Source organism: Colwellia sp. NW0002-52-1 (assembly GCF_057550865.1).
Window position 1 is genome coordinate 1 of sequence record NZ_BAAJLU010000017.1, and the last position, 57671, is coordinate 57671.

Genomic DNA, 57671 nt, shown 5'->3' on the forward strand with positions numbered 1-57671 from the left:
TTTTAAACAATATTTTATATTTATGAATTTCGTTAACACACTTACTTCTCTTCTCGTGCTCGTCTTGGTCTTAAGATCCAAGCGTGGTTGATATTGTGTGTGAAAAATAAAGTAAAAAGATTACAACAATAAACCCTCGCTCTGAAAAGAACGGGGGTTTTTTTATTGCTATTTATACTCATTAAACTTGATTAATAAAGGGATTACATATGACAAAAGAGCTATTTTCAGGGGCTGAACTGGTAGTAAAAGCCCTGTCAGCATTGAAGGTTAAATATCTATTCGGATACCCTGGCGGTACGGTATTAGACATTTATGATGCGCTGTTTAGACAAAATGACGTTGAACATATTCTAGTGCGTCATGAACAAGCTGCAACACATATGGCAGATGGTTTTGCTCGGTCAACGGGTGAAGTTGGCGTTGTACTGGCTACATCGGGGCCTGGCGCTACTAACTGTATAACCGGTATAGCAACTGCATATATGGACTCAATTCCTATGGTAGTGCTATCAGGCCAAGTACCTACAGGTTTAATTGGAGACGACGCCTTTCAGGAAACAGATATTGTTGGTTGTTCGCGCCCAATCGTAAAGCATAGTTTTAATTGCCGTAATGTTGTTGATATTCCTAATACGATCGCGAAAGCTTTTTATATCGCTAGTACTGGACGACCTGGCCCTGTAGTTATCGAACTACCAAAAGATATTTTAATGCCTCAGTATACCGCCGAGTATGTATTTAACGCTGACGTTAAAATGCGCTCTTATAATCCAACCGTTACTGGGCATCATCGGCAAATCAAAAAAGCGGTACAAGCAATAACAAAAGCAAAAAAACTTGTTGTTTATTCTGGCGGTGGCGTAATTATCGCTAACGCAGCCGCATTGTTAACTGAACTTGTAGAGAAACTAAATGCCCCTGTTACTAATACCTTAATGGGATTAGGCGGAGTATCAGGTACACATGATAATTTTATCGGCATGCTAGGTATGCATGGCAGCTTAGAGGCAAATAAAGCCATGGCAAATGCTGATGTAATATTAGCTTTAGGCGCAAGGTTTGACGACAGAGTTACAAACAATGTTAAAAAGTTTTGTCCTGACGCGACTATAGTTCATGTTGATATTGATCCCACCTCGATCTCTAAAACCATTAATGCCCATATTCCGGTAGTTGGTTTAGTCGATATTGTTATTAAACAATTACTTGTTGAACTTGAAGACAAACAATTTACTGTTAACAAAGCAGAAAACCAATTATGGTGGCAGCAAATCGAGCAATGGCGCGCGGTTAACAGCGTAAGTTATGATCAAACAGGCGATAAAATTAAACCTCAGCGTGTTATTGAATCAATGTATAAAGCGACAAACGGAGAAGCTTATGTCTGCTCTGACGTGGGACAACACCAAATGTTTGCTGCCCAGTACTACCCTTTTGCTAAGCCTCGCCAATGGATTAATTCTGGTGGTCTAGGCACTATGGGCTTTGGTTTGCCTGCTGCTATGGGCGTTAAGCTAGCTTTTCCAGACAGCCATGTAATTTGTATTACGGGCGACGGGTCAATTCAAATGAACATACAAGAGCTATCAACTTGTCTGCAATATAACTTACCCGTTGTTATTATCTCACTAAACAATCGCTCTTTAGGCATGGTACGCCAATGGCAAGACATGGTATACGGCGGACGACACTCTTCTTCATACATGGAGTCTTTGCCTGATTTTGTCAAACTTACTGAATCTTACGGTCATGTTGGCATGCAAATAAATAACCTTGAAGAGTTAGATGATAAAATTAAACAAGCTTTCGCGATAAAAAAACGTTTAGTTTTTGTTGATGTATTAGTAGATGAAAGTGAGCATGTATACCCGATGCAAATTCGTACCGGTGCTATTGATGAAATGTGGATTAAAAAAGGAGTTAAAGCATAATGCGCAGAATATTAGCCATTTTACTAGAAAACGAGGCAGGCTCACTTTCTCGCATTGTTGGATTATTTTCACAAAGAGCCTTTAATATTGAAAGCCTAACAGTTGCACCAACTGAAGACGACACCTTATCTCGTATAACCATTGTTACTAAAGGTAATGATAAAATACTCGAACAAATTGTTAAGCAAGTGAATAAACTCATCGACGTGATTAAAATTACTGACTTGACCGAACGCAGTCATGTGGAGCGCGAATTACTCTTAATTAAAGTGTTAGCGATGAACGAAAAGTCGCGCAGCGAAGTAATGCGAATTACTGATATTTTTAGAGGCTCGGTTATAGATATAGGTAAACAAGTTTATACCATTCAATTAACCGGCAACGCCGATAAAATCAATGCTTTTATTACTACTCTAGCTAACGAAACCGAAATAATTGAGTCAGTTAGATCGGGATGTGTGGGTATTGCTCGTGGCGAAAAAGCGCTAAGGATCAAACAATAAAACGTTGAGCACAGCCTAATGAATAATACCAAGTTGGTTAATTAGGCACTCTATTTTTTGTTTACAGCATAAAGTAAAAAGCCAGCTAGATGCTGGCTTTTTTTCAAACTAAATTAAAGCTAAATGCGTTAAACAGTTTTACTTTATTATTTTAGAAAATCTACGGCGTAAACCAACAAGTGCGAGTAAGAAAATACTGCTTAAACCTAAGCCTGCACCTTGTCGCTCAACTTTCTCTTCAACCGCACTACAGTCTTCAACTTCACCTGCTATTGGCTCTAGAGTTACAGCACGAACAACATCTTCAAATAATTGTTCACCTTTGTCATCAAGCATTAAAACACCTTTTGAATCTCGACGAGGTACTCTAATTAATGCCGTGGCTGAAATTTCATCTTCATCATTGATAGCACGTGCTTCAATAATAGTGTAATCAGTTTCACAGGTTAAAAAGTCATTTAAGTCGGTAAAGGTTTTACTGATTGTGTCGTAGATAAAGCCATGTGTTCTTCTTGATGTACCGTTACTATCATTATGTGTTTCAATTTCACCTTCACCAACAATTTTACCACTTGCGTTAATAGATCGAGCGGTACTCGAACTACCTGTAAAAAAGTCTGTAGGTAGAATCATTTCCATTGATTCAGGGTTAGTATCTACATGATAAAATTTAGTACGTAAGTTACCATTTACAAAAGTAGATACATGCCCTACTGCTATGCCTGCATCGTTAATATCGTAGGCACGCGAATCAAAATATTTACCGTGATCTTCAGTAAAATCAGTAACTAGGCCATTTTTATAAACAACCGCATATAAGCTTCTAGCTTCGTTAGTACTTGGGTTAGTCTCATCTTCATCAACCCAACCATGTGCATAACCAACCGCTACACCTTGATTATTTATCGCTTGCGCATAATTAACATATTCACGGTCATCATCAACATGCGGAGTAACTAATTGCCCTAATACCTCAGAGCTTATAATACCTTGCTCATCAATCGTCCATTTAATCGCTTCTGTATTATAAACCTGTTGAATAACTTGTTGAACACAAGCTTTAAAAGGTAAGTCATCAAGTACATCAGGATCAGCACAACCACCGGTTTCGTCAGCAAAAAAATCAAGTGCATTTTGATCAATACTCGTACTAGCATAACCAACAGCAAAGTGGTTTTCGCTGATATCTAAAATAGCAGACTCTCCGCCAAAACGCTGTTCTTCAGGTAAATCAGTTTCACTCGGCGGAATAATTTCAATAATACTCGCCCCGCCATCTGAAGAGAAAAAACCACGAGTGGTAAATTCACGCAACCAATGTGTTACTTCTTCGTCATCACTTTTAGTAAAATCTAGCGGTAAATAAGGTGCTGATGCATTGCCATATACCCAACCTTCATTGGTTATACCACTGATAAATTCTTTTGTTGAGCGGGTATAAATATCAGTGCCTTCAAACTTTTCATCAAAAACATTGAATAACTCTGTATCACCATTAAAATTGGTCATGGCATAAATATCGCCAACTTGTTGATAAAGAGAGTTGTCTGCTCTTGATTGCAAAAACCTTATCACCCAAGACAGATCATTAGCCGTTGGGTTACCTGCTCGCAGTGCGGTTTCATCTTCAATATCTTCTAAGTCATGAACACTTTCGTGACCATTGTCAGCTAAGAGTACGATGAAGTCATAGTCATCTTCGTCTAAATACTGAAATTGAACGGGGAAATTATAAATATCGGTGCCTGATATCGCAGCTTCACCATTATTATTCTCTTGTTGTGAATAAGTGTATTTTAATGAAGAAACATCACCTTTATCGATGACTTGGTATGTTGCTGCATTAACGGCGGATAGTCCTAATGCACTAGTAATACCTAATGCTAAAATTGATTTTACAAATTTGTTCATGTAACTACTAAACTCACTTTCGTTATTAATCATCTAATTCTTGCCATCTAGCGTAGGCAACTTCGAGTTTGGACTCACTAATAGCCAACTCGTTCAATATTTTATTACTTTGCTCTTGGCTTTGACTAAAGAAATCTGCTTGATTCACCTTTGCTTGTAATTCTGTAATCAAATTTTCAAGCGTATCAATTTGCCCAGGCAATTCTTCTAACTCTCTTTTTTCTTTAAAAGATTGTTTCTTCTTCGCTGGAACTGCTGGTTTTTGCTCAGTCTTCACCGGCTTTTCATTAGCCTTTGCTTTAATAACTGGCTTTGCCATTGCTTGGCGCTGTTGATCTTTATGTTCGAGATAACTATCAACATCATCATAACCACCCACTATTTGTGAAATATGGCCTGTGCCATCAAAATATAAACAACTACTTACACAATTGTTCACAAAGTCACGGTCATGGCTGACTAAAATAACGGTTCCTGCGTAATTTGCAACGACTTCTTCTAATAACTCTAATGTTTCTATGTCCAAATCGTTGGTTGGCTCATCGAGAATCAGTAAGTTACTTGGACGCAAAAATAACCGAGCGAGTAATAAACGGTTTTTCTCACCACCCGATAATGCACGTACCGGCGTGCGTGCGCGTTTAGGACTGAAAAGAAAATCTTGTAAATAACCCAATACATGGCGTGGTTTTCCATTCACCATGACTTCTTGTTTACCTTCACCCACAATTTCTTGTACTGTTTTCTTTAAATCTAATGCATCGCGATGTTGATCAAAATAAGCAACTTCTAAATTAACACCTGAGCGCATTTTTCCGCTAGTTGCTTCAAGGTTACCCATGATCATTTTAATCAAGGTCGATTTACCGGTACCATTGGCACCAATAAAGGCAATACGATCGTTGCGGGTGATCAGTAAATCTAAATTTTTAATAATAACTTTGTCATCAAAAGCAATACTAATATCTTCAGCTTCAAAAACGAGTTTGCCAGAGCGATCGCCTTGGGTAATGTTCATGGTACTTTGATTACGCACATCTCGACGAGCTTGACGTTCGTTTCTAAGTTTTTCAAGCGCTCTAACTCTGCCTTCATTTCGAGTACGTCGTGCTTTAACGCCTTGTCTTATCCAAACTTCTTCTTCGGCTAGTTTTTTATCAAACAATGAGTTTTGTTGTGCTTCAACTTGCAAGTCATGGGCTTTTTGCTCAATGTATAAATCGTAATTGCCTGGGTAACTTTTCAAAATACCTCGGTCAAGATCGATAATACGGGTAGATACCCCTCGAATGAATGCCCTATCATGACTAATGAACAGTATGGTGCCAGCAAAATCTTTTAAGAAAGTTTCTAACCATAAAACACTTTTAATATCTAAATGGTTGGTAGGCTCGTCCAATAATAAAATATCTGGTGCCGTTACCAGTGCTTTCGCCAAGGCTAACTTACGTAACCAACCACCAGAAAGGTCGCAAATTTTATCTTCTGGATTCAATGCCAGTGTCGTCATCACTTGTTCGATGCGCTGTTCGTCTTGCCATGCGTTTGCCACTTCAAGTTGTTCTTGAATTTTTGACATTTTGGTAAGGTTTTTTTCAGATGGATCTTCAGTAACCTCATGAATAATGGCATGGTAGCGTTTAATTAAGTCTGCGTTTTCCTTCACACCCTGTGCAATATAATCAAACACACTAATATCTGAAGACTCTGGTGGATCTTGCTCCAACATTGCCACTTGCATCGTGCTCGATTTAAGGATCTGACCATCGTCTAAAATTTGAAAACCCATTAATACTTTCATTAATGTTGATTTTCCAGCGCCATTTCTACCAACCAAACAAATTCTTTCGCCTGTTTGTATACTTAAGTCCGCTTTATCTAGGACCTTGTCTTCACCAAAGGCTAATTCACCTTGGGAAATACGAATTAATTCCATAAACTACAATAACTCCAAAATTTGTTTCTGTTCAAATGGCCAAAATAATTTTTCTTGATCTGATAAACGCTCAAGTACAGGAATACTGATACGGTATAAATCAAGCAGCTTCTCATCATCAATAATGTCGATCACGCTAATATCAGCCTCGGGCATAACCGCCAAACATAAGGCTAAAGCGTCTTCACATAAATGACAGCCTTCACTGCCATAAAGTTTAAATTTTACCGACATCTTAACTAACCTTGCGGGTGATCAACCAACTATTATGTATATGTTTGTTACGCTGAAAATCTTTATCGCGCGTTTTATCACTCAACTCTTGCACCTTTAACCCTAATGCGGCTACCGCGTCAAAATCCATTTTAAAGTTGCGTTTATTATTGGTAAATATTAACTCGCCGCCATCAGCTAGTGAGGCTACGCCATCAGTTATTAAGTTAATGTGATCACGTTGAACGTCAAAACTTTCGCCCATTCGCTTTGAATTAGAAAAAGTTGGCGGGTCAATAAACACTACATCAAATTTTTGTTCGTTCTTTTTCAGCCATTGTAAGCAGTCTGCTTGCACAAAGTCGTATTTATGGCCACTGAGGTTATTCAAAACAAAATTGTCTTGCGCCCAACTTAAATAAGTATTCGACATATCAACCGTTGTTACACTGCTAGCACCATGCAAGGCAGCTTGTAATGAAACCGAGCCAGTATAAGCAAATAAGTTAAGCAATAATTTGCCTGCTGATTTTTTAGCAACAATTTGACGGGTTTTACGGTGATCTAAAAATAGCCCGGTATCTAGGTAATCCCAAAGGTTAACTTTTAATTTAGCGCCATATTCGTGCACCACCATAGATTTTTTAGTTTGCTCAACACGCTGGTATTGATCTTTACCTTTTTGCTTTGCTCGAGTTTTAATAATAACTTTATCAGTAGCAACGCCGAGTACTTTAGGCGCAAAATAAACCACCTCTTGTAATCGTTTCGCTACTTTTTCAGGCTCAATAATAGCCGGAGCAGTGTATTCATGTATAACGAGATGATCGCCATAAACATCAACGGCAACATTATACTCAGGAATATCAGCATCGTATAAACGGTAACATTCAATATTTTCTTGTTTAAGCCAATTCTTTAAATTCTTTTTGTTTTTCAGCAAACGATTACCAAAATCTGAATTTTTTTGTTCAAATTCTGCATTAACATTGCTGCTAGACACTTGTTTATCATCGAGATTATAAAGTGCAAATTGACAGTCTAACGACCCGTTCTTAAACTTATAACGTTTTAACGTCACCATTTTCATCATGGCTAGCAATTCAACATTTGCGGTTAAAACGGCTATACGCCAATTAACAAATTGTGCTTTAAATGTTTGGCCTAATAAAGCAAAGCTTTCTACAAGCTCAGGCAGATCACCTATTCGTTCACCATAAGGTGGATTAAATAAAATCGTTCCTTTGGGCCCAAAAGCATTTTTCATGTCGTTGGCATTTTTACACGAAAATTCGATAAAACGTTGCACGCCAGCATTTTTAGCATTTTGTTGCGCGGTTTTTAATACTCGGCTATCAAGGTCAATACCAAAAACTTTCGTTTTAAGCTTTGTTAGACCAATATGTGATTGTTCAATGGCGGCAGATTTAGCCGCTTTCCATGCCTCTGGCTGGTGTCCTAACCAAGAATCAAAGCCCCATTGTATTCTATCTATACCCGGCGCATAACCTGCGGCCATTAATACAGCTTCAATTACGATAGTGCCTGAGCCGCACATAGGATCAACTAAAGGCTTAGTGGTATCGTCTAACCAACCAGAACGCGTGATAATTGCAGCCGCTAAATGTTCTTTCAACGGTGCAGCGCCAGAATGCTCACGATAGCCACGCTTAAACAAGCTACGTCCTGAAAAATCTAAATAAATAGCGACTTTTTGTTTTAATAAGCGTGCTTGAAAGCTCACTTGTGGTGATGACTTATCTACAGAAGGACGTTCTTCATTTAAATCGCGAAAATGATCGACAACGGCATCTTTAACGGTTAAAGCGCCAAATTGGCTGTTTCTGATTTCATCACTGGTACCGACAAAATCAATGGCAAAGGTACTATCAACAGAGAATTGTTCAGACCAATTTATCGATTTAGCAACGCCATAAAGCTCATCTTTATTTGTTGCATCACCTTCAGCCAACTTTAAAAGGATTCGAGTTGATAAGCGAGAATGTAAGCAAACATGGTAAGCATGTTCGATAGTAGAATTAAAATAAACGCCTTCAGGCTTCTGAACAACTTGTTCGGCTTTTAAATCTTTAAGTTCTTGCGCCAGTAATATTTCGATACCGGGTGAAGTTAATGCTAAAAATTGCTGCATAGAGGTTTTCCAATCTAATTTATGCCGCGATTATAAACAAAGACACGTTCTACTTATAGGCATTTTACAAATTAGCAGTAACTATCTAAGAAGTTATGTCTGTTTTATTTAAATTTCAGTTAAATTTATGCTGATTGGATGAATTCCGACTCATTAAAGTGCAAAAAAACAGCAAGTAAAAAATAAATCAAATTAATAACTAAAATAAACTTAAAACAGGTTGCAAATCAGATGATGTATCCTTATTATACGCCTCGCTTTCAGGTAGCAAGCAATTGCAGCTAAAAAGTATTCTTTAAGTTAGAATCAAAATAAACTAATCGGACGCGGGATGGAGCAGTCTGGTAGCTCGTCGGGCTCATAACCCGAAGGTCGTTGGTTCAAATCCAGCTCCCGCAACCAATTCTTTTAGAATGAATTAAAACTTCTAAGGCTTCCTACTTTGTTGTAGGTCATTCGGACGTGGGATGGAGCAGTCTAAAAGTTCAACCTCGTCGGGCTGCTTTTTATAACTAGCCGAAGGTCGTAGATTCAAATCCTACTTCCACAACAAATTCTTAAGTTTGAATTAAAACAACTTGGCTTGTCTATTAAATTAGACCATTCGGACGCGGGATGGAGCAGCCTGGTAGCTCGTCGGGCTCATAACCCGAAGGTCGTAGGTTCAAATCCTGCTCCCGCAACCAATTCTTAAGTTTAGAATCAAAACAAACTAATCGGACGCGGGATGGAGCAGTCTGGTAGCTCGTCGGGCTCATAACCCGAAGGTCGTTGGTTCAAATCCAGCTCCCGCAACCAATTCTTAAGTTTGAATTAAAACAACTTTGCTTGTCTATTAATTTAGACCATTCGGACGCGGGATGGAGCAGTCTAAAAGTTCAACCTCGTCGGGCTGATTTTTATAACTAGCCGAAGGTCGTAGATTCAAATTCTACTTCCAAAAATTCTTAAGTTTAGAATCAAAATAAACTAATCGGACGCGGGATGGAGCAGTCTGGTAGCTCGTCGGGCTCATAACCCGAAGGTCGTAGGTTCAAATCCTGCTCCCGCAACCAACTTTTTATAAGTAAACTCCAGCTAATACTTCACTATATTTCTATAACTCTATACTCCAAAGTATTGATTTGATTAGAACCCCTTAATTATCAGTCAAACTTGTATAATCTCATTAAAATACTCCCAAACTTAATTTTACAAATTTCGCAACATTACTTTCAAATAAAGAATTCAACCTAATACTGCATTTAAATCCTTAAATACTCTCTAAGTACGCGTGAAGATAATGTAATATATGTGGTGTGTTTTCAAAGAAATGAATAACCAACTATAAAGAGATTATTTTGATGAATAACGAATTTACTCATATTAATGCTGATGGCGATGCCCACATGGTAGACGTTACCGAAAAAAAAGTGACTGAACGCACTGCAATCGCTCAAGCTTATATTGAAATGTCAGCGCAAACTTTAGCTATGATTGTTGAAGGTAAACACCACAAAGGTGATGTTTTTGCTACCGCACGAATCGCAGGTATCATGGCGGCTAAAAAAACCAGTGAGCTTATTCCACTTTGTCATCCGTTAATGCTAACAAAAATTGAAGTAGATATAGTTGCAGAGCCTAACCATAATCGCGTTAAAATCACCGCATTGTGTAAACTTTCCGGTAAAACAGGCGTAGAAATGGAAGCATTAACTGCAGCGTCAACAGCGGCACTCACCATTTACGATATGTGTAAGGCCGTTCAAAAAGATATGATAATTACCAATATTCACTTATGTGAAAAGCAAGGTGGAAAATCAGGTAGTTATTTTCATAATGCAGAAACTATTTAGAGACGTAATAATGATTAAAGTTCTATTTTTTGCTCGCCTTCGCGAACAATTATCTACTGACAGCTTAGAAATTTCTCCAATCGATAATATGACCACAGATCATATTCGACTACAACTTGCTGATAAAAATGAAACATGGGCTAAGTTAATGAGCGCAGATAGCTTACTTGTTGCGGTTAATCAACAGATCACAGATTGGTCACATAACGTAGTATCAGGTGATGAAGTTGCCTTTTTCCCTCCTGTTACTGGTGGTTAAGATGATTTTCGTACAACATAATGACTTTAGTGTTGCTGATGAATACCAAAAACTTTGTACAGACAACCAAGATGGTGCCATTGTAACTTTTATTGGTAAAGTAAGAGACTTCAATGAAGGGCTTGGCGTTCATGGACTTTCTCTAGAGCATTACCCTGGTATGACTGAAAAGGTGCTAAGTGACATAGAAGCTCAAGCGCGCGAACATTGGCCGTTGAATAAAGTCACTATTATTCACCGCGTCGGCGACTTAACACTTGGAGAACAAATTGTTTTTATTGGTGTAACTAGCCCACACCGCAAAGCAGCCTTCTCCGCTTGTGAATTTTTGATCGATTTTTTAAAAACCAAAGCACCGTTTTGGAAAAAAGAACTTACCACACAAGGTACTAAGTGGTTAGACGCTAAAGCAAGTGATGACGAATCGTCAGAGCAATGGTCAGAAAAGCTCACTAAATAATCAACATTTAAACTAAAACTAGCGAGATATTCATGTTAAAAACCGGACGTTATCAACATTTCAAAGGTAATTTTTACCAAGTACTGCATATAGCAACTCACAGTGAAACAGAAGAATCTATGGTTGTTTATCAGCCTGAGTACGGTGAACGTGGTATTTGGGTTAGACCTCTTGCTATGTTTGATGAAACCATTGAAAGAGATGGAAAAACTATCAAACGTTTCGCTTATGTTGGTTAAGTTAAACTGGCTAAAAGGGAGTCGATTTTCATTCCCTTTATTCAGCGAATAACTCCCTTTTTTAAGTGTACATACCTCTATTTGCTGCTACTTTTCATATCTACAATGAAGCAAAAATTAAACTAGCATTTTTTTAGTGCATAATACCTTAACTTTTTAAAGTCGAGGATATGCCATGGCTAAGTTTACTCTAGCTACACTACTGCTCGTTAGCGTTCAAGCTAATGCCAATAACTGTCGTTCACTTAACGATTTTGATTGGTTGCAAGGCAAGTGGCAAACGCAAAAAGACCAGACGTTAACTACAGAAACTTGGCATAAATTAAGTGAAAACACTTTTGAAGGCACAGGAACAACACCAAATAGCGCTGAAAGCTTAAGGTTACTAGCAATGTCAGGCGAAATTTTTTATCTTGCAAAAGTTGCACATAACCCTAGTCCTATTGCCTTTAAGTTGGTCCAATGCAAAGATAAATCCTATATCTTTGAAAACAAGTTACATGACTTTCCAAACAAAATTGAATATCGAAAAATCAGCAAAACCGCCCTACAAATAATAGTAAGCGGTAAAGACGAAAAGTCATTCTCCATCCAGTTACATCGTCGAGCCAATGAGAACGGCCCAAAGTAGTCTTATACCAATTGATATAAACAATCGATCATTCTAAAGCGGTTTAACTATCCAGTATCTACGTTGCTTTCAATCCCAATAGCCTGCTATTGCTCGACAATTGCTCCTGCATTGTTCTACTTACGGGCATCTATGCCCTAATCAATCAAGCGCCTTGCCACTGAAAATTTATCCTCGTTTAAAATTGACCGATTCATTAAATCAATTGGTATTAATTATTTATTTATGAAAAGGTTTAGTCAAAAAATAACATTAGTTTTCAACATTTGATATTGATTACGAAGATGTTAGTATTGTTTATTTCATCATCTAAAAATAAAAATTATAAAGCGAGTTGATGGTTTTCCCATTAAGTAGCATTATGCTAATCAACGTTTATAAGGACATGAAATGGTTAACGCAGGTGCGAATAAAAGTAATGATTATCAGCCGATAAAAACACTCAAGCTGTCAACTTTATTACAATCATTGAAACAGCTAGCAGTATTAAGAAAGTCATTTATAATCCCGGCATTACTATTTTTAGCCTATTACAGCTACCATTCCATTTATAAAAGTAATCAAGAAAAACAACAAACCATTGAAATCATCGCCTCGCCAAAAGTTAATGATATTTATTTTTTAGATTTTCGCCTTTTAAGTCATGATCTCAGACCGAATGAAAAGTACCGCCTTGCCAAAGTAGTTGATATAACCGGTGATATTATTACCTTAACCTATGGTGGATTTTACTACCCAAACCAACACGCAGTCATTAATAGCCTTTACTATGGTCAATTAACCTATAAAAATTATTTCGAAGCGAAACGCTATGATTTTAAACACCAACAGATTCTACAAAAACTTGATGACGGTGTTATATATCAAGCCATGCGCCCAATACGCGATAAGCTTTTCGGACAACGTATTAGTCCTGAGCAAAGAAAAATACGCAGCAGCATATACATACAAGGGCGCAGAGAAAACTTAACCGGTGAGGCTTTTCTTAAAGAAAAATTCAGTGAAACTAACTTGCAACAAGCATTTGAGTTATTTACTCAATCAGCAAATTACGACTTTGCTGATGGGCAAGTAAATTTAGCAGAAATGTATATTAACGGGCAATTCGTTGAAAAAGATTTAGGCAAGGCACTATATTGGCTAAATCAAGCATCATTACAAAGCCATAAACCTGCTATTTTAAAATATGAAATAATCTGTAAACAAGTTGCTAGTTGCCAAATATATGACTTTTTCCAAAATTTAGTCGCAGCAGGAGTTGATGTAAAAGTTCGAAAGTTAGACACTAAGGTTATGACTGATAACCTTAGTCAAAAGCGCTAATCTACGGTTAAAACTAGTTTACCGATATTAGCATTACTCAGCATAGTATGGTGAGCGATGTCGACTTCTTGCCAGTTAAAGTTTTTGTAAATAACGGGGTTTAGCGAGCCTGACTCAAAGCAATGATAAAAATCTTCAGTAAAGTCTTTTATTAATTGGCTTTTATATTTATCACTTCTACTGCGTAAAGTCGTCGCATGCATGTTTACGCGTTTTAATAACATTTTTGCCACATCTACACTTTCAGCATACCTTCCACCTAGCATCGAAAGCATAACAATGTGGCCATCTAATGCACATACATTAATGTTTTTATTAACATATTCGCCAGCAACAACATCTAAAATAACATCATAACTTCGACCCGCTTTTTTCGACCATTCAACGAAGTCTGTTTCTTGATAATTTATCGCCTCATCTGCACCTAATGTTTTGCATGCTAAGCATTTTTCGTTGCTACCAACGGTAACCGTGACATGGCAATTAATATATTTGGCAAGTTGAATCGCTGCTGTACCTACTCCACTTGCGCCAGCATGGATTAATACGTTAGTTTTTGGTTGTAAGTTAGCAATAGTAAATAAACACTGGTAGGCCGTTAAGAACACTTCTGCGATTGAAGCGCCTTCCACATAATTTAAATTGTGAGGTAGCTTTATTAAATGCTCTGTTTTTACTTTAACGTATTGCGCGTAAGCGCCGCCAGGCACTATAGCCAAAACCTTATCACCTTGTTGCCAATTTTGAGCTGATTTACCCAAGGCAAAAAGCTCACCACAAGCCTCAATACCTAATATAGAAGATTCACCTGGCGGTGCGGGGTAATTACCTTGCCTTTGCAAAATATCCGCGCGATTAACACCAATAGCGCTAACTTTAATTAGGCATTCATCGTCATTAATTGTTGGTATTTCAGTTTCTTGAAAGCTTAATTCTTGCTCTTTATTAAATGCTATATAACGCAATATCTTTCCTATTTCTTAATTAACTAATTAACTAATTAACTAATTAACTAATTAACTAATTAACTAATTAACTAATTAACTAATTAACTAATTAACTAATCATGAAGTTGTTTTTTTAAAGAAGTTAATCGGTATTAATACTAACAGTCTACCCTTAATTAACAGAAAAAAAATGATGTTCTTGCCAGGGTACTTTTTGCACTTCAACATTGCTAACTTCTGCCTCTGCTGGCCCATGCTCAAGCCACTTAATCATTTTTTTAATATTTTGCTCTTCACCACACATTAACACTTCAACATCACCATTGGTTAAATTACGTGCATAGCCACTCACACCATAGTCTATAGCAACTTGTTGACTAGAGACCCGAAAGTATATTCCTTGTACTTTTCCACTCACATGCGCCATATAACTTACCTTCATATTATTAGTCCTTAAACAAACTGATTGTTGTTGTTATTTTGATTTTCCATTCCTTTGACATTTATAAAATATCAAAGGAATTAAAAATAGTTAACATAGAGCATTGCACCTATGTGCTGCATTGACTAAACTCGCGCCATTATTATCGTTAATTATAAGTATAGGCATATGTCAGCAAGAATTTATTTAAAAGTTGCTCGTGAGAAATCATTACGCCGGAAACATCCTTGGATTTTTTCACAAGCAATCAACAAAATTAAAGGTAATCCTTTACTTGGTGATACTGTCGATATCTTTGATAACAAAGGGAATTGGCTTGCAAAAGGCGCATATTCTCCCGAATCTCAAATAAGAATTCGTGTCTGGAGCTTTAATATTGACGAAGAAATTGATAGTAATTTTTTTCGTAATAAATTGTTAAGCGCTCAAAAAAGACGCGATTGGTTTATAGAAAGTGGTGGCTTAACAGGCTATCGACTTATAGCAGGTGAATCTGACGGATTGCCTGGTATTACCATTGATAAGTACGACAACTTTATTGTTTGCCAACTACTGAGCGCCGGTGCAGACTTTCATCGTTACACGTTAGTAGAGTCTCTTAAAGAACTTTACCCCGGCTGTTATATTTATGAACGCTCAGATGTAGATGTTCGTAAGAAAGAAGGCTTAGAGCCCGTAACAGGTTGGTTAACAGAGCCGCAAGACTCTACCGAATGTATTATTGAAGAACATGGAATAAAAATTCATGTTGATGTTGCTCAAGGTCACAAAACAGGCTTTTATCTAGATCAGCGCGATTCTAGAGTTGCCGCCGGTAAGTATGCTAAAGGTAATAGCGTATTAAACTGTTTCTCTTATACTGGCACTTTTGCCCTGCACTGCGCTGCTGCTGGTGCTAAAGAAGTTATCAATGTTGATGTTTCAGAATCAGCATTAGATCTTGCAAAGAAAAATGCAGAGCTTAATAAACTAGAAAATAAGAACATTTCATTCATAAAGGCTGATGTTTTTAAATTATTGCGCCAATACCGTGAAGAAAAACGCACCTTTGATATGATTATTCTTGATCCGCCGAAGTTTGTTGAATCGAAAGCTCAACTAACCGGTGCTTGTCGAGGCTATAAAGATATAAACATGTTAGCAATGCAGTTACTCAAGCCCAATGGAACATTATTAACTTTCTCTTGCTCTGGTTTAATGGAATCGAGTTTGTTTCAAAAAGTTGTGGCGGATGCAGCACTAGATGCGAAAAGAAATGTTTATTTTGTTGATAGATTACACCAAGCGGCTGATCACCCAGTGTCGTCAAATTACCCAGAAGGTTACTACCTTAAAGGCCTTGTTTGCCAAGTGGAATAACATAAAATATTGTTGTAGCTAGTGTCTTATCTAGCTACAACTCAACGTTGTCATTTATAAATGTTTAATCAATTTCTGTAATATTAACGCCGATTAAATAACAATTCGCACTTTCTTCAGTAACCCTTACTACTTTGCCTTTGGCATCTAATGGCTGCACTGCATTGTTAGCCGACTGAACACTAATGCGCACCGCTGTATTCATTTCTAATGGGTGCTCCATTTCAATGGCGATTCCCGTTGCACTTAGGTCACGACAAGTGGCTAATACTTTACTGTTAGCTTCGTCGTCAATAATGGTTACTGTCACTTCACTGTTTAGCATCATGCGATAAAAGTTACGCTTATCATCGTAATTAACCATTACTACTCCAATGTGTTTTTATAGTTTGTATCATTTATACTAATCGTAACCAATACTGTCAAATTATTGTGTACTGAAATTAAGCATTTTCTTTCAAGTAATTTAACACCCGTTTTGCTGAAATGGGAAAAGGTGTTTTTAAATTTTGGGCAAAAAGCGAAACACGTAACTCCTCAATCATCCAATAACCTTGCTGCAGAGCTTTATTTAAAGGCTGCCCTTTAGGTTGTTGAGCAACAATACTGTCTAGTGCCTTTTGCACTTTTTCAACTTCTAACATTTTAAGTCGATCTTGATTAGGGTCAATTTGTAATTTTTCTAAACGGCGCAACATTGCTGTTAAATATCGTGCAATATCATTTAAACGCTGATACCCCGCTTTTGTAATAAAGCCTTTAAACACTATGCTTTCTAGTTGATTTTTAATATCGCCTTGCGATTGCACTACGTTTAACGACATTTTACCTTTCATTTTTTTTCTTACATCATGCGCTAAACTTAGCACCCGTTCTACTTTTATAGCCGCGCTTAATACACAGTCGGCTATTTCAGCACGAACATGCTCTTTGCAAGCGCTAAATTCAGTTTCAACTCTGGGTAACTCACCGTAATCGTTTACTAAAAATTGACAGCCTGCCACAATGCAGTCATCTAATAACTCATTTATTGAGCCAAAAGGGTTAAAATATAAACCTAATTTAGCTTTGTTGGGCAATTTTTCTTGTAAGTATTTGAGTGGCGAAGGTATGTTCAACAGAATAAGTCGGCTAACGCCGTCAAGCATGGCTTGTTCAGCTAAGCTTTCATGCTCAAAAAGCTCAATAGCAACTGATTTATTTTTATCTACCAAAGCAGGGAAAGCTTTGATGGTAATATTAGCGACTTTCTTTTCGTAACTTTTTGGTAAATTTTTAAAGTCCCACTGCGCAATATCGCTACGCTCAATGCCTTTATCTGCAACCTTTTTAATCGACGCTTGCACTTTACCTTGTAAGCTGTCTTTTAGTGTATCTAAGTTACGTCCTTGGTTTATTAACTTACCGTTTTCATTCACAACTTTAAAATTCATTAATAAATGAGGGACTAGTTCAGAGCCTTGCCAAGCATCTTCAGGCAATCGAACCCCGGTCATTCTTAATAACTGCTTTTCTAACGCAGCGGTTAGTGTAATACCTGAGTTTGTTATTGCAGCTAAACACGCCTCAGCATAGTTTGGAGCAGGCACAAAGTTGCGTCTTAATGCCTTAGGTAAGCTTCTAATAAGTGCTGTAATTAATTCCAGGCGCAAGGCTGGGATTAACCAATCAAATCCTGTGTTTTCTACTTGGTTCAATATGCCAACGGGAATAATCACACTGATACCATCATCAACGTCACCGGGGCTAAAGTGGTAGCTTAACGGTAATGTTAAACTTCCTTGTTGCCATGTTTCAGGGTATTCGTTTGCGGATAATTTGACCGCGCTTTCTTTTAATAAAAACGCTTTGGTAAAGTTTAGAAGTTTCGCATTAGATTGTTTTTGCTTTTTCCACCAAGCTAAAAAGCTGCGTTGACAAATGGCGGTTTCAGGAAGTTTTTCATCATAAAAATCAACTAACTGCTGCTCTTCAATTAAGAAGTCTTTACGACGAGCTTTTTGCTCTAGTAATTCAACTTCGTTAACGAGTTTTCTATTCTCTTTTAAAAACGATTCTTTGAGTGTGCTATCGCCATTAACAAGTGCTTCGCGAATAAAAATCTCTCGACAAGTTGCAGGCTCAATTCGATTGAAATTAATACTGCGCTTGGCGACAATAATTAAACCGTATAAGCTAACTTGTTCGAAAGCCATAACCGCGCCCTGCTTTTTCTCCCAATGCGGTTCGCTGTAGTTACGTTTAACTAAATGTTGCGCTAAGGGTTCAAGCCATAATGGGTCTATTTTAGCGGCCATGCGCGCAAATAAACGGCTCGTTTCAACTAACTCTGCCGCCATCAACCATTTGGGAGATTTCTTAGCCAGTGCTGAGCCTGGGAAAATGAAGAACTTGCTACCACGAGCACCTTTATACTCTCGATTTTCATCTTGTTGACCGATATGGCTAAGCAAACCCGATAATATTGCTTGATGCACAATATCAATATTAGCATTGCTGTTATTCTTTTCAGCTTCTTCAGATAGATCTAATTCGATTCGGCTCATCGGAATTTTTAATTCACGCAACGAATGCGTTAATTGGCTGTAAATATCTTGCCACTCTCGAATACGGACATACGATAGAAATTCTTTCTGGCACATTCGGCGAAATTGGTTATTTGTCAGCAGTTTTTGTTGTTGTTGGGCATAGTCCCATAACTTTAATAAGCTAATAAAATCAGACTGCTTATTTTTAAAACGGCCATGCTTTTCATCTGCTGCTTGTTGTTTTTCATGAGGTCGTTCACGCGGATCTTGAATACTTAACGCACTAACAATAATAAATATTTGCTCGATACAACCTAAGTCTGCCGCAGTTAAAATCATTTTAGCTAAACGCGGATCAATCGGGAATTTAGACAACGCCCTACCCATTGGCGTTAATTTAACGCGTGCTGAGTTCGCATTAATTGCCGCTAATTCTTCTAACAACTTAACACCGTCATTAATATTACGATTGTCTGGTGCTTGTACAAACGGGAAGTCGGTAATTTCCCCAAGATCTAAAGCCAGCATTTGTAAGATAACCGTGGCTAAATTGGTACGCAGTATTTCAGGATCGGTAAACTCGGGACGGTTTAAAAAGTCGTCTTCTGCGTATAAACGAATACATACACCTGAAGAAACACGACCACAGCGCCCTGCCCGTTGATTAGCACTAGCTTGGGATATAGCTTCTATTGGCAAGCGTTGTACTTTCGTGCGGTAACTATATCGAGATATTCTGGCCGTACCCGGGTCAATAACATATTTAATGCCCGGTACCGTCAAACTCGTTTCTGCCACGTTGGTGGCTAAAACGATGTTACGACCACTATGAGGTTTAAATATCAGGTTTTGCTCAGCAACAGTTAAGCGAGAATATAGCGGTAGAATATTGGTATGACGTAAATTAGCTTTTTCTAATGCCCGCGCAGTATCTCGAATTTCACGCTCACCATTAAGAAATACTAAGATATCACCATCACTTTCGCCTGCTCTACTTTCTGAGCTTAGCTCTTCAACAGCATTTAAAATACCGCTGATAACATCGGCATCACTGTCAGAGTCTTCGTTTAATTCATTCAACGGACGGTAGCGCATTTCTACTGGAAATGTTCTGCCAGATACTTCAATAATTGGCGCAGGAGCACCATTAGCGCTAGCAAAATGATGTGCAAATTTTTCTGGGTCTATAGTTGCCGAGGTTATAATTACTTTTAGATCTGGACGTTTAGGCAATATTTGTCGTAGATAGCCAAGAATAAAATCGATATTTAAACTACGCTCATGTGCTTCATCAATAATTAATGTGTCGTATTGGCGTAGCAAACGGTCTTTTTGCATTTCAGCCAGTAAAATACCGTCAGTCATTAATTTGATATAACTTTGCTCACCCACTTGGTCATTAAAGCGAACTTTATAGCCTACGGCATCACCTAACTTGGTATTAAGTTCATCGGCAATACGGTTTGCTACAGTTCTAGCTGCAATGCGTCGTGGTTGAGTATGACCTATTATTCCGTCAATGCCGCGACCTAGCTGCAAACATATTTTAGGGATCTGGGTTGTTTTACCTGAGCCAGTTTCACCGGCAATTATCACGACTTGATTTTCTGTAATAGCTTTAGCAATTACATCTACATTTTGTGAAACAGGTAAGCCTTCAGGATAACTTACTTTGGGTAAGTTGGTTAAACGAACTTGTTTATTTGCTATTGATTGCTCGATAGTCTTGGCTATTTGCTGTAACGCTTTTTCTTGCTTGTTTTGATCAGGTATTTTTTTTATACCTAATAAACGACTTCTTATACGCGCTTTGTCAGATAATTTAACTTGTTCTAGCAGGTCGAAAAGTGACTTTAAGGTAAAATTTTTATTCATTTTTTTAATAGCAGTAGACGTTACGGGAATTGCTGTAGACAAAAGAAGCTCAATACAGATAATAAAAAGCTATATTAACAGTTACTAACTACCTTGAGAAGTTTGAAAATTTGGTGATCTAAGTTGATTGCGATTATATCTGGGTTATCAACAAGAATATAAAGAATATTTCACTGAATTTTAGGCAAAAAAAAGCGGTTCGTTGAACCGCTTTTCTATAACTAGCTTATATGCATCCTGCATAAATATATAATGATCCCGCTTCATCCATAAAGAGCTTTTCCTTAGCGTTTCCTAGCAAATCATTTGCTGTCCATATTATCCTTAAAAGTAACTGTCCTAGTTACATCAATTGTCTGTTCTTATCATCCTGATAACAATTCCTTGACAATTTATCCTTCTATCCTTGTGAGACATCCTATCTCTTTGCTAATCTAAGCATCCTGTCGGCTATCCGTACCGTTATTCGTAATCCCTTTGTCTTCCTGACAATGGTTATATTAGACTAAGCACTAATTTAAAAAAGTAACTTGTATATAAATAAACACACCTCCCTTTCCCTTAGTCACAAAAAAGCAAATCAAAACAAAAGCTTAATCGACACCCAGGGATATACAACCACATAAAAAACTTTATATCCTACAGCAATGTAAGATATATCTCACATGAGTAAGGAACAATTGGGAGGGGATTATAAAATCATAAAAAAGACTATTTATCGCTATAAACCTAGAGGTGTTTAAAGCGATAAATACGGTGAGTTATTAAACTTAGCTGTTAGGCGTTTCTCGATAATAAACCATTAAAGAGCCTGAAACATTACCTACTTCTACTTCCTCTATAAACTGGTAATTAACATCATTAAAGAAATTTTTATATTTTTTACTGGTAGCATATACCGCAACACCTTCACTTTCAGTATGCTCACTAAGTATAGTATTTACCGCTGCCATTAAGTAATGACCAAAGCCATGATGTTGATGTAAAGGGTGAATGGCGATAAAAGATAGCATGTGAAATTTTTTCAAAGGCACCGCAGCTAAAACAATCTTCTCTTTTTCAATCATTTGTTTCGTACTGAAGTATCCGGCGCCAAGTAACATTTTTAAGCGCCAATGCCAAAAACGTTCAGAGGTTACACCTTCTTCAGGGTTATTTAAACAAGCAACCCCAACAATAGTTTCACCTAAATATAAACCAATCATAGGTTGTTTGGCTTGCCAAAAAGCGTTTAGTTCTTCACGAATAGCTGCTCGTAAACGTTGCTCGTAATCACTTTTATCTGATGAAAATATTTCAAGAAACACAGGGTCATCATGATACGCTTGGTAAAGTAATGATGCTGCTAACTTTAAGTCTTCTGCAGAAAGGTAAGCGGCTTTTATATCCACTTGATTACTATTTATGGCATCTGATGACATCTAAAATTCCTCATAAATGATGAAAATTGTTATTATTTTTATTTCTTCACCATATCAGGATATAAGAAATAAGGTCAAATTTTATCAATTTTTCTCAAAATAATATCAGGCATTTAAGGCAGCCAACCTTAGTAATTAATCAGCATAGAACTTATTCATACCAAACTGGCAACTTACGTGTTTTACATTTTTATCCGTAAAAGTGAAGAGTTAACAAATCAACTTGGTATGATTTTATTAAACCTATTACTGAGCAAAAACGCGACGAAAGCAAAGTGCCGCGACAATAAAAGCTAACAATACAGTGCTACCTCCGCCATGCTCGCTATAATACTCAACTTCTATATATTCAGGATCAAAATCACTACTTTCTAATGGCAAGGCATAAAGTTCATTACTATCATTTGAGCTGTATGTTGCTACTACATCACTATAACCAGCTTCATATAAGTCAATTAATACATCATAATTATTCGGTCTGTAACCTGACGCTAATTGAGTAATAACTTCAAACTCATCATCTGACGCATCACCCGTTATTACGAAGTCATCAGTAGAGAAATATAAAACCCAAGGACCGCCATTCTCACTTAAATATAAGTCGGCATAAACAACAGCTTGGTCATCTATTATTGGAGACAATATATCAGCATCAAAAGTCACGCTAAAGGTCTGGAAATATCCGTCTTCATCAATATCTTCGATAAGTTGGCTGTAAGCATTATAAATAGAGAAGCTGTAATATAGCGCTGAGTTACGCACTATATTAGTTTGCTCCGTATGCTTTATTGCATTTTTTGATGATAATGCATTCATTTCCTGTTGGCGCGCAAGAGCGACATCCGCTCGTTTCATACCTTTATAAGTGAATGTTTTTAATCGGTTGCTGTTAATGGCTTTAGTGACTTCATGCTTTTTCTCTTGCGCGGTAAGGTTATTTTTTACCCCTCCAACAGAATGACTAGCTAGTTCAGCGTTCATTGATAATTCAGCAAAGGACATTGGGCTTAATAGTAAAAATAGTGCAGCAAGATTGGCTGCTAAAGCTTTACCCAAGATTCTGTTCAAACTTACTTTTTCACTGCTATAAGTTGCATTATTGAATTTACTGAATATTTTTTTGAAAATGTGATTAAACATAAGAATAGCCTCTATTTATAGTATGGCTTTCATTAAACCTCAGTTAATCTGAACTGAAGCTGAACACTAAAACAAACTACAGGTCTATTCTCTTCTTTAATCATGGCGATATTCATGTTCATAGACCGTTCAGTTTAGCTGCTTTAAAATAACACTTACTTGGATTACCGCATTCAATATTTTACACTGTCTGATAACGCAGTTTTAAGAAGGTACTTAAATGAAAAAACACTTATTTGTTCTAAGCATAATAGCTTCATTATTAGCATCCCCTGTTTTTGCTAAAATTAATGCCGTACCTCATAGTATGACGATACAGCAGGTTAATTATGATCAACCAAACAATGGCAAAGCAATTAGTGCTCAGCAAGCGGCTCGCATTGTAAAAGGTAAATTCGGCGGTAAAGTTTTAAAAGTAAACAGCAGTGGTTCTAAAAAGAAACCTAGCTATCGAGTTAAATTACTTAAAGATAACGGTCATGTAATTTCTGTTACGGTGGACGGGCAGTCTGGCCGTGTTTCAGGATATTAACTCATGAGAATATTACTTATAGAAGACGATGAAACCCTGCAACTACATGTGAAAGAACATTTAATAACTGCAAACTACAGTGTTGACGTGGCTAATGATGGTGAGTCAGGCTTATTTCAAGGCCAAGAGTTTCCATACGATGCCGCTATTATCGATTTAGGTTTACCTAAGTTAGACGGCGTTAGCGTTATAAAGTCTTTACGTGAACAAGGCTTTGTTTATCCTATATTAATACTTACCGCACGTGGCAGCTGGCAAGATAAAGTCTCAGGATTAGATGCCGGAGCAGACGACTACTTAACGAAACCATTTCATATTGAAGAGTTATTAGCACGGCTAAATGCGCTAATACGTCGTAGCACAGGACAAGCTAGCCCTTTAATTGAAAATGGTCCTTTTACAATTAACACTGCAAGTATGCAAGTTAGCGTAGACAAAAATGTAATATCTTTAAGCAGTTATGAGTACAAACTATTTGAATATTTGATGCATCATTTAGGGGAAGTAAAGTCAAAAACACAGCTAACAGAGCATATTTATGATCAAGACTTTGATTTAGACTCTAATGTTATTGAAGTGTTTATTCGCCGATTAAGAAAAAAACTCGATCCCGAAAATCAGTATCAATTTATCGAAACATTACGTGGCCAAGGCTATCTTTTAAAAGACTTATCCCACTTAAATTAATTTTTTCACTGGTGTATTTCCTTCTCTAAAATATAAAAAGAAAGGCAGGCTAAGTTGTTTAATTCGCTAAAAAAATCATTTAACTCACTAAAAACAAGAGTGCTATTTAGCGCCTTGTTAATGATTTTTATTTTATTGCCTATTGTCGGGGTAATTATAAGTAATGCTTATGAAAAACATATGGTGGCTAGTTTAGAGAATGAGCTATCTGCCTATTCTTACTCTATATTAGCGATAATCGAAGTCGAAAATAATACCCTCGTTATGCCCGAGCAATTATTAGAAAATCAATTTAATGTCAGTCAATCAGGTTTATATGCCGTACTCACTTCTAACTCAACGTTACTGACACAAAATTCACCGCTAAGTGGATCACAAGTAACAGGAAAACTTTGGAGTTCACAATCTTTACTTGCACCATGGCAACCGGAAAACTTTAAACAGCCATTACTCGGACAAAGCCTTTTTTACGAAGCCGAAATTGACAACGACACACACTTTTTCTACAGCTTAAGTGTTAGTTTTGGTAGTGAATCACAACCTTTTCCAATGACCTTGCATATAATTAAGCAACAAAACAGCTTAACCCAAATGATGACAGAGTTTCATCATCAACTTTTATTAGGTCTTGCTGGCTTAATGCTAGTGCTATTGATAATCCAATATCTTTGGTCAGTATGGACCTTACAACCCTTAGAGAACTTAAGAAATGAACTAAGTGATGTTGAACAAGGCAATAGCCAACGTCTTACGCGGAGTTACCCAACTGAATTAACACAAGTTACCGAACAATTAAATTTGTTATTAAGTGCCGAGCAACAACAGCGACTACGATACAGAAATGCCCTTTCTGATCTTGCTCACAGCTTAAAAACTCCCTTAGCCGTAATGCAAACTCAAAAAGAGTTGTCAGCATTAACGCATGAGCAGCTCAATATTATTAACGTCATAATAGAGCATCAACTTCGCAAAGCACAAAGTGCTGGGCAATCGTCTTGGCACCTAGGTACAGCGGCAGCACCCGCAGCGCAAAAATTAATTAATAGTCTCAGTAAAATATATCAAGAAAAATCCCTCATTTTCACGGTCAACATTCCATCTAACATTAATTTTAAAGGGGATGAGGCCGATCTTTTAGAGATACTTGGAAACCTACTTGATAATGCTTGTAAAGCCGCACATGAAAAAATACAACTTGAAATAAAACTTAGTAGCAATAACTTAACTATGGTTATTGAAGATGACGGCAGAGGCATAGCACCAGCACTTAGAGACGATATATTACAACGTGGAACTCGCGCTGATACCTACCAGCACGGCCATGGTATTGGCTTAGCTATAGTCAGAGATTTAGTAAAAAGTTACCAAGGTACCATGCTGATAGCATCATCTGAACAGCTTAAAGGGGCAAAATTTACGTTAAACTTCCCGTTATAGGTAATTTAATTTCAGGCTTTACTCGTTTGTTCAGCTAACGTTCAGTTTACAGGGAGTAATATTGTATGCATAACTTAAAAAGTCTCCTTAATGGCTTGCTATAACTCGCTATTTTATCCAGAGGCTTTCATCAATAGATGTTTAGGAGAAGTAACATGCAAAAAGCTAAACTTAGCAAGTCACTGAACTGTTTACTTATATCACTATCAAGCGCCTTGCTCTTTTCAGCACCAAGCGTAGCGAATAACACGGCTAGCCCTGCACTAACAAATGTTGAGCAAACGCTTACAGAAAACGTAAACCGTTTTACTGAAGCCGAAATTGAACAAATGCTTGCTCCAATCGCATTATATCCAGACGCTTTACTTAGCCACATTCTAATTGCTTCAACTTATCCTATAGAAGTTGTGGACGCTGAGCGTTGGTTAAGTAAAAACTCACAATTAAGCCCTGAAAATATTGCTGATGCGGCAGAGAGTAAAGATTGGGATGCCAGCGTTAAAGCGCTCCTACCTTTTCAGAATATTCTTAAAAAATTAAGTGAAGATTTACGCTGGATGAGCAACTTAGGCGATGCTTTTCTACAAGATGAAGCGCAAGTACTAGCCAGTGTACAAGCATTACGTCAACAAGCAGACCAAGCCGGCAACCTTCAAAACATGAATAACGTTAACGTGGTTCGTGAAACTAAAACAATTATTATTGAATCAAGCCAGCCCGATGTAATTTATGTACCTTATTATGATACTAGGCTTGTTTACGGAGATTGGCGTTGGAGACATTACCCACCAATATATTGGCATCAACCCGTTCATTATGTATCGCATCATGGTCATTATTACTGGCATAACCCTGTTCACCTGAGCGTTGGTCTCTTTTTTGGTGCTGTGCATTGGCACAATCGACATGTAGTAGTTAACCATCATAAATCTCGCTATTACAAACGTCATAGTAAGAAAAAAGTTTCAACAAGTTATCAGGCAAAGCGTTGGCAACATAATCCACGCCATAGAAAAGGTGTGGCTTATCGTAGTACGAAATTACAGAAAAAATATCGTAGCCTAACGCCAAGTGTGCAACATCACAAAGCCGTGCGAGCCAATCAAAAACATTTGTTTAATAAAAATAAACATATTACTAAACAAGTTAATAACAAATATAAGCCTGAATATAACACTGGTAGAAGTGACAAAATCAAACAAAAACTACAGGTAAACCGTGCGATTAAAGTAGACAAAAAAAATGCGTCAATTAAGCATCAACCTTATGCAGGAAAAAATTGGCACAAATCTAAAGTTGATAGCAAACAGGTTAAAAAAGTAAGAAAAGTAGAGTCTGCTAAGTCATCAAAGAAGTATTATGCTAGCAAACATCAAGCAGTAAAAAGTAGCCATAAGCAAGTTAAAAGTCGACAAAGTGAAAAGGTAATAAGTCATCGTAAAAGTTCAGAGCAAAATTACGCTAAACCGATCTCAACAACGAAGAAATCTTATCAACCAAGACACAGTGCAAAAAGTGAAAGAACTATCAGCAAACGCTCTTTTGAAAATAAACAAAGAAGTCGCAATAACAGTTCACATCGAAGTAAAAGTAAACAAGAAAATTAACCTTCAATGGTAAATAACAAAGGGCGATATCAAAAAATGATATCGCCCTTTCTATAAAGTAAGTTAACTAATTTTCTGGTTAAATTAAAGCCCTTGCTCTATTGCCGTTAAATTGTTGTCTACAAAAACTAACTTGGTACATTCATCTTTAGTAGTTAAGCCATCTTTGTGTAAACGTTGAGTGCGGTAATAAACTACTTTTACTGTTTTTCCATCATCCAAATAAGACTCATTAAAATCAGCAACGCCCATGACACGGGCAACTTCAGAAAATGTCGTATTTAGTTGCAGATCAGCAATTTTTTTTCTATTTTTAAACTCTCTATCATCAAAGTCTCCCGACATAGAATGACCATCTTCGCCACCAACAGCGATAACACAACCCGTTAAGCTCATCGATAGTGGTGCGATTATAAGTAATGCTAATAACGATTTTTTCATTTGTTCTTCTCTCATCAAAAGTAATAGTGTTAAAAACTTATTTGCAAATGCCAAACCACTTCTATAACTAATTGATAAAAATAGAGTTTAATAATAAAACTAAAAACAAAGCAAGACACAGTTAGTAATATTCGCTAAAATATTGTCTCTTTAACACTTGAGTTAAGCTTAATGACTATATTTGATGAAATTTCCATCATAGCTAACAAACTTGCCAATGAAGGGAAAGTGCCTAGTGTCGCATTGATAAAAGGACACCTTAGCCAACCAACTCCTTTACCTAAAATTATTGCCGCTTTAAAAAGCTGGCATCACGATCCTGATTTTATAAAAACTACGGATAAAAATGAAGAAGCTAATCCAAACATTGAAAGTAGTCGTGATCATAAAGAACTTAACAAACTTATCGCTGAGGCTATAGCACCATTACAACAAGAAATAGCTGAACTAAAAATACAGGTAAAAGCTTTAATTAATAAATAAGTAAACTAAGTAAGATGACTAAAAAAGGAAACATATGCATTGTTGTAAATTCAATAACAATGCTATTTTCAGCCATTAATTAGTTATCTTCCATAGCTTGTGGTGGGATCCTTGGCGTAAGCTGTGTCACAAATTCCATCAAATTTTCAGCTATTTTTTTATGAGGCTCACAACCGACTTTTTCCACCCATATTTCACCCGTGTCATTATCTAAAGAGATAATATGATCATCGTCATCTGTAGTAGCAAAAAAAATGGTTAGCTTTTGTTTTAGTTTAGTTTTCATTAAAATATGACCGATAATATTTTCTTGTAAACGTGCAAAATCTTTAGCGCTCCAAGCAAACAGCAGTGACAAGTCGCCTTCTGCGCAACTTGCGTCTAAGCTATCACTAAACATAGTAGTAAAGTACTGTTTAATATCTTCATGAAGGGTAATTTCCAATGCTGTTTCAACATTTTCAAAGGTTAAGTTTTCATTAACTTTGATTGGACACCACAATGAAAACTCTTCTTCTTTAATTCCTTGTTCACACGGCGACGGCCAATCTTCAACCATGTGTGTTATAGGTAAATGTTTAAACCTATTTTCATAAGCTTGTAAGTAATCTTGTGAAAAATTCCACACAAGTTCTTTAAGCGAGTAATTTGATATTTTCATCTAACGACTAATTCCTATAAAATAAAGAAAATTTTATCAGTATTGTAACAACCAGAGAAGAAAATACTCAACAATGAGCACTTATACAAACGCAAAAGAACTCAGTAAATTAACCCTTGGTAAAGTAACTGATTATTGTAGCCAATATTCTCCAGCATTACTCCAAGCTGTTCCAAGAAGCCTGAATAGAGATAATTTAGGTTTAGCAACAGAGAATATTCCTTTTAATGGAGAAGATGTTTGGTATGGTTACGAGCTTTCTTGGTTAAATGATAAAGGCAAACCTGTTGTTGCTGTTGCTGAGTTTACTTTTCCTTGTACTAGCCCAAACATTGTTGAATCAAAATCATTTAAACTTTATTTAAATAGTTTTAATCAAACTAAGTTTTCATCTTGGCAGTCTGTAGAATCAGCCTTAATTAAAGATTTGTCGGCTACCGCTGGCGCTAATGCAAAAGTAAAACTCTTTAGCGTTAATAACTGCCCTGCTCTGCAAATACCTGTCGAAAATGCGGTTTGCATAGACGACCTTGATATTGAAATAAATCAATATCAATTAGCCCCTGAGCTATTAGAAAATGCATTAAAAGAGAACGCAGAAGAAGAAGTAACAGAATATTTAGTTTGTCATTTATTAAAATCAAATTGCTTGATCACCAATCAACCTGACTGGGCAAGTATTTATATTACCTATAGTGGCAAACAAATTTGTCATGCTGCGTTATTAAAATATTTAATTTCGTTTCGACAACATAATGAATTTCATGAGCAATGTGTTGAGCGTATATTTTGTGATATTCAACATTATTGTCAGGTTGAAAGCCTTACTGTTTTTGCTCGATATACGCGCAGAGGCGGTTTAGATATAAACCCTTTTCGTTCAACAGAACAAAAAAACGCACCTTCTTTAAGAACGTTAAGACAATAAACTCAACAAGAAACTTAATGAGTGTTGCTTATTTAGACTAACACTCATTAGTTACCTACAAATACTGGCTTTTTATACTGGAATGTTTATTATTAATATATACTGAAAATTAGGCTTTATATTTATTGTTAAAGCTATATTTTAATTAGCATTAATTGTGCTACTTTTCCATGATGGTGCATTTTAGGGAAGATTAATATGAGCGAAAACTCAGTCGCAGATAAAAATATCAAAGACTTAAAGTCACGACTTAAATCTGCTATAAACGCTCGCACTGAATTAGAAAACGAATATAGTGCACAATCAGCCCTACTCACCGGTTTTATTGGTAAACTATCTCAGGCCTGTAAAGGCACAGACATTCTGCTAGATAACAAATTAGCTAAATTAAGAACGACTTTAAAAACAGCGACGAGTTTCACCGAACTCGAAAATGATATAAAAGTTATTTCGACACTACTGCGACAGCACTCTTTAAAAAACGATAAAAGTAGAATAGAAATACATGAGCAACTTAATAGTTCGGGTACTGGCCTGCAAAAACTGAAAAGTTTCCCAAAAGAAAGTCGTCGTCAGCTACAAACCTTAATAACTAAGGCTGAAGAAAGTCACGCCTCACTCATTCAATACATTCCATTAATGAGTGAGTTTATCGCTTTCTATGAGAGCATCATAGTTGGGCAAATTAGATTAACGCCTGAACAGCCAAAATCTACCCATACCAGTAAACACGTCACAATAGATAAAATTAATGCTGTTGAAAGTGAAATTACAGCAGAAAATAATAATGCTGAGCAAGAAAAAGCGCCAAAAGAATTATTAGGCCGCTTTAATTCAATTTTAAATACCTTAATTATCTCTAAAAAGCACAACGCTAATATCCACAAAATAAAATTGAGTTTACACGGTCAAATTTCGAATCAAAATTTAATGACTGAATGCCTTAATGTTTTTGATTTTATGATTGAAGACTTAGAGCAAGAGCGAAGTCGAGCTAAAGTTTTTTTATCAACACTCAGCGATACACTCACTTCTGTTCAAGTATCAGTAACCGCAACAATTGCAACCTCTACAGAATCGATTGAGCAACATGCTAAAATAAATCAGGAACTGACTGAAACAATTAAAGAAGTTAGTATCGGCATTAACGATGCAGGTTCATTATATGAAATTAAAGTTGATGTGAATGATAAAATTCAGCACATAGCTAAAACGTTACAAACCAAAGCTAAATTAGAAGATAGTCAAAATATAGCATTGAATGAACAACTTAAAAGCATGTCAGCAAAGGTTGAAAAACTAGAGCAGCAAAGTAAAGTTTTTGAAAAACGTATACAAGAAGTTCAAGCTAAAAGCTTTCAAGATGCTTTAACTAAACTAGCTAATAGAGCATCATTTGATGAGTTTTTTGCAAAAGAGTTGGTTAGATTTCACCACAAACAATTTGATCTCGCCATTACTGTTATTGACCTAGATGACTTTAAACGTATTAACGATACTTTTGGCCATACTGCGGGCGATAAAACCTTACAAGTCATAGCTGAAACTCTTACAAAAGTCATGGGTAAAGATGTTTTTATCTGCCGCTATGGTGGCGAAGAGTTTGTTTTAATTTTTAAAAATGTTGATAAAATTACGGTAATGAATCGTCTCAATATGTTACGAAAGAAAGTAGCGAGTTTACCTTTTACTTTCAAAGGAACTCGGGTCAATATCACGCTATCAATTGGTGTCACTCTAGTTCAAAGAGAAGATATTGTGCACTCAGCTTTCGAACGCGCTGATACCGCACTATACCGAGCAAAAAATGAAGGAAAAAACAAAGTTGTTTACGGGTAAAAAAAACGAGGAAGTAGAATTATGCACACTCAAATTAATCCCGTAGGTAAAATGAATTTGCTGTCGCAGGCAGAGGTTGATCACTTACAACAATCAGCGACAAGTGAACTCTATAATCTCTTTCGTAATTGCTCTCTTGCTGTGCTTAATGCTGGCAGTCATACCGATAACGCAGAAGATATTTACCAACAATTTCAAGACTTTCAAATACAAGTGTTGCGCCGTGAGCGCGGGGTTAAATTAGCTTTAGATAACCCGCCAAAGCACGCCTTTGTTGATGGTGTAATTATTAAAGGTATTCAAGAACACCTTTCTGTGGTGCTGCGCGATATTTTGTTTATTGGCGACTGTTACACCGCTAACACTAAAGCAACCGATAACCCAACAAATATAATTTTTGATATGTTGCGTAATGCAAATGCCATTATTCCTGACAGCTCTCCTAATTTGATCACTTGTTGGGGTGGTCATTCAATCAACAGCAATGAATATACATACACCAAAAAAGTAGGTTATCAACTTGGCTTACGCGGTTTTAATATTTGTACAGGTTGTGGGCCCGGAGCAATGAAAGGCCCAATGAAAGGTGCAACATTTGGCCATGCAAAACAAAGAATTACTAATGGCCGCTATTTAGGCTTAACTGAGCCAAGTATAATTGCTGCAGAGCCACCAAACCCTATCGTAAATGAATTGGTGATTATGCCTGACATTGAAAAACGCCTTGAAGCTTTTGTGCGAATGTCTCATGGTATTATTATCTTTCCTGGCGGCGCAGGCACAGCAGAAGAGTTGCTTTATATATTGGGTATTATGCTGCACCCCAAAAATAAATCTCAGAAGCTACCTATTATTTTAACGGGTCCAATAGAGAGTGCTGAATATTTTCAGCAGCTTGACACATTCATTGCTGCTACTTTAGGCGAGTCTGCCCAACAACTTTATAAAATTATTATTGACGACCCAGAACAAGTAGCCAAAACCTTAAAGGCGACTACTGAAGATGTAGTTGCACATAGAAAACTTACGGGCGACTCTTATCACTTTAATTGGTCATTGGTTATCGAAGCTGAATTTCAACAACCTTTTGAGCCAAATCACGAAAATATGTCTTCCTTAAATCTTCATTTTGAGCAAAGTATTGAGTCTTTGGCTGCTAATTTACGCCGTGCATTTTCTGGTATAGTCGCTGGAAATGTTAAAGCAAGTGGTATTAAGGCGATACGTGAAAATGGCCCTTTTGAAATTAGTGGTGATAATAAAATAATGGCGTTAATGGATACACTTTTAAATTCTTTCGTTGAGCAACAAAGAATGAAGCTTCCTGGTAGCAAATATATACCTTGTTATACCGTTATTGAAGGTTAATTTGATGAGTGTACATCTAGTATTAATAGATGCGTTAAATTTGATCCGAAGAATTTACGCCGTACAAGAGCGACCTTTTTTGTTAAACAATGAATTAGCAGAAAATACCAAGCAGCAAGTTTTATTTAACACCGAAAAAGCATGTGAACAGGCCTTAAAAAACATACTAGAACAGCTTCAACCTACTCACGCACTGGCTGTTTTTGACTCACAAGCTCCATGTTGGCGGTATGAAATTTATCCAGACTATAAAAAAGGCCGAAAAAAAATGCCCGAGCATTTGGCTGATAAGTTAGCGGATATTCAAGACCGTTTTATGAAACACTTTGTTGACTCATTAGTTTCAGAAACTGATGAAGCAGACGACTTAATTGCCACTTTAGCGATTAAAGTGGCATTACGCGGCCAAAATGTAACCATTGTGTCTACTGATAAATGTTTTTTATCCCTGCTAAATCCTAATATTAAGGTATATGACTATTTTAATCGACGATATTTAGACGAGTCATATGTACTAAACAAGTTTAGCGTAAAGCCAAATAAGCTAATGGACCTATGGACATTAACGGGAGATAACACCAATAAAATACCAGGTGTTGCAGGTATTGGGCAAGTAACGGCTTCTGAACTTCTTAATAAATATGGCTCAGTTAAAAGCCTAGTTAACGCAACTGATTTAAAGAAAAACATCAGTGAGAAACTATCACAACATAATGAACAAATATCTCTTAGCCGCCAATTGCTAACCCTAAAAATAGATATACCATTAGGTTTTAACTTGAAAGATATTAGGCTTCCAGACCAAAATGCACTTGCCAGTAGTTAACAATCTGGTAACATCACAGCCTGCTGTTGTTTATTGGATTCTAAACTATTTAACTATGTACATTCTTGTTTAAAACTTAGCACTAATTAAATAGATCAAACAAAAGTAAATTCATTAAACACCAATAAAAGTTTTATCGATTTAATCGGATAACTCAACAACACTAAACACAGTTTGAAATAGTTTCAAGGAATATAAGTGAATAAAAAAGTTATTGCTAGGATCTTAATGGCACTCATAGCATACGGTATATTTGTAGCGCTGGTTGTGAACTTTTATGACGACAGCCCAGCTAAAATGCAATGGGAAGATAGAGAAGCATATAACAGACAATTTATAGCTAAACTTGAATTAAAACAATTCAACTTCAACAGTGCTATAGAGCAATTAGGTAGTCCTGATATCACTGAAGCTAAATTAATTGATGAAATAAGTTATCAGGTAAGCTTTTACCGAACACAGCATGTAAAATCTGACGGTATCACTACTCAAGATGAATGCACCGCATTATTGTTTACTAATGGTATTTTAACCGCGATTGGCAAAACGGCTTACGAACAATTCAAAACACTTTAATCTAGAATAAAAAATTACTCATATACAAAGCTTTAATTTATTAGCTTTCTTTAAAGTGCCTGCATGTGTCTTAAAGCATGTGTATTAAAGCATGTGTAACTTTACTTTAGATGAATAAATTTATTACGATACGTTTTGTGTTTGCCACTGTTTTAATCATTACACGCCTATGCCATGTACTTGTTCAACACAAAAGTAAATTAAGACTAAAGTTTAAGATTAAAATTTACTAACTGCTCTGATTAGTTGCTATAATTACTTGTTCATCATAACTAACTTAGCTAAACATTAATTAGTTAACTATGATGCACCCATATAATTGGCGTCGCATAAAATATACCCGATTATAATTGCTTTATATTTACCAAAAGCGCGCTCTTCTCATCAATTAACAACTGTAATATTCAAAAGGTAGTTTAAAAATGGCAAAACAAATCATAACAGTGATCCCAGGTGACGGTATTGGCCCTGATATTATCGATGCAACAATTAAAGTACTTGATAAAGCCGGCTGTGATTTTGAATATGAGTATGCCGATGCTGGCTTAGTAGCATTAGAAAATCATGGTGATTTAGTGCCAGAATCGACTCTAGCCCTGATCGAAAAAAATAAAATAGCCCTTAAAGGCCCATTAACAACACCCGTTGGTGATGGTTTTACCTCTATCAATGTTACTTTACGTAAGCATTTTCAACTTTATGCGAATGTACGTCCTGTATTGTCATTTAAAGGCACTAAAGCCCGCTATGAAAATATTGATATTATTACTATCCGAGAAAACACTGAAGGCATGTACTCAGGCCTAGGACAAACACTTTCAGATGATGGTAACTATGCTGAAGCAAGAAGCTTAGTGACACGTGAAGGTGCTGAGCGCATTGTAACTTTTGCCTACGAAACCGCGATAAAAGAAGGTCGAAAAAAAGTAACGGCTGTTCATAAAGCAAATATATTAAAATCAACTTCAGGCTTATTCCTTAAAGTTGCTCGTGAAGTAGCCGCTCGTTACCCACAAATTGAATCATCAGAAATGATTGTTGATAACTGTTGTATGCAGTTAGTTATGAACCCAGAGCAGTTTGATGTAATCGTAACGACTAACCTATTTGGTGATATATTATCAGATCTTTGTGCTGGTTTAGTTGGCGGCCTTGGTATGGCACCTGGCGCGAATATAGGTAAAGATTGTGCGATTTTTGAAGCCGTACATGGCAGCGCACCTGATATTGCTGGTGAAAACTTGGCTAATCCAACATCTGTAATTTTAGCGGCAATTCAAATGCTTGAGTATTTGGGCATGGCTGAAAAAGCTGACAATATTCGTCGAGCAATAACAGAGGTTATAGAATCAGGCGATCGTACTACACGAGATCTAGGTGGTACACATGGCACTTCAGATTTCACTCAAGCAGTTTTAGAGCGCTTGTAAACTAACTGCTAGTTTTGTAAACCCTTTAAAACCAAGTCTTATGACTTGGTTTTTTATGCAAAATTTTCTGCAAGTTAGATTCGTTTAAGAAGAGTGAATATCAGTAAAACAACAATCGCTTATAACTTTCAACTTCACTTTAAATATCACTTTCAACATCACTTTCAACCCACCTGAATTCGCATTTATTAAAACCACCACTATACTATGTAAAGCTTTATAGCCTATGTTTTCTCATTAGTACTATATAAGTTAAAAACAAGCTAAAACTGAACTGCTCCAAGGATGAAAGTAGTTATAGTAATGCAGTTAATTACTCGTTTATCGATTAAAACGAATATTTCTTGGCGCCAAAATATTTTATAAAATGAAACAAAAGGACTTTGTTATGACCCGATTAAATTTAAAATCTTTTGTCTTACTACTCGTGTTTTTACATGTAGGCAATAGCCAAGCGTCATTAATAAGTTATGACTTATTAGCACCTAACACATCAACAAACATCAATTATACCAATAACTTCAGTAACGCTTTTAGTAGCAATCAAGATGGTTTTCAAATATACCAACAAGCTGTAGATCTCAATATCCCCCTGGCTTTATTAGATCAAAGCACGGTTAATGCTTCTGATAATTTAGGTATAGTAAAAAGCGCTAACAATAAGCCATTTTTTGGTATTGTAGATACCGTCAACCCAGATAACCCAACTAATGATGCTATAGCAAGTTGGAAAATAAATATTGCCAATTTATCAGCTATTACATTTTTAACTGATATAGCTGCAATGGGAGATTTTGAGAGCAATGATAGGTTCGAATGGCGCTATAGTATAGACAATAATCCATTTATTAGTTTGTTCAAAGGTGTAACAAATGAAAGTACTTTTCAGGATTACAATTTAGACGTTGGTAATTCAATAACGCTTAGCGATCCATTAACGGTTAATTCTATACGCTTAAATAATGAATTTTCGACATTCACTTCATCCATTTTAGCAACAGGGAATTTATTAACGCTTGAGCTAAACGCTAAAACAAATGGAGGTAGAGAGGTACTGGCTTTTCAAAATGTCGCAATACAAGCTCAAGCCATGGCTGTTTCGGTAAGCGAACCTAAAACAGGAGTTATTTTTATACTTGCTTTGCTTTTTCTGCTTGCAAAAGGTTTTCCATCACAACAGTTACATGCTCAGAGAATTAAGCTTTTTTAAGCTAAAAGGCACAACAGCGGTTTATGCCTTCGAGATATACTTAATTTAAACACTTAAAAAAAATCGTATAATCAATCAATTAAAGATGAAATTCATAAATAAAAACGCCCTAAACTATTAAATAGTTTAGGGCGTTTTGGTATCTGCTAACAACTGTTTATTTACAGTTCAGTAGGAGGAGCAGAAAGCAACCTTGCGTGAACAGTGACTTCTTCACGATCATAATATAAATGTTTAGCAAACAGCTCATATTTAACATTATATTTAGCAAAGGCATCTTTAATCGTTTGCAAATCTTCATTAACTTGTTGATAACGACCTTTCATAGGCAGTTTCAAGTTAAACATGGCTTCTTGGCAATAGCCATTTAATAGCCACTCGCTCATCAACTTTGCAACTCGTTGAGGTTTCTCAATCATGTCACAAACCAACCAATAAACGTTTTTCTTTTGCGGTAAGTATTTAAAACCGTCCATCGTACGATGTTTTACTTGACCCGTTTCCATTAATGACTCTGCCATAGGGCCGTTATCAATTGATGTAACCATCATGCCACGACGTACTAATTGATAAGTCCAACCACCAGGTGCAGCGCCTAAATCAACCGCATTCATGCCAGATGTTAAACGAATGTCCCATTCATCTTTTGGAATGAAGTATAGAAAGGCTTCGTCTAGTTTTAACGTTGAGCGACTTGGTGCAGCGTTAGGAAATTTTAAACGCGGAATACCCATAACATGCGGTGAAGTATTACGCGCTAAAGAAAAGCCGAAGATTACTTCTTTGCCTGATAAAAACAACGCATGCAGAACAGCACCATCTTTATTACCCTTTTCAGTAAGTATTTTTTCTTTTCTTAATGCTTGTCGCAATGGAACCGCTAACTTACGACAGAATTTAGACAGTTCTTTACCGTCGTTAGTATCTGGGGTTTCCATGCGTAAATCAGCATACTGCCATTCTTTGCCTAAAGCTTCTACAATGGCTTCAACACGATTATAATCTGGCAAGTCAATTTTATCCGTCACCGTAACGAACCACTGGCGTGCAAAAATAAGCCTACGTAATGGAATTTTCTCCATTAAGGCTTCGCCTTCTTCAGGGTTATTAAGATGAAAATAAACCACGCCTTGGTTCTTACTCAGTTCTAAGTAACCGTAGACTTCATTCCATGAAGCTTTTTCTTGAATTTCTGCGCCACATTCTTTTTCAAATCCGGGGCGACAATAGAGCACTATTGCAGTCATATTGATTAATTACCTAACTTTTGGTCAAACATTTTAGTACCTGCAAATCCGACCAATAGCCATGCAAGTGCAAATGACAGGCCGCCAAATGGCGCCAGTTTTCCAATACTCAACACTTCGAATATAGTTTTGATATACAAACTGCCACTAAAAAAAACGATACCGAATGCAAATAAACCACCTGCAATCAATAATATAACCTTAGAATGAAGCTTGTATAAGATAATGGTTAAGCATAACGCCAATGTGTGAAAAAACTGATACGTTAAAGCTGTCATGAGTCGTTCTTGTGACACTACAGGTAGAGATTGTCCACCATGAGCTAACCAAGCGCCGAATAATACAGAAAAACAGCCACTGATACCAACAAATATCATCAGTAGTTTAGCAGCTAGTGTTAATTTCATCGATAAAACTCCCTACTAAACTCACTGCAGCTTGTTGATGATGTGCTAGTGTTTTACCCGACTTAACCCGAGGTTTTAAATCATGATCGCCATCATCAAAGAAATGTACTTGGCAACGAGGTGATATTTTATAGCTGTTAACTTCTGCTTTACTGCCTAAGGCATCTCTGTCACCTTGCAGTATCAAGACTGGAGTTTGGCTTTCTTGCAGCGGTAACAAACGTAACTTTTCTGGCTTTTTTATTGGATGAAATGGATAACCTAAACAAACCACTCCTTTAATGTTATGCATATCCATAAAAGATTTATTATTTGCTAGCGTTGCCGCTACTCTGCCGCCCATAGATTTTCCACCAATAAATATTGGCAAATCGGTTTTTACATTAGTGATTAATGACTGATAACAATCAATCAATACTGGCATTCTATCAGGTGGGCGCCTTTTGCCATCAAGTTTTCGTTTATCCATATAGGGAAAGTTAAAACGCAATACATTGAGGTGCTGTTCGTTCATCAGCTGAGTTAATACCTCCATATACTCATGGTTCATACCAGCCCCAGCACCATGGGCGAAAATAACTAAAGCTTTTGCGTTGTCAACTTCAGATAATACACTACTCATGGTAGCTTCACCGTTTATAGACCCTTTTGGGCTAACCCTTAAGTTGTTATTTCTCACACCAATTGTCCTTCATCAATTACCGGTTGTTCATCAGCCACAGTTTGTAATACCCATTCTCTAAATGCCGTTATTTTACCTAGTTCTAACTGTTGCTCTCGACAAACGATATAGTATGAATTTTTACTGATTAATACTTCTTTAAAAGGACAAACTAGTCGCCCACTATCAATATCAGGCTTAGCTAGTACACTATGCGCAAGTGCAACGCCCTGCCCATGAATAGCAGCCTGAAGTACCATAGCCGAGTGGCTAAAAATGGGGCCATGATTAACATTTCCTCCTTTAACATTAACGTGCTTAAACCATCGTTTCCAATCACGTCTGGAGGTATCATGCAATAAGGTATGATTTGCTAGATCTTCAATACTGTTTAATGGCTTTTTACCATCAAGTAATAAAGGCGAGCAAACGGGGATCAAATACTCGGTATGCAATTGTTCAGCATGTATGCCTTTCCAACGACCACGGCCATAGTATATAGCCAAATCTACATCTTCAGTTAACGAACTCTCCGGTTGATCGACGGCTTTAATGCGTACGTCAATATCAGGGTGCAGTAAATTAAAAGTATTCAACCTAGGCACAAGCCACTGTATTGCAAAACTAGGCTGTAAACTTACAGTAATCGCCCCTTTTTCACCTCGAGCTAATAACCTTTCAGTGGCATCATGCAATGCATTAAAAACATCTTTAATGTCGAGATAATAGGATTGTCCTTCTTCAGTGAGTAAAAGCGACCTATTCTTACGCATAAATAATTTTATACCTAAATTATCTTCCAGTGCTTTTATTTGATGACTGATCGCGGCTTGAGTGACGAATAATTCTTCAGCTGCCTTAGTGAAGCTTAGCTGGCGAGCTGAAGCCTCAAATGCCCTAATAGCGTTTAATGGCGGTAGTCTGTTAGCCAAGATTCACCTTTAAAATATTTATATACTTGTTAATGTTATGCATATTTTATCAAATTAACCGCATAACCATGTCGGATTAGTTTTTCTAATGAATAACATTATAATTAGTCAGTTTAATATTTACCAGCATTACCTTACTATAGCCGCATTAGATGAAGGACTTCATCTTTACCCGGAATTAATCGGTGAGAATCAAACAGGCTCCCAACCCTTGTTTGCAATAGAAAAGAAAGAGTCCCAAAACATCTATAAATACTATTGACGTTTTATTACAGGTGACTTATGAAAAACATTATTAAACTATCAACCATCGCTATGTTCGCTTTAATTGCTAACACTAGCCAAGCAACACAATTAGTAGAAGTACAGGCTATCAACGCTGTTGAGCTGATAGAAACAACTAAATTGCATCTAGCACAATCAATTAAATTGAATACGATAGCACTTAACCCTATCGAAGAAACAGCGCGTGCTCAAGTCGCTATGAACGACTCTACAAGCACTGAGAATGTAGATACTATCAGCAAAAGTATCACACTTGCTGAATAAGTTAAATTTACAAACTAAAAAGGTGCTCGATGGCACCTTTTTTGTTAGTTCACCTCAAGGTTAACTTATTATTCACCCCCCACTCTATTTGACTAAAAGTGAGTCCGCTTAGGTTTTATCTTTGCGTGAAATAACATAAAGCTTCTCAAGCAAATAGTCGACATCAAACTGCCTTTGAGCAAATTGCTTATCTTTAATCTCATGTGTTGCAATATATTCAACGTTAAAGTCAGAGAATAGACTATTCACGTCAGCTTCGGTTACCGCGAACGGCGGACCGCTTAATTGTGCCTGTGGAAACTCCACTGTTACTAAAAATAGACGAGTTTGCGATGAAAAAAACGTTTTTAGATGTTCTACGTATTTCTGCTGCATAACCTTGGGTAGTGCAATTAGCGCTGCACGATCATATATCCAATCGAGATTACCGATTAAATCAGGTGTCAGCTTAAAATAATCACCTTGTAATAAGGTAAGCTGCCGGCAAGTATAATGCTCGTACTCGCCTAGCTTTTGCTGTTTAAAGGGAAGATTGTTTTCGACAAAAAAGTCTTTGCAGGCAATGGCACTTAATTCATTACCTGTTACCTTCATCAGTCGAGCTAAGTAGCTCATATCGAGTGTTTTACCACATAAAGGTACAAAAACATGCTTATCTGTAGATACCAGCATTTTCTCGAAATACTGAGTTAGAAACGGGTGCACAACATGTTGGTGAAAACCTAGCATGTTGCGCTCCCAGCATTTATGCCAAAAACTATTTTCCATAGTGATTATGTCATTTGCATTTTTAGAACCGAGTTAAACGATTAGCCCGGAAATATGCGGTTGTTTTGCCAAACTTTACTGATGATTGCATCAAAAGATAAAGATGCCGCTTTTGAAAACTTTTCAGCCAAGCCCTTTTTAGTCGCATACTTAATTTGCACTATTTTATGAGATTTACAACGTGCTTGTAAGTAGTCATCACTGGTCTCTAGCTCATCAACAAGACCTAAATCTTTAGCTTGTGTACCAAACCAATGTTCTCCAGTTGCCACTTTAGCAATATCAAGGCTTGGGCGGTGCTCACTAACAAAATTTTTGAAGAGAACGTGTGTTTCTTCTAATTCTTCAACGAATTTTTCACGACCTTTCTCTGTGTTTTCACCAAACATAGTCACCGTGCGTTTAAATTCACCGGCAGTAAATTGTTCAAAGTCTACATCGTTCTTCTTTAATAACTTATGAAAATTTGGTACTTGGGCAATAACGCCAATTGAGCCAATGATAGCAAAGGGTGCAGAAACAATTTTATTAGCAACACATGCCATCATATAACCGCCACTGGCAGCCACTTTATCTACACAGGCAGTAAGCGGAATGTTTTTCTGGCGTACACGATCAAGTTGCGATGCAGCTAAGCCGTAGCCATGTACCATACCGCCGCCGCTTTCTAGACGAACAAATACTTCATCGCTCGGTTTTGCAACGGTTAATATAGCGCTTATTTCTTCACGCAACGAACCTACTTCTTTTGCGTCGATGCTGCCATTAAAATCTACGACAAACAGACGTGGAGTTTCAGTTTTTTCTTCGCTGTCGTCTTTACTTGCTTTTTTAGCAATTTTTGCTTGTTCTTTTTCAGCTTTCTTATCTTTTTTCTCTTTTTCTTTTAGTGCTTCTTTTGACAATAAGTGATGAATAATATCATCTTCAACTTCGCTGTATTGTTCAGATAAGTCGGTAATTTCTAACTCACCTTTTTTACCGCCTTGTTTCATTGCTGACGATGCAATAGCAATAATAATCGCAATAACTGCTATAACAAATGTAATAGCTTTCGCTAAAAACAAACCGTATTCATACAAAAATTCCAATGTTTTTCTCCTAAACAACAAATTTACTTATTTTGGTTCTGTTGTTGTGTATTAATTTTAAAATTTATTCTATTAAACAATATGGGGTAATTAGTTAATAAATAAAGGTTAGACACTAAATTAATCGTTAAAGTTAACCGTGTAAATAACACCCAATAAAAAAGCCCTCAAACGAGGGCTTTTTTTAGACGTAAACTAAAACTTAGTCTTGTTTAACTACAGCAGCATCTGTCACTGTAATTAACTGTCCCATGCTCGCAAAGAATGTAGCAACTTGCGTTTGCATTTCTTGGGTAGCGCGTGCACTTAATTCAGCGTCTGGTGAAGCACCTGCAGCATCAGGACGTGGATCAAGAATCGAACTATGATGACCATTAACAAATCTTACTGCACCAGAACCCGGCGTTGTTTCGCTAATCCCAGGTAAACCTAAGAAAGCGATTGCAGGTTCAGTACCACCCATTGGTGTAAATGGCGCAGTATTAGTAACTGTTTGATCTGGCAAGTTGTCACCACCATTACCCACGACTTCAATTAAGTGTGTAGGCGTTTGGGTAGCTGCTAATGTTTGCACATAGGCAATTGGGTCACCTGAGTCAGTTACTGTTTGCGCTGCAAAAGTAAACTGTGCAAAACCTGCATCTAATGTTGCTTTTTGTTCAACCGTTAAAGCATTGTAAAAAGCAAAATAGAAACCACTCAATTGCTCTTGAGTATAGTCGCTAGGTAGGTTTGCATCTACAGCCGCTTTAAAATCTGGCGACAATTGTAAAGTAAGGTTAGATTTTGCTAAACCTTCAAATGCTGGTGAATCAAGGCCAAAGTTGGCTAACATTAAACCAGGCATAGCTAATGAAGTACTCGCAATGTTAAATAACCCATCAACTTGTGGGCTTAACTCAGTATTTGCTAAGCCAACCGCATTCATACCATATATACCACCTAATGAATGACCTAAAAGATGCACTTTAGAGCTGTCGATTTTAATCGCATTACCTTCAGCATGAGCACCACCTAAGAAGTTCATACCTAAGCGTAAACCTAGCAAATCAGCAGTACTTTGACGTGTATTGTCACGCATTGTTAACATGCTGCCTAAGTTTACATAATGTAACGTTGACACTGTGCTGGTGTTAATATCGTCAACATCATCGCCATTTAAATCAAAACCACGGCTACCATGTAGTGGTTGATCAATCGCGATAGTGGCAATACCAAATACTGATAAAATACCGGTAATAGGTAACATTTGTTCTTTAGAAGATGTAATACCATGTACTAACATAGCTACTGGCCAACCGTTTTCAGGCTCTTCTAGCGCTGGTAATCCCATGCTAGCTCGAACAGGATTAGCCCATGCTAAATCTGGCGTAGTCATTTGTACGTCAATTGGCAACATCGCACTAGTGGCTGGAATTGGATTAAACTTAGTTAAATTACGCTCAGTATCAATCTCCACCACAGAACTTAAATCACGTAAACCAAAGTTCATACAAAAACCATCATTTGCATCTAACGGTCCAGCAGGAATCGCCGCTGGATTTGCAGCTGCAAGACCGGCAAGTGTTGCACCTGAGTCACATCGTGCGCGCCACCAGTCATTTACTGGCGCTAATGGATTTTCTGCTGAAGGTACGCCTGAATAGTACGGTAATGTAATAGAACCACGAATATAGTTAGCTGCAGAATATAACGGTACTAAATCTGGCGGGATCATACCGGTTAATACGGTAGCAACTGAAATACCCGTATCTTGAACACCAATGGCAGGATTGCCCGCTTGTGCAGCAGCAACCATTTGCGGCACACCAGCAGCCATTATTGACTTAACCGTACTTAATACTCGTGTAGTCGATTGAGTAGTCATCGCGGCACTATAAATAATAGTATCGCTATCTACTCCAGCAGCCACAAGTGCAGCCTCGTAACTGTTAACTGCCGCTTGCAAGCCTAACTGTGATTCATTACCCAAAGGTAAAGTGTTTATATCTTGGCGGGCTAATTCATAAGTACTTGAACCTGCAATCGCTTTACCATTATTATCACGAAGATTATTAGTCATCATCATAATGTAAGTGGTTTCCGCTTTTAGCGGTTGTGTTGGAATAACCGAAACACTCGTACTAGCGCCTCGAGTAACAAAGTCTTGTCCAAAAACTAATTCACCAACAATTTTACAAGCAAGGCCGCGCTCTACCGCGGTACAATCACTATCGTTAGCGTCTCCACCCATAACCACTTCAAAAATTCTTACAGAAGCAGGGTCTTGTGCGCTGCTGTTCTCTAAAGATGTGCCAGCAGGGAAATCAATAGCTAATGAGAATGGTTGAGAAATAGACCAGCCATCAAGTGCGCTAATAGCAACAAAAGGATCAGAGCCATCGGTAGGGTCTTCAACAGGTATTTCTAAAGTACCATCTTGTGTGCCAGAGAAAATCAAATCATTTGGAATAGAAAGTCCAGCAGCCCCAGCTGCAGGATCAAATTTAACGCGTGCTGTCGCTGTTACGGCAGAACCATTTTCAGCAACTTCTTGTTCAACATCTTGTATCGTTTCGTCTCCACAAGCACTTAAACCTAATGTGCTGGCTATTGCGAGACTGAGTACTAGCTTTTTCATTTTATCTCCCCACGGTCTAGTCTTTATTTTATAAACTTAGAAATTTTCTAAGTTTATATTTATTATTCTTCATTATTGTTGAATTTTATACTTATCCTAGCATTAACCTCAACTTGTTCGACCAGTCAAACTTAACTCAAGAATACTTCAAGTGCTAGTGATTTTTTTATTTATTAACTGATTTATACAGTAAATGTAGAATTGCATCGAAAAACACTCGTCAGCCTAGTAGTGAAAGTAGTAGAATTATTAACAAATTTTTTCTACAAATAATCTTATGTTTGAATACACTATAACACCACAAATTTTAGCGAACAAAACCATTTTAATTACCGGCGCAGGTGCTGGCATTGGTCGCCAAGCCGCATTAACCTATGCACAGTTAGGTGCTACGGTTATTTTATTAGGCAAAACCGTCGCAAAACTTGAAGCAGTTTATGATGATATTCTTGCTAAAGGCTTTCCTGAGCCTGCAATTGTGCCGCTAGATTTAAAAGGCGCGACAAAACAAAATTATATTGATTTAGCATCAACAATTGAAAATCAGTTCGGTCAGCTTGATGGCGCATTACTTAACGCTTCAATATTAGGTGAATTAACGCCCTTTAATCAAATACATCAACAAACTTGGCAAGATGTGATGCATGTTAACGTTAATGCACAATTTTTGTTAGCACAAGCATTATTACCTGTATTGCTTAAATCACAGAGCTCATCACTGGTTTTTACTTCTTCAGGTGTTGGCAATAAAGGTAAAGCTTATTGGGGAGCTTACAGTATTTCTAAGTTTGCGACAGAAGGTATGATGCAAGTGATTGCTGATGAGTATGATAACAGCGTACTTAGAACTAACGTTATAAACCCTGGCGGCACAAACACAAATATGCGCTCTTCTGCATACCCTGCTGAAGATAAAAGCACTATCGCATCGCCAGAAGATATAATGCCTTTGTATGTATATTTAATGGCTGATGATAGCAAGGCAATTAACGGTCAACGTTTAAACGCACAGTAGATTTTAGTGACTAGGTAAGTTTTTATAATTTTAAAACATCGTGCCGTTAACGGTAGGCTTAGGTTTAAACTTACTTCCTAAACGCTAAACTAAAAAGGCCAACAATTGTTGGCCTTTTATTTTTCTGCATATGTCTAAATAACTGTCTAACTTGTGCTTTAAAGAACTAGCTATGAAATAACTTACCTTTAACACATAGCTAATAGTTGATTTAGCTTAGCGTAGTTCTCGTCGCAAAATTTTACCCACATTAGTTTTAGGTAACTCATCACGAAACTCAACCAACTTAGGCACTTTGTAATTTGTTAAGTTTGCGCGGCAGTGTTTAATTAATTCAGCTTCAGTTAAGTTAGGATCTTTACGAACTACAAATACCTTAACAACTTCACCACTTGCTTCATGAGGTATACCAACAGCTGCAGCTTCTAGTACACCATCATGACTTGCTAAAACCTCTTCAATTTCATTAGGGAAGACATTAAAACCAGATACAATAATCATATCTTTCTTGCGATCTACAATTTTGAAAAATCCATCTTCATCCATGCATGCAATATCGCCTGTTGCTAACCAGCCATCCTTTAAAATTTCATCGGTCGCTTCTTGGCGATTGTAATACCCTTTCATTACTTGCGGGCCTTTAACCCACATTTCTCCGGCCTCGCCAATTTTGGCATCAGTGCCATCTTCTAACACAATACGAATATCGGTTGATGATGCTGGTAAACCAATTGTGCCGCTGTAATGTTGCTGGTTATACGGACATAATGTTACTAATGGTGCACATTCAGTTAATCCATAACCTTCAAGTAAACGTGTTTTGGTTACGCTTTCCCACTTTTCAGCAACCGGACGCTGTACAGCCATTCCGCCACCTAATGACAATTTCAATTTAGAAAAATCTAACTCACTAAAACCTGGCGTGTTTAATAAGCCATTGAATAAGGTATTAACACCTGTAATTGCCGTAAAGTCATATTTTGCTAACTCTTTAACAAAACCGGGCATATCACGAGGATTAGTAATTAATAAATTTGTGCCGCCTAAAGTAATAAAAGTCAGGCAATTCGCGGTTAAAGCGAAAATATGATAAAGCGGTAAAGCGGTAACAACCAACTCTTTACCTTCTTCTAGTTGTGGTTTAATTGCAGCTTTTGCCTGCTCTAAATTTGCAACCATATTACGATGAGTCAGCATCGCGCCTTTTGACACACCTGTTGTTCCGCCGGTGTATTGTAAAAAAGCTAAATCTTCGCCTGTTAAGCTCACAGGGCTAAATGACAATTTTGAGCCTTTAGCAAGTACCTTATTAAAACGTTCGGTATTAGCAAGACTAAAAGCAGGTACCATTTTTTTAACGTATTTAACTACGCCATTCACAATAGCGCCTTTAACTGTACCTAGGCGATCGCCTAATGACGTTAGAATAACTTTTTCAACCGGTGTTTTATCAACAACTTTTTCTAAAATACTGGCAAAGTTTTCAATAATTAAAATAGCCTTGGTATTAGAGTCGTTTAATTGATGTTTTAACTCGCGGGCGGTATAAAGTGGATTAACATTAACCACGGTTAATCCGGCTAATAATGCACCAAAAAGTGCAATTGGATACTGCAAACAGTTAGGCACCATAATGGCAAATTTATCGCCTTTTACTAACCCTAAATCTTGCTGCAAGTAGGCCGCAAAGTCAGTAGCTTGGTCTAAAAGTTCACGATAGCTTATTTCAGCGCCCATATTAATAAACGCAGTTCGCTCGGCATAAACTTTCGTATATTTATGGAACATATCGACAATTGAAGCGTATTTATCTGGATCTATTTCAAACGGAACGCCGGGGGGATAACTCTTCTCAAGCCAAATTTTTTCCACAGTACCTTTCCTCTTTATACTCTTATACTTTAATAATGATACTTTTTAACAAATTTTTACTGGTCGATCCAGTTAATTTAAACACTTGTTTAAATTAACTGTAAAATGAGACTACATATTATAGCTGATTGAACACAAAAACTCGCTTAACTCACTTAATATACATTAATGATTTTAGCTCACTTCTAAAGCATTAATATGCGCATTTATAAGTTTTGCTGTTTGTTCTGGTTGTTCCATATGAACATGATGACCACCGGCTAATTTATGCACATCAAGTGTTTTAAACAAAGGTCTAAAATGTTTCAAACCTTTAGTTACCATAGACATGCCTTCGCTAGCATAAATCAACTGTACGGGTATTTTAATGTCCGCAATAACCTGTTCTGCTTGTGCCATACTAAAGCGATAGGTTGATACAGAACGTAAGCGGTTATCAGAGCGCCATCGAAAACCTAAACCGGTTTCTTCGATGCCACGTTGAACAATTATTGCGGCGTTGGTTTTATCTAAATCTGATACTTGCACTCTAGCCTCAATGGCTGAATCAAGGCTACTATGATATTTCTTAGCACTTATATCGCGAGTTAAACGACTTAATATACCTTTACGTAATTGAGTCGTTGTTGTTACTTCGTCTGATGTTAATAAGCCAATAGCATCAATCACAGTTAATGTTCTTACATGTTCAGGAAATGCAGCTGCAAACGCAGAAGCGATCATCCCTCCCATAGAATGCCCTACAATATCTACCGCATGCCATTGTTGCAAGCGGATCAAAGCCGTTAAATCATAGATCCAATCTACAAAATGGTAATGAGCATCTACACTTCGATGATCAGAAAAACCATGACCAGGCCAGTCAATGGCAATAACATGGTAGTGCGATAAATAAGGAAGTAGCGGTTGAAAACTCGCAGCATTATCAAGCCAGCCATGCAAACATAAAAGTAACTTCCCTTGCTCGTTACCATTACTGATACCGCTAATTTTTCGGCCGTTTACCTCAAAGGTTACCGTTTTAACTGTGTGATTGCTTGGCATAAAACTCCTTAAATTAGACAATTAATATCAGGGCATGGTGCAAGGTAAAAAGTTGTGTTCAAATTAACCTTTAGCGCGTAATGACACTTTACTCAATCTATAAATGGCGAATAATGCGACAGAAAACCAAATAGCAACCCAAATGACTTCGGGTATAAAAGTTAAGTCAGCTAACGCCGCTCCATCGCCGCGAGCTTGGCCATCAAGTAAATACAGTGGGCTCATTAAACTGTTAATTAACACTAATAAACCAGTAACTTGTAATATTTTTTGTAGATAATTATGTGCAGAGTACTTTATTTTCGCTAGTACTAAAGCGAGCAAAATTAAAACAATAAATAAGGTTAATAAATCACGCACCCAAAATAATATACTACTGGCCAATAACCCAACCAGTAGCACTGAGAATACCAAAGCAACTTTGCGGTGAGTAGACGCCAGATAAAATATTAAACTGCCCCATAAAATGGCTCCGCCATATCCCATTAAACTTATAAAAAATGCTGATCCGCCGCGCGTTGTACATAAACCAGCACCATTGGGAAATAGTTGTATTTTTACTATGCTACCGCCAGTGAGTATTGCCGTTAAACCATGGCTAATCTCATGAAAATAACTTTCTAACCACTTGAATGGAATAGAAATAAAAGGCAGTTGCAAGATAATTAGGGCGGTTAAAAACATTAACCAAAAGTGGTATTTAGGTTTAATGAGCATTATTGGCGTTTCGGTGCAGCAGTGATAATTTATATCCTATACATCAGGCGTCAGGAAAAATTAGGCGAACAAATCAACGCCAAAAATTTGTTGAATATCGTCACGTTGGGCAATGGCACCCACTGATTGATATGCAGCGACAGCTAATTGATTTTGATTTGATGGTGAATCATAGCCGCTATTGGAGTTATTTGATTGGCCATTTTGTTGATTACTTTGTTCAGTACTACGGCTATCAAATTGAGCAAGTTGATCTCGCTCAATTAATGATATAGCTTGCTCATCAAAATCTAGACGTTGTCGGCTGTTTGTGTCAGCTTGTGCGTTTTGAGCTTTATTTTCTTCGTTGCTAAGTTTTTCACGCGCAGCTACATTTTGGCGCTGTTCCTGGGCAGGTACGGCACGAGTATTTCCAAGTCTTGTCGACGCTTGGGTAGCTAAATTGGCGGAATTATTTATTTGCATCAAAGTAATTTAACAAATTCTAGTTAAGGTGAATACTATTTTTTATCAGGTTAAAAAACTAGTTTGTCAGTAACTAGCGCTTAACCTGTTCAATTTATTAATATAGATACTGTATAGATTAATTAAAATTTTATAGAAATTAATTAAAGATTATTTATTTTAGCTTAGCAAAATTATCGTCCGGGCAGTTTTTTCCAAGAAACAGTATCACGCACGTATTTAGGCTGCGCGTTTTCTGCATCAACGCTGTGCTTGTCAAAGTCTACTTGACCAATTTTTAGCATAGCTGAAGCCGTTGGATATAAAATATCAATAGCATCAGCGTTAGAAATTAAACTGACAAGTTTTGCATAAGCGCTCCAACCTGTTCCAACGCCGTAGGCGGGAAGCGTTAAATCTTGATAATATTGAGCTACAAGCTCAGGAGACAATACTGTTTCTTGCGTTTTAGGTTGCATAATACCTTGTGAGCCTACCTCATAATAACAAGTGTAAACTTCTGACATGCGAGCATCTATAGCGGCAATAACGTTATGTACGCCTTTTTCATCATAAGCTTGCTGAGCCATAGCCTGTAAAGTAGACACGCCGCGTGCAGACAACTGTGCAGAAAATGCTAAGCCCTGTGTTACACCAATGCCGATACGTACCCCTGTAAAACTACCAGGTCCGCGGCCGAAGATAATCCCGTTAAGATCAGATAACTTAACATTCGCCTGTTTTAACACACTGTCTACCATAGGAAGTAAACGCAAACTATGCGACTGAGGACACAATTCATATTCGCTGAACTGTTTGTCATTATATTTAATTGCTACTGAACATGCTTCAGTTGAGGCATCAATGGCCAGAAAATTCACGTAAAAAAACCTTTTAGTAATACTTCATAACTTATTGGGCGAGTTTAACATTATTTCAAGTTAATCCCATAAACCTTTAAAGTTACAAGTTTGAATTTTAAAATGTAATAGATATAACACGATGAAAAAAATAATTAGCGCACAGTTTAGATGAATTTACTTGCGATCAACAAGGCTTGCTAAAAACGTTGCCGCTTGATTAATATCACGGCTGCGTTTCATATCGGGTAAACTTTTAAGAAATACTTCACCGTATGGGCGATTTACTAATCTGTCATCACATATAACCAGAATGCCATTATCATTTACATCCCGAATTAAACGCCCTACCCCCTGCTTTAAGGCAATAACGGCTTGAGGAAGTTGAATTTGCGCGAAAGGGTCTTTTCCTTGTCGTTTTACATCTTCACTTCGAGCCTGCAACAATGGGTCGTTAGGAGAAGCAAAAGGTAGCTTGTCGATAATAACACACGTTAACTTATCGCCTCTAACATCAACCCCTTCCCAAAAACTTGCAGTTGCAAGTAACACAGCGGTGTCTTGCTCTACAAATTCTTCTAACAACTTACGTTTGCCCATTTGCCCTTGAACCAACAAGGGGTTATCAATTTGCTGATTTAATAGCTCTGCTACCTGATGCATCACGCGATAACTGGTAAATAGCATAAAGCAGGCCCCCGCACTGGCCTCAATTAAAGGAATAGCTAACTCGCATAACGCTTTAGCGCGATTCATATCATTAGCCGCTGGTAAATAACGCGGTATTATCAATTGTGATTGTTTAGCATAATCGAACGGACTATCAAGCAATAAACTAGCTGATCCGTCTAAGCCTAAATGGCTTGAGAAATGTTTAAAAGCACCATCAACAGCCAATGTTGCTGAGGTAAATATCCAACCCGCCCCCGATTCTTTCACATAGTTACCAAATTTATCGGCAACAGATAATGGGGTTTTGTGTAGCACAACATGGCGAGGTGTTGTTTCATACCAAAAACTCATCCCCATGGCATCAACATCTGCCATGACTTCATATTGGGCTAATAAATTTACCGCGCGATCAAAGCAATTATCGATAGCCTCGTTGCGTGAAACGCAAAGTTTAATCACTTGATAAAGAAAATCTAAATCAGTTTTTAACAATTTAAACGCATGTGAAAACTGCTGTTGTTGATGTTTTTCGCGCCAGTTTCCACGTTCAGGGTCATAATTGAATAACAGCCTAAATTCTTGACTCGTTTTTAACAGCTTTTCTGCCGCTTTTGCTAATTGTTTTACGTCGGTTAATTCGGTTCGATACACTTGCATTACATCGCTGCAAAGATCCAACATTTGCCGCGTAGAAAACGCTTCACCAAAATATTCACTGGCGATATCGGCTATCTGATGCGCTTCATCAAAAATCATGACATCGGCTTTTGGGATTAACTCGCCAAACCCACTGTCTTTTAACGCCATATCAGCAAAAAATAAATGATGGTTTACTACAACAATATCTGCGTCTATAGCCTTAGTTCGTGCTTTTATTAAATAACAGTCTTCTAAATTAGGACAATCTTTGGCGAGGCAGTTATCCACGGTACTAGTAACAAACGGGAACACCGGCGAACCTTCAGTAACATTAACCAACTCACCTATATCACCACTATGCGTACCATTTGCCCACGTCCGCACTTTAACAAAGTCAGCCAATGTTTGAGCATCAAGCTGCCCCCGCGATTGCTGGTATTGCTCTAATCGATAAATACAAAGGTAGTTTGCCCGCCCTTTTAATAAAGCAGCTTGGGCATTACTGGTGAGGGCTTTGCGTATTAATGGTAAGTCTTTATGAAATAATTGTTCTTGAAGGTTTTTAGTACCAGTTGAAACGATTATTTTTAGCTGTCCGGCGTCTTTTTCAGCCTGGGCTTTATTTGCGATAAGTGCTGGAATTAAATAAGCAAAGGTTTTGCCTGTTCCTGTACCCGCTTCCACGATTAAACTACTTTTTAGTTCAATAGCTTTAGCAACTTCTAATGCCATATCAAGCTGAGCTTGGCGCGGAGAAAAGCCCTGAATAGCTTTCGCTAAAGCTCCTTGATGTGAAAACGCATGTTCAACAGCATTCATGATGATACGACATTGCTAAATTTGCGCTCATTATAATCATCACAGTAAAAATTAACAGGGTAATTATGGTCAAATTCCCCTTATGCCAGCCAAACGAATACCGTCTTAACTACTTAACACTGTTTTCATATAACTAATCTCCAGCGCACTTACAGCTTAAGTAAGCAATCTTGTATAAATTCCAAGTTAGTTTATATATAAATATCTAGGTGTGGTTTATCATCTTTTTCTGAAGGAACACTCTCGCTATCGTCAAAGGTATCAACAAGCAGGCCTGTTTTATCTGCAGGCACCGTTGACGACTCAGCGCCATCTTTTGTTGAACTCTCAGAGTGACTTTCTTTATCAGATACCTTGCTTTTACTCTTTTTTGTTTGGTATACAGCAGATTCTTCTAAACCAGCTATATCGTCAGAGACCGCATTTGCCGCTGCTCCCTTTGCTAAAGCTTTAACTTTTAAATCTGCAGGTTTTATAGGGACAGGAACAACACGGGTTAATACTGTCGTAAATATGTCCATTATTGCCCCCTTTGATTATTTTCTAGTCTTTTTATTTATCTACACTATATCGACAACTCAAGTCTAAGCTTTAATAACTCGCTTTATGTTGCTTAGAACTAAACAATACTAGCTTAGTTCAAAATTTCATACTAATAGGATATTAATCGCTTGATCTGCCCTGAAATTCAACGTAATGTAAAGACAAATTAAAGTAACTACTTTAATTTAATGTAACACTAAGTATTTAACTTAAAGAACTAACTTACACACTTAAATTATTACTAAATAGAGTAAATAACACATGACTTTAAATCTGATCGCCATCCATCATCATCACCATCATACGGATTAGCTGCTCAGGTTTTTTCGCTGAGGGGCTTTGAACCTTTCAGCGGTGTAAGATAGAGAAAAATTAATTTCTAAACCCCCGAAAGAGTTCACCTCTCTCGGGGGTTTTCGCATTTTTATGGCTATACAATTGTATATACATGACAAATTTAACCATATTAAATGCGACTAAATAGATTAAGAATTTAAAAATTTAATAGGAAAATAACATGACTTCAGAACCACGTTTACGTATTGCAATGCAAAAATCAGGTCGCTTAAGCGACGACACACAAGCACTATTAAAGCGCTGTGGCCTTAAACTTAATGTTACTGATCGCCGTTTACTTGCTCATGTTACCAATATGCCAATAGATATTATGCGCGTTCGCAGTAGTGATATTCCTGGGCTAGTAATGGACGGCGTTTGTGATTTAGGTATTGTTGGCGACAACACACTCGAAGAAGCAGCGTTAGAGCGTGCTTTAATGGGGCAAAAATCGCAATACATTCGCACATCAGGCTTAAACTTTGGCGGTTGTCGTTTATCAATAGCCATGCCTGAAGGCTTTAACTATAAAGGTATAAAAAGTTTAGACGGTCTTAGATTTGCAACAACCTACCCACAACTTCTTAATCGTTACGCTAAGAAAAATGGTATTAATGTTGAGTTTTGTTTATTAAAAGGCTCAGTTGAAGTAGCACCGCGTGTTGGCTTGTCAGATGGTATTTGTGATTTAGTCTCAACAGGTGCAACGTTAGAAGCTAACGGGTTAGTCGAAGTTGAAGAAATTTTTCAATCAAAAGCCTCTTTAATCCAAACAGCCTCTGCATTATCGCCAGAAAAACAAGCGATTCTTGATACATTATTACCGCGCATGCAAGGTGTAATGAAAGCACAAGAAAGCAAATACATTATGCTACACGCACCTAAAGACAAAATTGCTCAAGTAAGTGCATTAATGCCGGGTAAAGAAACGCCAACCATTTTACCGTTAGCAGATCGTGACGACCTTGTAGCCGTGCACGTAGTAGCAACCGAAACATTTTTCTGGGAAACTATGGAGGAACTTAATGCTTTAGGTTGTAACTCTATACTTGTCATGCCAATTGAAAAAATGATGGGCTAAAAAATGAGCACAAATACTTCACAAAACGCGTTAAAGGCTTCCATTATTTGGCAAGATTTGTCAGCCAGTGAGCGAAGCTTTGCGCTTGCTCGTCCAGCAATTTCAGAAAGTGCTTTGTTAACACAGCAAGTAGAAAATATTCTTGCAAACGTGAAAGAAAATGGTGACAAAGCTTTACTCGATTTAACGGAAAAATTTGATGGCGTATTACTCCCTAATTTGCGAGTAACGCCAGAGCAAGTTAATTCAGCTAAAAATCGATTAAGCGCAAAACGTTTAAAAGCCATTGAAACCGCTTATGGACAAATTAAACGTTTTCATCAAGCACAAGTTAATGACGACATTCGTGTTGAAACCACACCAGGTGTGGTTTGTACTTTAAAAACTGAAGCCATTGCCAATGTAGGCTTATACATTCCTGCCGGTAGTGCGCCATTGCCTTCAACCGTTTTAATGTTAGGCGTGCCTGCTCAACTGGCTAAGTGTCCGCGTAGAGTGTTGGTTTGTCCGCCAAATAAAAATGGTCAATTAGCTGACGAAATATTAGTGGCTGCCTCGTTGTGTGAAATTGACGAAGTTTATAGCGTTGGAGGGGCACAAGCTTGTGCCGCCCTCGCCTTTGGCACCGAAACTATTGCTCCGGTAAATAAGATATTTGGCCCTGGAAACAAGTATGTAACTGAAGCTAAAAAACAGTTAGCTTCACAGGTAAATGGTTTTGCTATTGATATGCCAGCAGGACCATCAGAAGTATTGGTTATTGCTGATGCGAATGCCAATGCAAGCTTTGTCGCCGCAGATTTATTATCGCAAGCCGAACACGGCCCTGACAGCCAAGTTATCTTATTGTCTGACAGCCAAACGTTAATCAATCAAGTGCAATTAGCGTTAGAAGCACAACTTGCGACTCTATCTCGTGCAGATATAGCGCGCCAAGCATTACAGCAAAGCCGCTTAATTTTAACCAAAGACTTAGATCAAGCGGTTGAAGTTTCAAACGAATATGGCCCTGAGCATTTAATTGTTCAAACTGACAACGCTCAAGAATTATTAGCAAGCTTGCGTAATGCTGGTTCTATTTTTATTGGAGCATACACGCCAGAGTCAGCCGGTGATTACGCCAGTGGTACTAACCATGTATTACCAACTTACGGTTACTCAAAAGTTATTAGCAGCTTATCGTTAGCGGATTTTTCTAGACGTTTTACCGTACAAGAAATCACCCGCCAAGGATTAAGCGCTTTAGCTGAATGTATTTGTGAGTTAACTGACGCTGAAGGATTAGATGCCCACAAGCGAGCAGTAACTATTCGTTTAGAAACTGATTCTGCGACTAAAAGTTCGGAGGCATAAATGACTATTGTAAACAAACTTGCTCGTAAAGAGCTGATAGACATGGTGCCTTACCAGTCAGCACGCCGACTTTTTGCTAGCAGCAGTGCTACTGAAGGTAAAGTATGGTTAAACGCAAACGAGGCTTCTGGCTCAGGTAATTATCAAGTCAGCAGCACCAGCATTAACCGCTACCCTGACTTTCAACCTGAAAAATTAATCAGCGCTTATAGCCAATACAGTGAAGTATCAGCCGAAAACTTGTTGGCAACACGTGGCGCTGACGAAGGTATCGAGTTAATCATTCGAACATTCTGTACGGCTTATCAAGACAGCATTATTATATGTCCACCTACTTATGGTATGTACGCGATTAGTGCAGAAAATCACGGTGCAGATGTTATTAAAGTGCCGCTGGACGAAACGATGTCTCTGGACTTAGCTGGCCTGCAAGCACAAGTAGGCAAAGCCAAAGTGGTATTTTTATGCTCACCAGGTAACCCAACGGGCAATTTATTATCTCAGCAAGAGATTAAAACCGCGCTTGAGCTTTTTGCTGAAAACGCCATTGTTGTGGTTGACGAAGCTTATATCGAATTTAGCCCAGAGCAAACAGTTGCAAGTTGGCTAAAAACTTACCCACATTTAGTGGTACTAAGAACGCTATCAAAAGCTTTTGCTTTAGCCGGTTTACGCTGTGGTTTTACTCTCGCGAATAAAGAGGTTATTACCATGCTCAGTAAGGTTATAGCGCCTTACCCTATTTCAGCGCCCGTTGCAGATATTGCTAGTGAAGCACTCGCAAAACCGGGTCTTGAGCAAATGAGCCAACGCGTACTAGAAACAAACGCACTACGAGCGCAATTAGCCACCTGGTTAGCAAAGCAAA

The 57671-nt window shown here is 37.4% G+C and carries 52 protein-coding genes and 4 tRNA genes (1 of these 56 running past the window's edge); 30 read left to right on the plus strand and 26 right to left on the minus strand.

The window, feature by feature from the left end:
• The first annotated feature begins 209 nt into the window (after nucleotides 1-209).
• Together AC27H3_RS14730 and ilvN are read left to right on the plus strand one after the other, a co-directional pair.
• Complete coding sequence (locus AC27H3_RS14730) at nucleotides 210-1934, plus strand: acetolactate synthase 3 large subunit (protein WP_487107330.1); 1725 nt, start codon at nucleotides 210-212, stop codon at nucleotides 1932-1934.
• Nucleotides 1934-2437: an acetolactate synthase small subunit gene (gene ilvN / locus AC27H3_RS14735; protein ID WP_085305154.1), complete on the plus strand. Its 504-nt coding sequence runs from the start codon at nucleotides 1934-1936 to the stop codon at nucleotides 2435-2437. Before AC27H3_RS14730 ends, ilvN begins: the two co-directional genes overlap by 1 nt.
• Nucleotides 2438-2575: 138 nt before the next feature.
• On the opposite strand, the gene AC27H3_RS14740 is transcribed toward ilvN, so the two are convergent.
• Genes AC27H3_RS14740 through rlmKL form a run of 4 tightly spaced genes read right to left on the minus strand, consistent with a single transcriptional unit; the run spans nucleotide 2576 to nucleotide 8649 of the window.
• Nucleotides 2576-4348 (minus strand): DUF3466 family protein, encoded by a 1773-nt coding sequence (locus AC27H3_RS14740; RefSeq protein ID WP_487107331.1) that lies wholly within the window; start codon nucleotides 4346-4348, stop codon nucleotides 2576-2578.
• Nucleotides 4349-4373: 25 nt separating this feature from the next.
• Entirely contained in the window at nucleotides 4374-6284 is a 1911-nt protein-coding gene (uup, locus tag AC27H3_RS14745) for an ATP-binding cassette ATPase Uup (RefSeq protein ID WP_487107332.1), read from the minus strand.
• Between the two features lie 3 nt (nucleotides 6285-6287).
• The gene (locus AC27H3_RS14750) at nucleotides 6288-6518 is read right to left on the minus strand and encodes a glutaredoxin family protein (RefSeq protein WP_487107333.1); all 231 of its coding nucleotides are present in this window, start codon (nucleotides 6516-6518) and stop codon (nucleotides 6288-6290) included.
• A 1-nt stretch (nucleotide 6519) separates the two neighbouring features.
• The gene (rlmKL, locus tag AC27H3_RS14755; RefSeq protein WP_487107334.1) at nucleotides 6520-8649 is read right to left on the minus strand and encodes a bifunctional 23S rRNA (guanine(2069)-N(7))-methyltransferase RlmK/23S rRNA (guanine(2445)-N(2))-methyltransferase RlmL; all 2130 of its coding nucleotides are present in this window, start codon (nucleotides 8647-8649) and stop codon (nucleotides 6520-6522) included.
• Nucleotides 8650-8974: 325 nt separating this feature from the next.
• On the opposite strand from rlmKL, the gene AC27H3_RS14760 reads away from it, so the two are divergent.
• The 10 genes from AC27H3_RS14760 (at nucleotide 8975) to AC27H3_RS14805 (ending at nucleotide 13396) form a co-directional block, all read left to right on the plus strand.
• A tRNA-Met gene (locus AC27H3_RS14760) sits at nucleotides 8975-9051 on the plus strand.
• Nucleotides 9052-9258: 207 nt separating this feature from the next.
• Nucleotides 9259-9335: transfer RNA gene (locus AC27H3_RS14765), tRNA-Met, on the plus strand.
• Nucleotides 9336-9370: 35 nt separating this feature from the next.
• Nucleotides 9371-9447, plus strand: a tRNA-Met gene (locus tag AC27H3_RS14770).
• A gap of 180 nt (nucleotides 9448-9627) precedes the next feature.
• Nucleotides 9628-9704, plus strand: a tRNA-Met gene (locus tag AC27H3_RS14775).
• A 288-nt stretch (nucleotides 9705-9992) separates the two neighbouring features.
• Nucleotides 9993-10484, plus strand: a complete 492-nt coding sequence (gene moaC / locus AC27H3_RS14780) for a cyclic pyranopterin monophosphate synthase MoaC (RefSeq protein ID WP_487107335.1) — start codon at nucleotides 9993-9995, stop codon at nucleotides 10482-10484.
• 10 nt (nucleotides 10485-10494) lie between these two features.
• The gene (gene moaD / locus AC27H3_RS14785) at nucleotides 10495-10743 is read left to right on the plus strand and encodes a molybdopterin converting factor subunit 1 (RefSeq protein WP_487107337.1); all 249 of its coding nucleotides are present in this window, start codon (nucleotides 10495-10497) and stop codon (nucleotides 10741-10743) included.
• 1 nt (nucleotide 10744) lies between these two features.
• Nucleotides 10745-11203, plus strand: coding sequence for a molybdopterin synthase catalytic subunit MoaE (moaE, locus tag AC27H3_RS14790; RefSeq protein WP_487107338.1), 459 nt, complete (start codon nucleotides 10745-10747; stop codon nucleotides 11201-11203).
• 32 nt (nucleotides 11204-11235) lie between these two features.
• Nucleotides 11236-11442 carry a DUF1653 domain-containing protein gene (locus AC27H3_RS14795; protein ID WP_085305140.1) on the plus strand — a complete coding sequence of 69 codons (207 nt, stop codon included), beginning with the start codon at nucleotides 11236-11238 and terminating at the stop codon, nucleotides 11440-11442.
• Between the two features lie 175 nt (nucleotides 11443-11617).
• Complete coding sequence (locus tag AC27H3_RS14800; protein ID WP_487107340.1) at nucleotides 11618-12073, plus strand: DUF6265 family protein; 456 nt, start codon at nucleotides 11618-11620, stop codon at nucleotides 12071-12073.
• A 390-nt stretch (nucleotides 12074-12463) separates the two neighbouring features.
• The gene (locus AC27H3_RS14805; RefSeq protein WP_487107342.1) at nucleotides 12464-13396 is read left to right on the plus strand and encodes a tetratricopeptide repeat protein; all 933 of its coding nucleotides are present in this window, start codon (nucleotides 12464-12466) and stop codon (nucleotides 13394-13396) included.
• On the opposite strand, the gene AC27H3_RS14810 is transcribed toward AC27H3_RS14805, so the two are convergent.
• A complete protein-coding gene (locus AC27H3_RS14810; RefSeq protein ID WP_487107344.1) occupies nucleotides 13393-14361 on the minus strand; it encodes an NAD(P)H-quinone oxidoreductase in 969 nt (322 codons plus the stop codon). The genes AC27H3_RS14805 and AC27H3_RS14810 overlap by 4 nt on opposite strands.
• A 154-nt stretch (nucleotides 14362-14515) precedes the next feature.
• Nucleotides 14516-14785, minus strand: coding sequence for an acylphosphatase (locus AC27H3_RS14815; RefSeq protein ID WP_487107346.1), 270 nt, complete (start codon nucleotides 14783-14785; stop codon nucleotides 14516-14518).
• Between the two features lie 168 nt (nucleotides 14786-14953).
• Here AC27H3_RS14815 and AC27H3_RS14820 point away from each other — a divergent pair, with 168 nt between their 5' ends.
• Nucleotides 14954-16144, plus strand: a complete 1191-nt coding sequence (locus AC27H3_RS14820; protein ID WP_487107348.1) for a class I SAM-dependent methyltransferase — start codon at nucleotides 14954-14956, stop codon at nucleotides 16142-16144.
• Nucleotides 16145-16208: 64 nt separating this feature from the next.
• Here the strand turns inward: AC27H3_RS14820 and AC27H3_RS14825 are convergent, their stop codons facing one another.
• The 4 genes from AC27H3_RS14825 to AC27H3_RS14840 all read right to left on the minus strand — a co-directional run bounded on the left by AC27H3_RS14825 (nucleotide 16209) and on the right by AC27H3_RS14840 (nucleotide 23108).
• The gene (locus AC27H3_RS14825; protein WP_487107350.1) at nucleotides 16209-16508 is read right to left on the minus strand and encodes a PilZ domain-containing protein; all 300 of its coding nucleotides are present in this window, start codon (nucleotides 16506-16508) and stop codon (nucleotides 16209-16211) included.
• Nucleotides 16509-16587: 79 nt separating this feature from the next.
• Nucleotides 16588-20547 carry an ATP-dependent RNA helicase HrpA gene (hrpA, locus tag AC27H3_RS14830; RefSeq protein ID WP_487107466.1) on the minus strand — a complete coding sequence of 1320 codons (3960 nt, stop codon included), beginning with the start codon at nucleotides 20545-20547 and terminating at the stop codon, nucleotides 16588-16590.
• Nucleotides 20548-21317: 770 nt separating this feature from the next.
• Nucleotides 21318-21968: a GNAT family N-acetyltransferase gene (locus tag AC27H3_RS14835; RefSeq protein WP_487107351.1), complete on the minus strand. Its 651-nt coding sequence runs from the start codon at nucleotides 21966-21968 to the stop codon at nucleotides 21318-21320.
• A 246-nt stretch (nucleotides 21969-22214) separates the two neighbouring features.
• On the minus strand, nucleotides 22215-23108 hold the full coding sequence (locus AC27H3_RS14840; RefSeq protein ID WP_487107353.1) for a choice-of-anchor H family protein: 894 nt from the start codon (nucleotides 23106-23108) through the stop codon (nucleotides 22215-22217).
• A gap of 220 nt (nucleotides 23109-23328) precedes the next feature.
• On the opposite strand from AC27H3_RS14840, the gene AC27H3_RS14845 reads away from it, so the two are divergent.
• From AC27H3_RS14845 to AC27H3_RS14860, 4 genes are all read left to right on the plus strand, one after another.
• Nucleotides 23329-23640 (plus strand): PepSY domain-containing protein, encoded by a 312-nt coding sequence (locus AC27H3_RS14845; protein ID WP_487107354.1) that lies wholly within the window; start codon nucleotides 23329-23331, stop codon nucleotides 23638-23640.
• Between the two features lie 3 nt (nucleotides 23641-23643).
• Nucleotides 23644-24327 (plus strand): response regulator transcription factor, encoded by a 684-nt coding sequence (locus tag AC27H3_RS14850; protein WP_487107356.1) that lies wholly within the window; start codon nucleotides 23644-23646, stop codon nucleotides 24325-24327.
• 120 nt (nucleotides 24328-24447) lie between these two features.
• Nucleotides 24448-25764, plus strand: a complete 1317-nt coding sequence (locus tag AC27H3_RS14855; protein ID WP_487107357.1) for an ATP-binding protein — start codon at nucleotides 24448-24450, stop codon at nucleotides 25762-25764.
• A gap of 155 nt (nucleotides 25765-25919) precedes the next feature.
• A complete protein-coding gene (locus AC27H3_RS14860; protein ID WP_487107359.1) occupies nucleotides 25920-27371 on the plus strand; it encodes a DUF3300 domain-containing protein in 1452 nt (483 codons plus the stop codon).
• 84 nt (nucleotides 27372-27455) lie between these two features.
• Here AC27H3_RS14860 and AC27H3_RS14865 read toward each other — a convergent pair whose 3' ends face one another.
• Nucleotides 27456-27812 carry a DUF3192 domain-containing protein gene (locus AC27H3_RS14865; RefSeq protein WP_487107360.1) on the minus strand — a complete coding sequence of 119 codons (357 nt, stop codon included), beginning with the start codon at nucleotides 27810-27812 and terminating at the stop codon, nucleotides 27456-27458.
• A 171-nt stretch (nucleotides 27813-27983) separates the two neighbouring features.
• Between AC27H3_RS14865 and AC27H3_RS14870 the strand changes: the two genes are divergently transcribed.
• The gene (locus AC27H3_RS14870) at nucleotides 27984-28295 is read left to right on the plus strand and encodes a hypothetical protein (RefSeq protein ID WP_487107361.1); all 312 of its coding nucleotides are present in this window, start codon (nucleotides 27984-27986) and stop codon (nucleotides 28293-28295) included.
• Nucleotides 28296-28374: 79 nt separating this feature from the next.
• On the opposite strand, the gene syd is transcribed toward AC27H3_RS14870, so the two are convergent.
• Complete coding sequence (gene syd / locus AC27H3_RS14875; RefSeq protein WP_487107363.1) at nucleotides 28375-28956, minus strand: SecY-interacting protein; 582 nt, start codon at nucleotides 28954-28956, stop codon at nucleotides 28375-28377.
• Nucleotides 28957-29029: 73 nt separating this feature from the next.
• On the opposite strand from syd, the gene queF reads away from it, so the two are divergent.
• The 7 genes from queF (at nucleotide 29030) to AC27H3_RS14910 (ending at nucleotide 37133) form a co-directional block, all read left to right on the plus strand.
• A complete protein-coding gene (gene queF / locus AC27H3_RS14880) occupies nucleotides 29030-29884 on the plus strand; it encodes an NADPH-dependent 7-cyano-7-deazaguanine reductase QueF (protein ID WP_487107364.1) in 855 nt (284 codons plus the stop codon).
• Nucleotides 29885-30082: 198 nt separating this feature from the next.
• A complete protein-coding gene (locus AC27H3_RS14885; RefSeq protein ID WP_487107365.1) occupies nucleotides 30083-31723 on the plus strand; it encodes a GGDEF domain-containing protein in 1641 nt (546 codons plus the stop codon).
• Nucleotides 31724-31744: 21 nt separating this feature from the next.
• A complete protein-coding gene (ppnN, locus tag AC27H3_RS14890; RefSeq protein WP_487107366.1) occupies nucleotides 31745-33091 on the plus strand; it encodes a nucleotide 5'-monophosphate nucleosidase PpnN in 1347 nt (448 codons plus the stop codon).
• A 4-nt stretch (nucleotides 33092-33095) separates the two neighbouring features.
• Nucleotides 33096-33917, plus strand: coding sequence for a flap endonuclease Xni (gene xni / locus AC27H3_RS14895; RefSeq protein ID WP_487107367.1), 822 nt, complete (start codon nucleotides 33096-33098; stop codon nucleotides 33915-33917).
• Nucleotides 33918-34115: 198 nt separating this feature from the next.
• Nucleotides 34116-34493, plus strand: a complete 378-nt coding sequence (locus tag AC27H3_RS14900; RefSeq protein ID WP_487107369.1) for a DUF3192 domain-containing protein — start codon at nucleotides 34116-34118, stop codon at nucleotides 34491-34493.
• A 422-nt stretch (nucleotides 34494-34915) separates the two neighbouring features.
• Entirely contained in the window at nucleotides 34916-35923 is a 1008-nt protein-coding gene (locus AC27H3_RS14905; protein ID WP_487107370.1) for an isocitrate dehydrogenase, read from the plus strand.
• 388 nt (nucleotides 35924-36311) lie between these two features.
• Nucleotides 36312-37133, plus strand: coding sequence for a hypothetical protein (locus tag AC27H3_RS14910; RefSeq protein ID WP_487107372.1), 822 nt, complete (start codon nucleotides 36312-36314; stop codon nucleotides 37131-37133).
• Between the two features lie 161 nt (nucleotides 37134-37294).
• Here AC27H3_RS14910 and rlmM read toward each other — a convergent pair whose 3' ends face one another.
• Genes rlmM through AC27H3_RS14930 form a run of 4 tightly spaced genes read right to left on the minus strand, consistent with a single transcriptional unit; the run spans nucleotide 37295 to nucleotide 40380 of the window.
• Nucleotides 37295-38380 (minus strand): 23S rRNA (cytidine(2498)-2'-O)-methyltransferase RlmM, encoded by a 1086-nt coding sequence (gene rlmM, locus AC27H3_RS14915; RefSeq protein ID WP_487107373.1) that lies wholly within the window; start codon nucleotides 38378-38380, stop codon nucleotides 37295-37297.
• Nucleotides 38381-38385: 5 nt separating this feature from the next.
• Complete coding sequence (locus AC27H3_RS14920; protein WP_487107375.1) at nucleotides 38386-38787, minus strand: DUF423 domain-containing protein; 402 nt, start codon at nucleotides 38785-38787, stop codon at nucleotides 38386-38388.
• On the minus strand, nucleotides 38765-39409 hold the full coding sequence (locus AC27H3_RS14925; RefSeq protein WP_487107376.1) for an alpha/beta family hydrolase: 645 nt from the start codon (nucleotides 39407-39409) through the stop codon (nucleotides 38765-38767). Before AC27H3_RS14925 ends, AC27H3_RS14920 begins: the two co-directional genes overlap by 23 nt.
• Nucleotides 39410-39462: 53 nt before the next feature.
• Nucleotides 39463-40380 (minus strand): transcriptional regulator GcvA, encoded by a 918-nt coding sequence (locus tag AC27H3_RS14930; RefSeq protein WP_487107377.1) that lies wholly within the window; start codon nucleotides 40378-40380, stop codon nucleotides 39463-39465.
• 282 nt (nucleotides 40381-40662) lie between these two features.
• On the opposite strand from AC27H3_RS14930, the gene AC27H3_RS14935 reads away from it, so the two are divergent.
• Nucleotides 40663-40929: a hypothetical protein gene (locus tag AC27H3_RS14935; protein ID WP_487107378.1), complete on the plus strand. Its 267-nt coding sequence runs from the start codon at nucleotides 40663-40665 to the stop codon at nucleotides 40927-40929.
• 108 nt (nucleotides 40930-41037) lie between these two features.
• Here AC27H3_RS14935 and AC27H3_RS14940 read toward each other — a convergent pair whose 3' ends face one another.
• From AC27H3_RS14940 to AC27H3_RS14950, 3 genes are all read right to left on the minus strand, one after another.
• Nucleotides 41038-41697 carry a thiopurine S-methyltransferase gene (locus AC27H3_RS14940; protein WP_487107379.1) on the minus strand — a complete coding sequence of 220 codons (660 nt, stop codon included), beginning with the start codon at nucleotides 41695-41697 and terminating at the stop codon, nucleotides 41038-41040.
• Between the two features lie 41 nt (nucleotides 41698-41738).
• A complete protein-coding gene (gene sohB / locus AC27H3_RS14945) occupies nucleotides 41739-42788 on the minus strand; it encodes a protease SohB (protein WP_487107381.1) in 1050 nt (349 codons plus the stop codon).
• 202 nt (nucleotides 42789-42990) lie between these two features.
• Complete coding sequence (locus AC27H3_RS14950) at nucleotides 42991-45408, minus strand: VolA/Pla-1 family phospholipase (protein ID WP_487107383.1); 2418 nt, start codon at nucleotides 45406-45408, stop codon at nucleotides 42991-42993.
• A 277-nt stretch (nucleotides 45409-45685) separates the two neighbouring features.
• On the opposite strand from AC27H3_RS14950, the gene AC27H3_RS14955 reads away from it, so the two are divergent.
• Nucleotides 45686-46423 carry a YciK family oxidoreductase gene (locus AC27H3_RS14955; protein WP_487107385.1) on the plus strand — a complete coding sequence of 246 codons (738 nt, stop codon included), beginning with the start codon at nucleotides 45686-45688 and terminating at the stop codon, nucleotides 46421-46423.
• A 216-nt stretch (nucleotides 46424-46639) separates the two neighbouring features.
• Here AC27H3_RS14955 and fadD read toward each other — a convergent pair whose 3' ends face one another.
• From fadD to AC27H3_RS14990, 7 genes are all read right to left on the minus strand, one after another.
• Nucleotides 46640-48295 carry a long-chain-fatty-acid--CoA ligase FadD gene (gene fadD / locus AC27H3_RS14960; RefSeq protein ID WP_487107387.1) on the minus strand — a complete coding sequence of 552 codons (1656 nt, stop codon included), beginning with the start codon at nucleotides 48293-48295 and terminating at the stop codon, nucleotides 46640-46642.
• A gap of 174 nt (nucleotides 48296-48469) precedes the next feature.
• Nucleotides 48470-49339 (minus strand): alpha/beta fold hydrolase, encoded by an 870-nt coding sequence (locus AC27H3_RS14965; protein ID WP_487107389.1) that lies wholly within the window; start codon nucleotides 49337-49339, stop codon nucleotides 48470-48472.
• Nucleotides 49340-49402: 63 nt separating this feature from the next.
• A complete protein-coding gene (locus AC27H3_RS14970; RefSeq protein ID WP_487107391.1) occupies nucleotides 49403-50056 on the minus strand; it encodes a M50 family metallopeptidase in 654 nt (217 codons plus the stop codon).
• 60 nt (nucleotides 50057-50116) lie between these two features.
• Nucleotides 50117-50521, minus strand: coding sequence for a hypothetical protein (locus AC27H3_RS14975; RefSeq protein ID WP_487107393.1), 405 nt, complete (start codon nucleotides 50519-50521; stop codon nucleotides 50117-50119).
• A 173-nt stretch (nucleotides 50522-50694) separates the two neighbouring features.
• Nucleotides 50695-51381 carry a tRNA (adenosine(37)-N6)-threonylcarbamoyltransferase complex dimerization subunit type 1 TsaB gene (gene tsaB, locus AC27H3_RS14980; protein WP_487107395.1) on the minus strand — a complete coding sequence of 229 codons (687 nt, stop codon included), beginning with the start codon at nucleotides 51379-51381 and terminating at the stop codon, nucleotides 50695-50697.
• Between the two features lie 156 nt (nucleotides 51382-51537).
• On the minus strand, nucleotides 51538-53490 hold the full coding sequence (gene yoaA / locus AC27H3_RS14985; protein ID WP_487107397.1) for a DNA repair helicase YoaA: 1953 nt from the start codon (nucleotides 53488-53490) through the stop codon (nucleotides 51538-51540).
• 191 nt (nucleotides 53491-53681) lie between these two features.
• Complete coding sequence (locus AC27H3_RS14990) at nucleotides 53682-54011, minus strand: hypothetical protein (protein WP_487107399.1); 330 nt, start codon at nucleotides 54009-54011, stop codon at nucleotides 53682-53684.
• Nucleotides 54012-54550: 539 nt separating this feature from the next.
• Between AC27H3_RS14990 and hisG the strand changes: the two genes are divergently transcribed.
• The 3 genes in view from hisG to hisC are tightly spaced (at most 3 nt apart) and all read left to right on the plus strand, a layout consistent with a single transcriptional unit that may run on beyond the window.
• Entirely contained in the window at nucleotides 54551-55450 is a 900-nt protein-coding gene (gene hisG / locus AC27H3_RS14995; RefSeq protein ID WP_487107401.1) for an ATP phosphoribosyltransferase, read from the plus strand.
• A gap of 3 nt (nucleotides 55451-55453) precedes the next feature.
• A complete protein-coding gene (hisD, locus tag AC27H3_RS15000; RefSeq protein ID WP_487107403.1) occupies nucleotides 55454-56803 on the plus strand; it encodes a histidinol dehydrogenase in 1350 nt (449 codons plus the stop codon).
• On the plus strand, nucleotides 56804-57671 hold the 5' portion of the coding sequence (gene hisC / locus AC27H3_RS15005) for a histidinol-phosphate transaminase (RefSeq protein WP_487107405.1). Its footprint extends 266 nt past the window's final position; 868 of the gene's 1134 nt are visible here — the first part of the coding sequence; the start codon lies at nucleotides 56804-56806; its stop codon lies off the right edge, out of view.

What these genes read in the sequence shown, in the direction of transcription:
- syd (WP_487107363.1), bottom strand. Translation starts at nt 28,956, where the DNA reads ATGAAAATATCAAATTACTCGCTTAAAGAACTTGTGTGGAATTTTTCA.
- AC27H3_RS14730 (WP_487107330.1), top strand. Translation starts at nt 210, where the DNA reads ATGACAAAAGAGCTATTTTCAGGGGCTGAACTGGTAGTAAAAGCCCTG.
- AC27H3_RS14925 (WP_487107376.1), bottom strand. Translation starts at nt 39,409, where the DNA reads ATGAGTAGTGTATTATCTGAAGTTGACAACGCAAAAGCTTTAGTTATT.
- AC27H3_RS14935 (WP_487107378.1), top strand. Translation starts at nt 40,663, where the DNA reads ATGAAAAACATTATTAAACTATCAACCATCGCTATGTTCGCTTTAATT.
- moaC (WP_487107335.1), top strand. Translation starts at nt 9,993, where the DNA reads ATGAATAACGAATTTACTCATATTAATGCTGATGGCGATGCCCACATG.
- ppnN (WP_487107366.1), top strand. Translation starts at nt 31,745, where the DNA reads ATGCACACTCAAATTAATCCCGTAGGTAAAATGAATTTGCTGTCGCAG.
- AC27H3_RS14965 (WP_487107389.1), bottom strand. Translation starts at nt 49,339, where the DNA reads ATGCCAAGCAATCACACAGTTAAAACGGTAACCTTTGAGGTAAACGGC.
- yoaA (WP_487107397.1), bottom strand. Translation starts at nt 53,490, where the DNA reads ATGAATGCTGTTGAACATGCGTTTTCACATCAAGGAGCTTTAGCGAAA.
- AC27H3_RS14950 (WP_487107383.1), bottom strand. Translation starts at nt 45,408, where the DNA reads ATGAAAAAGCTAGTACTCAGTCTCGCAATAGCCAGCACATTAGGTTTA.
- AC27H3_RS14910 (WP_487107372.1), top strand. Translation starts at nt 36,312, where the DNA reads ATGACCCGATTAAATTTAAAATCTTTTGTCTTACTACTCGTGTTTTTA.
- AC27H3_RS14855 (WP_487107357.1), top strand. Translation starts at nt 24,448, where the DNA reads ATGATTTTTATTTTATTGCCTATTGTCGGGGTAATTATAAGTAATGCT.
- AC27H3_RS14860 (WP_487107359.1), top strand. Translation starts at nt 25,920, where the DNA reads ATGCAAAAAGCTAAACTTAGCAAGTCACTGAACTGTTTACTTATATCA.
- ilvN (WP_085305154.1), top strand. Translation starts at nt 1,934, where the DNA reads ATGCGCAGAATATTAGCCATTTTACTAGAAAACGAGGCAGGCTCACTT.
- AC27H3_RS14850 (WP_487107356.1), top strand. Translation starts at nt 23,644, where the DNA reads ATGAGAATATTACTTATAGAAGACGATGAAACCCTGCAACTACATGTG.
- rlmM (WP_487107373.1), bottom strand. Translation starts at nt 38,380, where the DNA reads ATGACTGCAATAGTGCTCTATTGTCGCCCCGGATTTGAAAAAGAATGT.
- moaD (WP_487107337.1), top strand. Translation starts at nt 10,495, where the DNA reads ATGATTAAAGTTCTATTTTTTGCTCGCCTTCGCGAACAATTATCTACT.
- AC27H3_RS14750 (WP_487107333.1), bottom strand. Translation starts at nt 6,518, where the DNA reads ATGTCGGTAAAATTTAAACTTTATGGCAGTGAAGGCTGTCATTTATGT.
- AC27H3_RS14885 (WP_487107365.1), top strand. Translation starts at nt 30,083, where the DNA reads ATGAGCGAAAACTCAGTCGCAGATAAAAATATCAAAGACTTAAAGTCA.
- xni (WP_487107367.1), top strand. Translation starts at nt 33,096, where the DNA reads ATGAGTGTACATCTAGTATTAATAGATGCGTTAAATTTGATCCGAAGA.
- hisG (WP_487107401.1), top strand. Translation starts at nt 54,551, where the DNA reads ATGACTTCAGAACCACGTTTACGTATTGCAATGCAAAAATCAGGTCGC.
- AC27H3_RS14845 (WP_487107354.1), top strand. Translation starts at nt 23,329, where the DNA reads ATGAAAAAACACTTATTTGTTCTAAGCATAATAGCTTCATTATTAGCA.
- AC27H3_RS14815 (WP_487107346.1), bottom strand. Translation starts at nt 14,785, where the DNA reads ATGAAGGTAAGTTATATGGCGCATGTGAGTGGAAAAGTACAAGGAATA.
- hrpA (WP_487107466.1), bottom strand. Translation starts at nt 20,547, where the DNA reads ATGAATAAAAATTTTACCTTAAAGTCACTTTTCGACCTGCTAGAACAA.
- AC27H3_RS14990 (WP_487107399.1), bottom strand. Translation starts at nt 54,011, where the DNA reads ATGGACATATTTACGACAGTATTAACCCGTGTTGTTCCTGTCCCTATA.
- AC27H3_RS14800 (WP_487107340.1), top strand. Translation starts at nt 11,618, where the DNA reads ATGGCTAAGTTTACTCTAGCTACACTACTGCTCGTTAGCGTTCAAGCT.
- AC27H3_RS14975 (WP_487107393.1), bottom strand. Translation starts at nt 50,521, where the DNA reads ATGCAAATAAATAATTCCGCCAATTTAGCTACCCAAGCGTCGACAAGA.
- uup (WP_487107332.1), bottom strand. Translation starts at nt 6,284, where the DNA reads ATGGAATTAATTCGTATTTCCCAAGGTGAATTAGCCTTTGGTGAAGAC.
- AC27H3_RS14970 (WP_487107391.1), bottom strand. Translation starts at nt 50,056, where the DNA reads ATGCTCATTAAACCTAAATACCACTTTTGGTTAATGTTTTTAACCGCC.
- AC27H3_RS14840 (WP_487107353.1), bottom strand. Translation starts at nt 23,108, where the DNA reads ATGTTTAATCACATTTTCAAAAAAATATTCAGTAAATTCAATAATGCA.
- AC27H3_RS14920 (WP_487107375.1), bottom strand. Translation starts at nt 38,787, where the DNA reads ATGAAATTAACACTAGCTGCTAAACTACTGATGATATTTGTTGGTATC.
- AC27H3_RS14865 (WP_487107360.1), bottom strand. Translation starts at nt 27,812, where the DNA reads ATGAAAAAATCGTTATTAGCATTACTTATAATCGCACCACTATCGATG.
- AC27H3_RS14940 (WP_487107379.1), bottom strand. Translation starts at nt 41,697, where the DNA reads ATGGAAAATAGTTTTTGGCATAAATGCTGGGAGCGCAACATGCTAGGT.
- queF (WP_487107364.1), top strand. Translation starts at nt 29,030, where the DNA reads ATGAGCACTTATACAAACGCAAAAGAACTCAGTAAATTAACCCTTGGT.
- AC27H3_RS14820 (WP_487107348.1), top strand. Translation starts at nt 14,954, where the DNA reads ATGTCAGCAAGAATTTATTTAAAAGTTGCTCGTGAGAAATCATTACGC.
- AC27H3_RS14835 (WP_487107351.1), bottom strand. Translation starts at nt 21,968, where the DNA reads ATGTCATCAGATGCCATAAATAGTAATCAAGTGGATATAAAAGCCGCT.
- AC27H3_RS14870 (WP_487107361.1), top strand. Translation starts at nt 27,984, where the DNA reads ATGACTATATTTGATGAAATTTCCATCATAGCTAACAAACTTGCCAAT.
- moaE (WP_487107338.1), top strand. Translation starts at nt 10,745, where the DNA reads ATGATTTTCGTACAACATAATGACTTTAGTGTTGCTGATGAATACCAA.
- hisD (WP_487107403.1), top strand. Translation starts at nt 55,454, where the DNA reads ATGAGCACAAATACTTCACAAAACGCGTTAAAGGCTTCCATTATTTGG.
- rlmKL (WP_487107334.1), bottom strand. Translation starts at nt 8,649, where the DNA reads ATGCAGCAATTTTTAGCATTAACTTCACCCGGTATCGAAATATTACTG.
- AC27H3_RS14795 (WP_085305140.1), top strand. Translation starts at nt 11,236, where the DNA reads ATGTTAAAAACCGGACGTTATCAACATTTCAAAGGTAATTTTTACCAA.
- AC27H3_RS14740 (WP_487107331.1), bottom strand. Translation starts at nt 4,348, where the DNA reads ATGAACAAATTTGTAAAATCAATTTTAGCATTAGGTATTACTAGTGCA.
- AC27H3_RS14825 (WP_487107350.1), bottom strand. Translation starts at nt 16,508, where the DNA reads ATGGTTAATTACGATGATAAGCGTAACTTTTATCGCATGATGCTAAAC.
- AC27H3_RS14805 (WP_487107342.1), top strand. Translation starts at nt 12,464, where the DNA reads ATGGTTAACGCAGGTGCGAATAAAAGTAATGATTATCAGCCGATAAAA.
- AC27H3_RS14905 (WP_487107370.1), top strand. Translation starts at nt 34,916, where the DNA reads ATGGCAAAACAAATCATAACAGTGATCCCAGGTGACGGTATTGGCCCT.
- AC27H3_RS14955 (WP_487107385.1), top strand. Translation starts at nt 45,686, where the DNA reads ATGTTTGAATACACTATAACACCACAAATTTTAGCGAACAAAACCATT.